Below are 43,910 nucleotides of genomic sequence, written 5' to 3' on the forward strand. Positions count from 1 at the left end.
GCTTCTTCGCCCAGCAGGCGCGGCAGCCAGCTTTGCAACTGCGCGGCACCCTGGCGATTGCCACGGGTGTTGCGGTCGGCAGCCCAGGTGCGGGCCAGCAACCAGCGCGAGGTGTTCAGCGAGAACAGGCCCCAGCGCGGGTCTTCCAGTTCTTCGAGGAACTGCTCCGGCGCGGCTTTGCGCACGTCTTCGTCTTCAAGGCCGACCTGTACCAGCGGGCGCCAGTCTTCCAGCAAGGCATCCAGTGCCACACGCAGGTCGTGGGTCGACTGACGCGGCGCGGCCTGGCCGAGGCTGCTGAGCAGGGCGCGCATTTCCGCAAGGTTCTCGACCCAGTCCTGCAGCAAGCGCCAGTGGCCGTTGAAGCGATACTGTTCGGCCAGACGCTGACTGCTGCCGAGCAGGTGCCAGCTCAGGGCGGCGAAGGCGTCGTCCAGCGGGGTTTCTGCGGTGATGGCCGGCGCCGGCAGGCTCAGCGAGTAGCTGTTGGCGTCGTACAGGCGATAGCCGCGTTCGGCCTTGCTGATGTCGCAAGGCATCAGGGCCAGGGTTTCGGCCAGTTCGGCTGCCAGTTCCAGCAGCGCGGCAGGCTCGCCTTCGCGCAGTTCCAGTTCCAGCTCGCAGATTTCTTCTTTCTGCTTGCCGACCACTACGTGGCCCAGGTCCAGCGCGGCTTCGATGACCACTTTGGTCTTGCCACGGCCCCAGGCGATTTCGGCGCGCTCGCGGACGAAATCGGTGGTGAAGATCGGTTTCAGGGTTTTCTTGTCCAGCTCGGCGAGGGACTCGGGCCAGCATTCGCCGTCGAGTTTCTTCACGTCGAGCTTGGCTTTGGGCAGGTGCCAGTCGTATTCGTTACGCTCGGACAGACCGGCGACGCTCTGGCCACGGGTCTTGAGGGTCTGAATCACTTCTTCGCCGTCCTTGCGCAGGCGCAGGGCAACCTTGGCCCGGGCCAGATCACGCTCGGGTGTGTCGAAATACTGATTCATCAACTCACGGCGTTCCCAGCCACTTTTGTTGCGTTTTTTCAGGAGAGGGTGCTCGCGCAGGGCGGCGAGGGTTTCGCGGCTGACGCGGAGTTTGATTTCGGTTTCTTTCTGCATGGCCGGAAAATCCAGGATCGGGAGCGCAGCCGGGGGAATGTGTGGCTGCCAAGGTCGTGCAGTGTACAGGACTGAACCTTCCTACGCTTTGCGGCGGTTTATTCTCGGCGCCGGATGGTTCTATGATGGACTTCAATCCGGGAGTTGGAGTCAGCGATGCCTTTGCCATCCATGCAAGACCAGTTCGCTGCACTGATCGCCGTGCCGTCGGTCAGTTGCACCCAGCCGAACCTGGATCAATCCAACCGGGCGGTGATCGACCTGCTCGCCGGATGGCTGGGTGATCTGGGCTTCAGTTGCGACATCCAGCAGGTCAGCCCCGGCAAGTTCAACCTGCTCGCCAGTTTCGGCAGCGGCCCCGGCGGGCTGGTGCTGGCCGGGCACAGCGACACGGTGCCCTACGATGATGCGTTGTGGAAAACCGACCCGCTGAAACTCACCGAAGTCGACGGCCGCTGGGTCGGCCTCGGCAGTTGCGACATGAAGGGCTTTTTCGCCCTGATCATCGAAGCCGTGAAACCGCTGCTCGAACAGCCGTTCAGGCAGCCATTGTTGATCCTCGCCACCTGTGATGAAGAAAGCTCGATGTCCGGTGCCCGGGCGCTGGCCGAAGCGGGGAAGCCGCTGGGCCGGGCGGCAGTGATCGGCGAGCCGACCGGGCTCAAGCCGATCCGCATGCACAAGGGCATCATGATGGAGCGCATCGATATCCTCGGGCAGAGCGGCCATTCGTCGGATCCGCGTCTGGGGCATAGCGCCCTCGAAGCGATGCACGACGCCATCGGTGAGCTGCGTGGCCTGCGCCTGCTGTGGCAGCGCGAATTCAACAACCCGCAGTTCAGCGTGCCGCAGCCGACCATGAACTTCGGCTGCATCCATGGTGGCGACAACCCCAACCGTATCTGTGGTCAGTGTTCGCTGGAGTTCGATCTGCGGCCGTTGCCGGGGATGGACCCCAAAGTCTTGCGCACCGAAATCCTGCGCAAGCTCAACCCGGTCGCCGAGCGGCATCAGGTGAAGATCGATTACGCGCCGCTGTTCCCCGAAGTGCCGCCGTTCGAGCAGGCCGAGGACGCCGAGCTGGTGCGAATCGCCGAAAAACTCACCGGCCATACGGCCGAAGCGGTAGCGTTCGGCACCGAAGCGCCTTATCTTCAGCGCCTTGGCTGCGAAACCATCGTGCTCGGTCCCGGCGACATCGCCTGCGCCCACCAGCCGGACGAGTACCTTGAAATGTCACGTTTGCAGCCTACCGTGCATCTATTGCGGCAGTTGATCGAACATTACTGTCTCAAAGCTGTATAAATTGCCGTCCTGCCAACCCGTATTCATGAGGAGAGCGCGCGTGTCGCCAAGCCTGTTCCGACGATAACCATCAGCCCGCTGTGCGTTTTCCGTTTCGCCCTTTTTCCGGCTGCTATTTATTACAGGCCCAGGTTCATGCCCGAATACGTCAATTGGCTTCGTCACGCGTCTCCTTATATCAATGCCCACCGCGACTGCACCTTCGTCGTCATGCTGCCCGGCGACGGCGTGGAGCATCCGAATTTCGGCAACATCGTCCATGACATCGTGCTGCTGCACAGTCTTGGCGTGCGACTGGTGCTGGTGCACGGTTCCCGTCCACAGATTGAAACCCGCCTTGCCGCTCGCGGCCTGACCCCGCATTACCACCACGGCATGCGCATCACCGATGCCGCAACCCTTGAGTGCGTGATCGACGCAGTCGGCCAGCTGCGCATCGCTATCGAAGCGAGGCTGTCGATGGACATGGCCTCGTCGCCGATGCAGGGCTCGCGCCTGCGAGTAGCCAGCGGCAACCTGGTGACCGCGCGGCCGATCGGCGTGCTGGAAGGTGTCGACTATCACCACACCGGTGAAGTGCGCCGGGTCGACCGCAAAGGTATCAACCGTCTGCTCGACGAGCGCTCCATCGTATTGCTGTCGCCGCTGGGTTATTCGCCGACCGGTGAGATTTTCAACCTGGCCTGCGAAGACGTCGCCACCCGCGCCGCCATCGACCTGGGTGCCGACAAACTGCTGCTGTTCGGTGCCGACCTCGGTCTGATCGACGAAAACGGCAAACTGGTGCGTGAGCTACGCCCGCAACAGGTGCCGGCGCATTTGCAGCGTCTGGGCAGCAACTATCAGGCGGAACTGCTGGATGCCGCCGCCGAAGCCTGCCGTGGCGGCGTGGCGCGCAGCCATATCGTCAGTTATGCCGAGGACGGCGCGCTGCTGACCGAACTGTTCACCCGTGACGGTGGCGGTACGCTGGTGGCCCAGGAGCAATTCGAGCTGGTGCGCGAGGCGGCGATTGAAGACGTCGGCGGTCTGCTCGACCTGATCAGTCCGCTGGAGGAGCAGGGGATTCTGGTGCGTCGTTCCCGTGAAGTGCTGGAGCGCGAGATCGAGCAGTTCAGCGTGGTCGAGCGCGAAGGGATGATCATCGCCTGTGCGGCGCTGTATCAGATTGCCGATTCGGATGCCGGTGAACTGGCGTGCCTGGCGGTGAATCCTGAATACCGTCATGGCGGTCGTGGCGACGAGTTACTGGAACGCATCGAGACCCGTGCCCGGGCGCAGGGCCTGAAGACGCTGTTCGTCCTCACCACCCGCACCGCCCACTGGTTCCGCGAGCGTGGGTTCGAACCGAGCAGCGTCGAGCGTCTGCCGGCGGCCCGGGCTTCTCTCTATAACTATCAGCGCAATTCGAAAATCTTCGAAAAGTCTCTGTAACGTGGTGCCCTCATCGCGAGCAGGCTCGCTCCCACAGGTTCACTGAGCCTGTGTGGGAGCGAGCCTGCTCGCGATAGCGTTTATTCGGTTACAAACTTCGCACTGACATAAGGCGAGTAGTCGGGCAGTACGCTTTCGACCTTGCCTTGTTCCTTCAAAAATTTCGCCGTCTCGCCAATCGCCTTCGCCGTGCCGCCGTCCAGCAGCGCCGTGGTCTGTTGCGCCTTGGCATCGGGGAACGCTGAACCTGCGAGCAATTCCGGGACGTCGGCGGCGTTGGCACCGGTCAGTTTGGCGATTTTCTGCACCGGCACCGAGTCGGCGGTCCAGCTATCCTTATGGGCGGCATAGTCGGCGAACGAGTCCAGCGTCACCTTGGCGAATTTGGCCACGACTTCGGGATGCTTCTCGGCAAAGTCCTTGCGTGCTACCCAGACTTCGAAGGTTGGCGCGCCCCACTGGCCGACCTGTGCGGCGTCGGTCAGGGTCTTGCCGGTCTTGCGGATTTCACCCAGCGCCGGCGACCAGACAAAGGCGCCGTCAATGTCGCCGCGTTTCCAGGCGGCCGCGATTTCTGCGGGTTGCAGGTTCACCACTTTGACTTTCGAGGTGTCCAGGCCCCAGTGCTTGAGTGCACCGAGCAGGCTGTAGTGGGAGGTGGAGACGAACGGTGTGGCGATGGTCTTGCCCACCAGATCCTCGGGTTTGTCGATACCACTGCCGTTGCGCACCACCAGCGCTTCGGCGGCATTGATCTGTGCCGAAACGATAAAGGCAACAATCGGCAGATTACGTGAAGCGGCGGCCGCCAGCGGGCTGGAGCCGAGGTTGCCGATCTGTACGTCACCGGAGGCGATGGCTGTCACTACTTCCGGGCCGCTGTTGAAACGGCGCCAGTCGATTTTCTCGCCTATGGCCTTCTCGTAAACGCCGTCGGCCTGGGGGACTTTGCTGGGATCGATGCCGGTCTGGAAGCCGACAGTGAGGCTGGAAGCATGGACAGAAAAAGAAATCAGCGCTGACACACAAACTGTAACAAATTGACTAGATAGTGCACGTTTGGCCATGATGGCGTCGCCTTTTCGATAGGGTTTGACGAATCGGGGTTTCGCCAAAGCTAAACGATCTAAAAAAAGGCTAATAAATACCATTTAGGAATGAGCTTAGGCGCCGATACGCTGTATCCCGGTACAGATGGCCACTATCCGGCCATATTCCTGAATGGTATGAAAAAGAATGAATAAATTCTTTTTGGGTTTATCTGGAAGTCTTTACCCTGCAAGGACCAAATAACTGCGATTAGACCTTGGTCGTAGACGCACAAGGTTACGATTGACTTGTCAGTCACGGTCTGGCGCTAATCGCGCATCTTAGGATCCAGGGGCATCAGACTCCGGACCAGGAACACAAGAATTAGAAACGAGAGGAGCGATACATGAACAAGTCCACCCTGGCTCTGGCCGTGGCGGTAGGGGTTATTGCGCAGCAGGCAGGCGCAGCCGGTTTCATCGAAGACAGCAAGGCCACACTGGGGCTGCGTAACTTCTACATCAACACCGACAACCGTGATGGCACTGGCCCGAACAAGAACGAAGAGTGGGGCCAAGGCTTCGATCTGCGTTTCATCTCGGGTTACACCCAGGGCACCGTCCAGTTCGGCGTTGACGCCATCGGCCTGTACGGCCTGCGTCTGGATTCCAGCCCGGACAAGAGCGGCAACTCGTCGGGTACCGCTTCCGGCGGCACCATTTTCCCGAGCGATGGCAACCGTGCCGTGCATGACTTCGCCAGCCTGGGCCTGACCGGTAAGGTCAAGATCTCCCAGACCGAGCTGAAGGTCGGTACCCTGATGCCGAACAACCCGGTCATCAAGTACAACGACGGTCGTCTGCTGCCACAAACCTTCACCGGTGGCGAGCTGAAGTCCAACGAGATCAAGGATCTGACCCTGACTGCCGGTCAGATCGAATCCGCCAAGGGCCGTAACTCCAGCAACGACGAAAACCTGTCGATCGCTGGTGCGAACGCCGGTTCGAACTACGACAAGGGCGTGTTCAGCAACAAGTTCTACTACGCCGGTGCTGACTACAAGATCACCAAAGACCTGACTGCCTCGTACTACTACGGCGAGCTGAAAGAGTTCTACTCGCAGAACTTCCTGGGTCTGGTACACAACTGGGCCATCGGTCCGGGCGTACTGAAAAGCGACCTGCGCTACTACCGCAGCCGTGACAACGGCAACAACGGTGACACGCCTGCGTACTTCACCAGCGGCTACTACGGCGGCAAGACCGTCAAGGGCAAGGTCGACAACGATCTGTACAGCTACCTGGCACTGTACTCGGTTGAAGGTCACACCTTCGGCGCCGGCTACCAGTACACCAAGGGCGACAGCGACTTCCCTTGGCTGAACCAGGGTGACGGTTCGTCCAACAGCACCATCACCGACATGCAGATCCAGAAGTTTGCCCGTGCCGGCGAACGTACCTGGCAGGCTCGCTACGCCTATGACTTCGCCAAGGTCGGCGTACCTGGCCTGACCGCCGGTGTGATCTACCTGCGTGGCGATAACATCGACACTCCGCTGGGCGAAAAAACCGAGTGGGAACGTGACCTGACCGTTGGCTACGTGATTCCGGAAGGCCCGCTGAAGAACCTCGGCGTTGCCTGGAAGAACGCCATGTGGCGCACCGACCTGGCGAACACCCGTTCCCAGGACGAAAACCGCCTGATCGTCAGCTACTCGATCCCGCTGCTGTAATAGCGCTCGAGCAACCGACGTAAAAAAGCCCCGTCCGGCATCGCGCCGGACGGGGCTTTTGCGTTTTCGGGTCAGGCCCACCCCCGTAGACCTTTCCCGACATTTCCCTCTTTACAGCAACTCAAGGCCTTCTCGAACCTTGGGGCCGATGTTCGGCGCGTTGCCGGCGAGCGTCCAGTGAACAGAAGTTTAATATTCATAAATGATCTAGATATCTAGTTATTTATTCTTTTTATGAATGGCAAATCCCGAGCTACAGTTGAGGTCTCCAACAACTCATCAGGAGCAGCACCATGAGCCTCAGACTCGGCGATATCGCCCCCGATTTCGAACAGGATTCCAGCGCCGGCAAGATTCGTTTCCACGAATGGCTGGGCAATAGCTGGGGCGTGCTGTTTTCCCATCCGGCGGACTTCACTCCGGTGTGCACCACCGAGCTGGGCTTCACCGCCAAGCTCAAGGATGAGTTCACCAAGCGCGGCGTGAAAGCCATCGCGCTGTCGGTCGACCCGGTGGACTCGCACCACAAGTGGATCGAAGACATCAACGAAACCCAGAACACCATCGTCAACTTCCCGATCCTGGCCGATGCCGATCGCAAGGTGTCCGATCTTTATGACCTGATCCACCCGAATGCCAGCGACACCCTGACCGTGCGCTCGCTGTTCGTGATCGATCCGAACAAGAAGATCCGCCTGACCATCACTTACCCGGCGAGCACCGGGCGCAACTTCCACGAAATCCTGCGGGTGATCGACTCGCTGCAGCTCACCGACAACTACAAGGTGGCCACCCCGGCCAACTGGCAGGACGGTGAAGAAGTGGTGATCGTGCCGTCGCTCAAGGACGAAGACGAAATCAAGCAACGCTTTCCGAAAGGCTATCGCGCGGTGAAGCCGTACCTGCGCCTCACCCCGCAGCCGAACAAATAAAGTCCAATTGCCAGCAGGCTGGCTCCCACAAGGGCGTGGGAGCCAGCCTGCTGGCGATGGCGGCGGTGAATGCTTCGCGCGCCTCCAATTTGTAACCACGATGCAGGGTTTCAGGCCGTTTTGACGGCCTGTTTTTTTGCCCGGAAGAAAGTGAAACGAATATCTCCATAAGGAATAACCAAATGAATAAATATGATTTATGGATATATGAATCAGCTGGTAAGGTCACTGACATCGAAGCGAGATCGCAACCCGCGAATCGCGCTGTAACGCGCAAGGAATCGTCTGAATGCTGGTCGTCTCACTTGGTGGCAGTCCCAGCCAACGTTCCCGTTCCGGGGTGTTGCTGGAGCGCTCGCAACGCTGGTTGCAGCAGCAAGGGGTGGAAGTGGTGAGTTATCAGGTACGGGACTTTCCGGCCGAAGACCTGCTCCACGCCCGCTTCGACAGCCCGAAGGTGCTCGACCTGCTGCAACAGATTGAAAATGCTGATGGCCTGCTGATCGCGACGCCGGTCTACAAGGCGTCGTTCTCCGGCGCGCTGAAGACCGTGCTGGATCTGCTGCCGGAACGCGCCCTGAACCACAAGATTGTCTTGCCGATGGCAACCGGCGGCAGCATCGCCCACATGCTGGTGGTCGATTACGCCCTCAAGCCCGTGCTGTCGGCGTTGAAGGCCCAGGAAATGCTGCAAGGGATATTTGCCGAGGACAGCCAGATCGCTTACGGCGAAGGCAGTGCCGCGGCGCAGCTGGCGCCGGCCCTGGAGCAGCGGTTGCATGAAGCGCTGGACCAGTTTGTCAGCGCCATGGCCCGCCGGCCGAAGCCGCTGGAGCCGGGGCTGTTGAACGAACGTTTGTTGAGTGCTCGCTGGAGCATTTGAGCCGCATCGAAACTTGAAGTACTGGCCTTACTCGCCCGCCAACGGGCAAGCAGGTGCAGCCAAAACCCAACAGCAAAAAGGAGAGCGCTATGCGCACTGTATTTTTGCGTCGTGGTCTGGTCGCTCTGTTTGCTGCGGCTGTCACCTTCGGCGCCATCACTCAAGCTCAAGCCGAGACCTTGCGGATCGGTTATCAAAAATACGGCACGCTGGTGCTGCTCAAGGCCAAGGGCACCCTGGAAAAACGCCTCGCCGCCCAAGGCGTCGACGTGCAATGGACTGAATTCCCCGGCGGCCCGCAACTGCTGGAAGGCCTGAACGTCGGCTCGATCGACTTCGGCGTCACCGGCGAAACCCCGCCGGTCTTCGCCCAGGCGGCCGGTGCCGATCTGCTTTACGTGGCCTACGAGCCGCCGGCGCCGAACAGCGAAGCGATCCTTGTGCCGAAAGACTCGGCGATCAAGTCGGTGGCGGATCTCAAGGGCAAGAAAGTCGCCCTGAACAAAGGCTCCAACGTCCACTACCTGCTGGTGCGTGCGCTGGAAGACGCCGGCCTCAAGTACACCGACATTCAAACCGTATTCCTGCCACCGGCCGATGCCCGCGCCGCGTTCGAGCGTGGAAGCGTCGACGCCTGGGTCATCTGGGACCCGTACCAGGCCGCCGCCGAGCAACAACTGCAAGCGCACACCCTGCGTGACGGTAAAGGCATCGTCGACAATCACCAGTTCTACCTGGCAACCAAACCCTACGCACAGAAAAATCCGGAGGTGATCAAGACCCTCGTGGAAGAAGTGCGCGCCGTCGGCGAGTGGTCCAAAGCCAATCCGCAAGACGTGACCCAGCAGGTCGCGCCGCTGCTCGGCCTGCCGGCAGACATCACCCTGACCTCGGTGAAACGCCAGGGCTACGGCGCGCTGTTCCTGACCCCGGAAGTGGTCGCCGCGCAACAGAAAATCGCCGACACCTTCTACCAGCTCAAGCTGATTCCCAAGCCGTTGAGCATCAAGGACGTGATCTGGACCCCACCGGCCGCTGTGGCCCAAAGCTCGGTTACCCAAGCCCAGTAAATCGAATCCCCAAGGAGACCACTCCATGAGCCTCAACATCTTCTGGTTCCTGCCTACCCACGGCGACGGCCATTACCTTGGCACCGCCGAAGGCGCCCGCGCCGTCGACCACGGCTATCTGCAACAGGTCGCGCAAGCGGCGGATCGCCTGGGCTTCGGCGGTGTGCTGATTCCCACCGGCCGCTCTTGCGAGGATTCGTGGCTGGTGGCGGCATCGCTGATACCGGTGACCCAGCGCCTGAAGTTTCTGGTCGCCCTGCGCCCCGGGATCATTTCCCCGACGGTGGCAGCGCGTCAGGCCGCGACCCTGGATCGTCTGTCCGGCGGTCGTGCGCTGTTCAACCTGGTGACCGGTGGCGATCCGGAAGAGTTGGCCGGCGATGGTCTGTTCCTTGATCACGAAGCGCGCTATCAGGCCTCGGTGGAATTCACCCGGATCTGGCGCCGTGTGCTGGAAGGCGAAACCGTGGATTACGACGGCGAGCACATCAGCGTGAAGGGCGCCAAATTGCTCTATCCGCCGATCCAGCAGCCGCGTCCGCCGCTGTATTTCGGTGGTTCGTCGGAAGCGGCGCAGGATCTGGCTGCCGAACAAGTGGAAATGGTCCTGACCTGGGGCGAGCCGCCAGCAGCGGTGGCCGAGAAGATCGAACAGGTTCGCGCCAAGGCCGCCAAGCTCGGTCGCACGGTACGCTTCGGCATCCGCCTGCATGTGATCGTGCGGGAAACCAACGCTGAAGCCTGGCAGGCGGCGGATCGCCTGATCTCGCATCTGGATGACGACACCATCAAGCGTGCCCAGGCTTCGCTGGCGCGGTTCGATTCGGTCGGCCAGCAACGCATGGCCGCCCTGCACGGGGGCAGCCGCGACAACCTCGAAGTCAGCCCGAACCTGTGGGCCGGCGTCGGTCTGGTGCGCGGCGGTGCCGGGACGGCGCTGGTGGGCGATGGTCCGACCGTGGCGGCACGGGTGAAGGAATACGCGGCGCTGGGCATCGATACCTTCATCTTCTCCGGTTATCCACACCTCGAAGAGTCGTATCGTGTCGCTGAACTGCTGTTCCCGCACCTCGACGTCGAGCGTCCGGAACTGCCGAAAAGCGCCGGTTATGTCAGCCCGTTCGGCGAGATGGTGGCCAACGACATTCTTCCCAAAGCCGCGTCCCAGAGCTGAGGCGCCGCCATGAAGAAATTTATCCACAGCCTCGCGCCCTGGGCGTTGCCGGTGTTGCTGCTGGCGGTGTGGCAGTTGTCGGTGTCGGCGGGCTGGTTGTCGACGCGGATTCTACCGGCGCCGGTGGCGGTGATCGAAGCCGGCGTGAGTCTGGTGCGCAGCGGTGAAATCTGGACGCACCTGGCAATCAGCGGCTGGCGCGCCGCAATGGGCTTCACCATCGGTGGCAGCATCGGCCTGGTTCTGGGCTTCATCACCGGCCTGTCGAAGTGGGGCGAGCGCCTGCTCGACAGTTCGGTGCAGATGATCCGCAACGTGCCGCACCTGGCGCTGATTCCGCTGGTGATCCTGTGGTTCGGCATCGACGAGTCGGCGAAGATTTTTCTGGTGGCACTGGGGACGCTGTTCCCGATCTACCTCAACACCTATCACGGCATCCGCAACGTCGACCCGGCTCTGGTGGAGATGGCGCGCAGTTATGGCCTGTCCGGTTTCAGCCTGTTCTGGCAGGTGATTCTGCCAGGTGCGCTGCCTTCGATTCTGGTCGGCGTGCGCTTCGCCCTCGGCTTCATGTGGCTGACGCTGATCGTGGCGGAAACCATCTCCGCCAGCTCCGGCATCGGTTATCTGGCGATGAATGCCCGGGAGTTCCTGCAGACCGACGTGGTGGTGCTGGCGATTCTGCTCTACGCGGTGCTCGGCAAACTGGCCGACCTCGCGGCCCGTGGACTTGAACGTGTGTGGCTGCGTTGGCATCCGGCCTATCAAGTGGCGAAAGGAGGTGCGGCATGACGGCTCAACAACCTCCACGTCTGCTGCGCGGGATTCCGCTGGTAGTACGCAACCTGCAGAAGACCTTCGGCGCGCGGCAGGTATTGCGTGGCATCGATCTGCACATTCCGGCGGGGCAATTTGTCGCCGTGGTCGGGCGCAGTGGCTGTGGCAAGAGCACATTGCTGCGCTTGCTCGCCGGCCTCGATCAACCCACCGGCGGCGACCTGCTCGCGGGTGCTGCACCGCTCAGCGATGCCCGGGAAGACACCCGGCTGATGTTCCAGGAAGCACGGCTGCTGCCGTGGAAAAAGATCATCGACAACGTCGGTCTGGGCCTCAAGGGCAACTGGCGTCCGCAAGCTCTGGAAGCGCTGGATGCGGTCGGTCTGGCGGATCGCGCCAATGAATGGCCGGCGGCATTGTCCGGCGGGCAGAAGCAGCGTGTGGCGCTGGCCCGGGCGCTGATCCATCAACCGCGCCTGCTGTTGCTCGACGAGCCGCTGGGCGCACTGGACGCGCTGACCCGGATCGAGATGCAGCAACTGATCGAACGTCTCTGGCAGCAGCATGGTTTCACCGTGTTGCTGGTGACCCACGATGTCAGCGAAGCGGTGGCGATTGCCGACCGGGTGATTCTGATCGAGGACGGCGAAGTCGGTCTCGACCTGCAAGTGGAGCTGCCGCGCCCTCGGGTCCGTGGCTCCCATCGGCTGGCCGCGCTGGAAACCGAAGTGCTCAACCGTGTGTTGTCCCTGCCCGGCGAGCCGCCGGCGCCGGAACCTGTTTCACCCTTGCCTACGCAATTGCGTTGGGCTCAATAACTCAAGCAAACGACAGGAATCAATGCCATGACTATCAAAGCCATCAACGTACGCAACCAGTTCAAAGGCGCGATCAAGGAGATCGTTCTCGGCGACGTGCTGTCGGAAATCGACGTGCAGACCGCTTCCGGCATCGTCACTTCGGTGATCACCACCCGTTCGGTCAAGGAGCTGGAGCTGGAGGTTGGCAGCGAGGTGATCGCCTTCGTGAAGTCCACCGAGGTGTCCATCGCCAAGTTGTAAGTCTGTGAGTAAAAACAACCCCGGAGGGTGTGAGCCCTTCGGGGTTTTTTGTTGATCGCTTGATCGTTCCCACGCTCCGCGTGGGAACGATCAAAGAGCCCGCTTGGGCAGATACGGCGGGAGATACAAGCCGATGTAGGCATCGAACACGCGCATCCCTTCCTCGGCCATACGCGGGGTGATCTGCCCGTGCTGCTGCACCGAGCGGGCGTAGACGCGGTCGCCCAGTTCCATGGCCAGCGCGAACACGTCCACGTCATCCGGCAGCTTCGGCAGTTCGAAGTGATGATCGAACAGCTTGTGCATCAGGTCGCCGAGTTCGAGGTCATGCTGACGGTCGGCCTGGGTGACTTCGGTAAGGCCGTGCTGCGCGAGGATGAGTTGGCGGGCGGCGGCGTCTTCGTCGTAGATCTCCAGCATCCGTTGCTCGACCAGCCGGGACAGGTCGCGCCAGTCGCGCAGGGCGTCGTGATCGATCGGTGCTTGCAGGCAGGCGCGGAAGGCGGCGTGGACATCTGCCGTCAGACCTTCGAGCAACGCCGGGACACTGGCGAAGAAATGATAGACCGAGGAGGGCGGGATCTGCGCCCGTTCGGCCACGCTGTAGACCGACAGGCTCGCCACGCCCTCGGCGGCCAGCAGCGTGCGCGCGGCGTCGAGTATCGAATCGATTCGTGCCTGACTGCGGGCACGGGGTTTGCGGACGGGGGCGGGACGCGTCATGAAAGTCTCCTGCGGGGCAGCGGGCATTGTACGCAGAGCTTGAATCTCTGCCACAGAGGCCAATAAAAAAACGCCGCGGGCTGTGAAGCCAACGGCGTTTTCATGTGCTGCAGTCCGCTTAAACGGTGTGCAGGTACCAATTGTACTCAAGGTCGGAGATGGAGTGTTCGAACTCCTCCAGCTCGCTTTCCTTGCAGGCGACGAAGATATCGATGTATTTCGGATCGATGTACTTGGCCATCACCTCGCTGTCGTCCAGCTCGCGCAGGGCATCGCGCAAGTTGTTCGGCAGGCTCTGTTCGTTCTGCTCGTAGCTGTTGCCTTCGGTCGGGGCCGGTGGCTCGATCTTGTTGGTCAGGCCGTGATGCACGCCCGCCAGTACCGAAGCCATCAGCAGGTACGGGTTGGCGTCGGCGCCGGCAACGCGATGTTCCAGGCGGACCGCGTCGGCGGAACCGGTCGGTACGCGCAGGGCCACGGTGCGGTTGTCCAGGCCCCAGCTCGGCGAGTTCGGCACATAGAACTGTGCGCCGAAACGACGGTAGGAGTTGACGTTGGGGCAGAGGAAAGCCATCTGCGCGGGCAGGGTCTCGAGCACACCGCCGATCGCGTGACGCAGCGCGGCGTTCTGCTCGGGATCCTCGCTGGCAAAAATGTTTTTGCCATCTTTGTCGAGAACCGAAATGTGCACATGCAGACCGTTGCCTGCCTGGCCAGGGTACGGCTTGGCCATGAAGGTGGTGTCCATTTCATGGTCGTAGGCGATGTTCTTGATCAGACGCTTGAGCAGCACCGCGTAGTCGCAGGCCTTGATCGGGTCGGCGACGTGGTGCAGGTTCACTTCGAACTGCGCCGGGGCACTTTCCTTGACGATGGCGTCAGCCGGGATGCCTTGCTCTTTCGCACCTTCCAGAATGTCCTGGAGGCAGTCGACGTATTCGTCGAGGTCGTCGATCAGGTAGACCTGGGTCGAATGCGGGCGTTTGCCGGAGATCGGCGAGCGTGGCGGCTGAGGGCGGCCGTTCACGTTTTCCTGGTCGATCAGGTAGAACTCGAGTTCGAATGCGGCGCAGATGGTCAAGCCCAGCTCGTCAAACTTTGCAACAACTTGACGGAGCACTTCGCGCGGGTCGGCGAAGAAAGGGTCACCTTCGAGTTCGTGCATGGTCATCAGCAGTTGCGCGGTCGGGCGCTTTTGCCATGGCTCGTTGCACAGGGTATCGGGGATTGGATAGCAGATACGGTCGGCGTCGCCGATGTCCAGGCCCAGGCCGGTGCTTTCCACCGTCGAACCATTGATATCCAGAGCAAATAGAGAGGCCGGCAGGTTGATGCCTTTCTCGTAAACCTTGTGGAGGCTGGTGCGTTCGATGCGCTTGCCGCGCACCACACCATTCATATCCGCAATCAGAAGGTCAACGTACAGAACCTCAGGATGTTCCTTAAGGAACGCGTTCGCTTCGTTAAGCTGAACGGCACGCGGGGGTACCGACATGATGCAACACCTTTGTTGTTAAAAATATCAATCATTGATCTTTTCTGGTTTCAGTCAACCCGAACGGCATGCCGAAGTCAAGCGAGGCCTTTTTTGCCCCGAAAAAGCGCCACGAGGGCATTTATGGGGCACTTTGGGGCATTTTTTTATCCGCGAAAGATGCGCCACCCGCAGGCTTGAGCAGGCCGTGTTGTATTTTTTACGGGGGTGTTGTGTAAAAAAATGAACAAGGCTAAGCTCGGGTCAAACCCATAACAGCAATAATACCGGGGTGCTTCATGTCTCGCCTGCCGTTAATCGGCGTCACCGACTGCTCCGTGCAGTACGGTCTGCATGCTTATCACATCAGTGGCGACACGTCCGTCCGCAGCGCAGCCGACAGCCAGGCTCGCATTCTGCCAGCGATCTCTTTGTCCATGGCGGATCAGGCGCCGGCGTCCGATATTCTGGACGCGGGGAAGGGCATCCTCTTCAGCGGTTCTCCTTTCAATATAGATCTCTTTCCTGCTCCCGGCCTGCACCGCGCCCGTCGCCGTGCCCGGGATTCTGCACACCCCGGATGTGCACAGGAAATGCAACGCCAGCGTAAAGGGCAGGTAAGCTCCTCCTTCATTGTCGATGCGCGGTGCCAGGCGTAAGCCGGTACTGCGCGCAAACAGGCCCCCTTTAACGCGACGCCCCGTGCGTCAAACCTGCCTGACATGTGTCAGGAGACTCAGCCCAGAGGCATTTATGAGCAACAACCTCGACCAGCTCACCGATTGGTTGAAAGACCACAAGATCACAGAAGTCGAATGCATGATCGGCGACTTGACCGGCATCACCCGGGGCAAGATCTCGCCGACCAACAAGTTCATCGCCGAAAAAGGCATGCGCCTGCCAGAGAGCGTTCTGTTGCAGACCGTGACCGGCGACTACGTCGAAGACGACATCTATTACGAACTGCTCGACCCGGCCGACATCGACATGATCTGCCGCCCCGACCAGAACGCCGTGTACCTGGTGCCATGGGCCATCGAGCCGACCGCCCAGGTGATCCACGACACCTACGACAAGCAAGGCAACCCGATCGAGCTGTCGCCGCGCAACGTCCTCAAGAAAGTCCTGAAACTCTATGCCGACAAGGGCTGGCAGCCGATCGTGGCGCCGGAAATGGAGTTCTACCTGACCAAACGCAGCGACGACCCTGACTATCCGTTGCAGCCGCCGGTCGGCCGTTCCGGGCGTCCGGAAATCGGTCGTCAGTCGTTCTCCATCGAAGCGGCGAACGAGTTCGACCCGCTGTTCGAAGACGTCTACGACTGGTGCGAATTGCAAGAGCTGGACCTCGACACGTTGATCCACGAGGACGGCACCGCGCAGATGGAAATCAACTTCCGTCACGGCGACGCCCTGTCCCTGGCCGACCAGATTCTGGTGTTCAAGCGCACCATGCGGGAGGCCGCCCTCAAGCACAACGTGGCCGCGACCTTCATGGCCAAGCCGATGACCGGCGAGCCGGGCAGTGCCATGCACCTGCACCAGAGCATCATCGACATCGAGACCGGCAAGAACGTGTTCTCCAATGACGACGGGACCATGAGCCAGCTGTTCCTGCACCACATCGGTGGCCTGCAGAAACTGATCCCGGAGCTGCTGCCGCTGTTCGCACCGAACGTCAACTCGTTCCGCCGCTTCCTTCCGGACACCTCGGCGCCGGTGAACGTGGAGTGGGGCGAAGAAAACCGCACCGTGGGCCTGCGCGTCCCGGATGCCGGCCCGCAGAACCGCCGGGTGGAAAACCGCCTGCCGGGCGCCGACGCCAACCCTTATCTGGCGATTGCCGCGAGCCTGCTCTGCGGCTACATCGGCATGGTCGAAGGCATCAACCCGAGCGCGCCAGTGGTGGGCCGTGGTTACGAGCGCCGCAACCTGCGCCTGCCGCTGACCATCGAAGATGCGCTGGAGCGTATGGAAAACAGCGCAACCATCGAGAAATACCTGGGCAAGACCTTCATCACCGGCTACGTCGCGGTCAAGCGGGCCGAGCATGAAAACTTCAAGCGCGTGATCAGTTCCTGGGAGCGTGAGTACCTGCTCTTCGCCGTCTGATACGCCGGGCGCGGTGGCCAGCCGCCGCGCCTTCACCGATAACAAGGAGAATTGGCATGACCAGCAACAACCCGCAAACCCGTGAGTGGCAAGCCCTCAGCAGCGAGCACCACCTGGCCCCGTTCAGCGACTTCAAGCAGCTGAAAGAAAAGGGTCCACGGATCATCACCAACGCCAAGGGCGTGTACCTGTGGGACAGCGAGGGCAACAAGATCCTCGATGGCATGGCGGGTCTGTGGTGCGTGGCGATCGGTTATGGCCGCGATGAACTGGCGGATGCTGCCGCGAAGCAGATGCGCGAACTGCCTTACTACAACCTGTTCTTCCAGACCGCTCACCCGCCGGCACTGGAACTGGCCAAGGCCATTGCCGACGTGGCGCCGCAAGGCATGAACCACGTGTTCTTCACCGGTTCCGGCTCCGAAGGCAACGACACCATGCTGCGCATGGTTCGCCACTACTGGGCGATCAAGGGCCAGCCGAACAAGAAAGTCATCATCAGCCGCAAGAACGGTTACCACGGCTCCACCGTGGCCGGCGCCAGCCTGGGCGGCATGACCTACATGCACGAGCAGGGCGACCTGCCGATTCCGGGCATCGTCCACATCGCTCAGCCGTACTGGTTCGCCGAAGGCGGCGACATGACCCCGGAAGAGTTCGGGATCTGGTCGGCCAATCAGCTGGAAGAGAAGATTCTGGAAGTCGGCGTCGACAACGTCGGTGCCTTCATTGCCGAGCCGATCCAGGGCGCCGGCGGCGTGATCATTCCGCCAGACAGCTACTGGCCGCGCATCAAGGAAATCCTCGCCAAGTACGACATCCTGTTCGTGGCGGACGAAGTGATCTGTGGTTTCGGCCGTACCGGCGAATGGTTCGGCAGCGATTTCTACGACCTCAAGCCGCACATGATGACCATCGCCAAAGGCCTGACGTCCGGCTACATCCCGATGGGTGGCCTGATCGTGCGCGACGAAGTGGTGGCGGTGCTCAACGAGGGCGGCGATTTCAACCACGGCTTCACCTACTCCGGGCACCCGGTGGCGGCGGCGGTGGGTCTGGAAAACATCCGGATCCTGCGCGAAGAGAAAATTATCGAGAACGCACATAACGAAACGGCACCGTATTTGCAGAAACGTCTGCGCGAACTGAACGATCACCCGCTGGTGGGGGAAGTGCGCGGAGTCGGTCTGCTGGGGGCCATCGAGCTGGTGCAGGACAAGGCCACTCGCAAGCGTTACGAAGGCAAGGGTGTGGGCATGATCTGCCGCCAGTTCTGCTTCGACAACGGCCTGATCATGCGCGCCGTGGGCGACACCATGATCATTGCGCCGCCGCTGGTGATCAGCAAGGCGGAGATCGATGAGCTGGTGACCAAGGCACGCAAGTGCCTGGACCTGACCCTCAGTGCATTGCAGGGCTAAGTGCTAGGCTTCGAGCGATGGAGCTGTTGCGCTGTCGCTCGGAGCAGTTGGAAAGGCTGGTCTTTTCTTGAAAGACCGCCTCGTATCTTGCCAGACTAGCCGCGGTTCCAGTTGTCCGGGTTCGGCCGCTGAACAAAGTGGTTCAAAAAAGAAAAATTTGGAGCATGACGCATGAAGGCATTAGGTAAAAAGCTTGCTGGCAAGACACTTCTGGCCCTGTCCGTCGCGGGCATGATGGCGGGCGCGGTTCACGCGGACGACAAAGTGCTGCACGTCTACAACTGGTCCGACTACATCGCTCCGGACACCATCGCGAACTTCGAGAAAGAGTCGGGGATCAAGGTGGTCTACGACGTATTCGATTCCAACGAAACCCTGGAAGCCAAGCTGCTGGCGGGCAAGTCCGGCTACGACGTGGTCGTGCCGTCCAACAATTTCCTGGCCAAGCAGATCAAGGCCGGCGTGTACCAGGAACTGGATCGCTCCAAGCTGCCTAACTGGAAGAACCTGAACCAGGACCTGCTCAAGGCCGTGTCCGTCAGCGACCCGGACAACAAGCATGCCTTCCCGTACATGTGGGGTTCGATCGGCATCGGCTACAACCCGGAGAAGGTCAAGGCTGCGCTGGGCGTCGACAAGATCGATTCCTGGGACGTACTGCTGAAGCCGGAAAACATCGCCAAGCTCAAGGGCTGCGGCGTGAGCTTCCTCGATTCGCCGACCGAAATGCTGCCGGTCGCGCTGCACTACCTGGGCCTGCCAACCGACTCCCAGAAGAAAGAAGACATCAAGAAAGCCGAGGACCTGTTCCTCAAGATTCGTCCTTCGATCACCTACTTCCACTCCTCCAAGTACATCTCGGACCTGGCCAACGGCAACATCTGCGTAGCGGTCGGCTACTCGGGTGACGTGCAGCAGGCCAAGTCCCGTGCCGCCGAGGCCGGTGACAAGGTGAAAGTCAGCTACGCCATTCCGAAGGAAGGCGCTGGCAGCTTCTTCGACATGGTCGCCATTCCGAAGGATGCCGAAAACGTTGAAGGCGCCTACAAGTTCATGACCTTCCTGCAGAAGCCTGAAGTCATGGCCGGCATCACCAACGCCGTACGTTTCCCGAACGGTAACGCTGCTGCAACACCACTGGTAGAGAAAGACATCACCAGCGATCCAGGCATCTACCCGCCAGCCGATGTGCAGGCCAAGCTGTATGCCATCGCCGATCTGCCGGCGGCAACCCAGCGTGAAATGACGCGCAGCTGGACCAAGATCAAATCCGGCAAATAAGCCGGTTTGAAGCCGCCACCGCTGGCCGTCGCCTTCACCCGGGCGGCCAGCGGTGCAATTAAATGACAGAAAGTTTTGCTGGAACGGTTTTTCGAAGGTAAGTTGCGCGCCGGTTTTGTTGCCGGGCAACCGTGACTGTCATGCAGCGCGGGGCAACTTGGGCCCAACTAAATCAGAGGACCTCCACTTGCCTATTTTTTCTTCTTTGCGCAATGCCCTGCTGGCCGCTGCCGGCCTGACGTTCGCTGTCGGTGCCCAAGCCGCCGGTACTGTGCATATTTATAACTGGTCGGATTACATCGGCGAGACCACCCTGGCCGATTTCCAGAAAGAAACCGGGATCAAGCCGGTCTACGACGTGTTCGATTCCAACGAAACCCTGGAAGGCAAACTGCTCGCCGGGCGTACCGGTTACGACGTGGTCGTGCCGTCGAACCACTTCCTCGGCAAGCAGATCAAGGCGGGCGCGTTCCAGAAGCTCGACAAGGCGCAACTGACGAACTACGCCAATCTCGACCCGGTGCTGCTCAAGCGCCTGGAACAGAACGACCCGGGCAACCAGTACGCCGTGCCGTACCTGTGGGGCACCAACGGCATCGGCTACAACGTCGACAAAGTGAAAGCCGTGCTCGGCGTCGACAAGATCGACTCCTGGAGCGTGCTGTTCGAACCCGAGAACATCAAGAAGCTGCACAGCTGCGGCGTGGCGTTCCTCGATTCGGCCGATGAAATGATGCCGACCGTGCTCAACTACATGGGCCTGAATGCCAACAGCACCGATCCCAAGGATTACGAGAAAGCCACGGCCAAATTGCTGGCGGTGCGCCCTTACGTGACCTACTTCCACTCCTCGAAATACATCGGCGACCTGGCCAACGGCGACATCTGCGTGGCCATCGGTTTCTCCGGCGACATCTTCCAGGCCAAGCACCGTGCCGAAGAAGCCAAGAAGGGCGTCAACATCGCCTACGCCATCCCGAAAGAGGGCGGCGCGCTCTGGTTCGACATGTTGGCGATTCCGAAGGATTCGGCCAACGTCAAAGAGGCCCACGCCTTCATCAACTATTTGTTGAAACCTGAGGTGATTGCCCAGGTCAGTGATTACGTCGGTTACGCCAACCCCAACCCGGGTTCGGACAAGCTGATGGAGCAGTCCATTCGCACCGACGAAGCGGTTTATCCACCGCAGGCCGTCCTCGACAAGACCTATGTGTCGATCGAGTTGCCACCGAATATTCAGCGTTTGATGACCCGCAGCTGGACCAAGGTCAAGTCGGGTAAATAACGCGCAAACCATCCTGGGTTCGTCTTGCGTGGGCGAACTGCACTCTTTTTTTTCTGGGAGTTTCGTAAATGGCAGTTGCCTCCGGCGCCTATAAGAAAGCCCTCGAGGGCGACCAGACACCGAAACAGGTGCTGGTTAAAATCGACCGGGTCACGAAGAAGTTCGACGAGACGGTTGCCGTGGACGATGTGTCCCTGGAAATCAAGAAGGGCGAGATCTTCGCCCTGCTCGGCGGTTCGGGATCGGGCAAATCCACTCTGCTGCGGATGCTGGCAGGGTTCGAACGGCCCACGGAGGGGCGCATTTTCCTCGACGGCGTCGACATCACCGACATGCCGCCGTACGAGCGACCGATCAACATGATGTTCCAGTCCTACGCCCTGTTCCCGCACATGACGGTGGCGCAGAACATCGCGTTCGGACTCAAGCAGGACAAGATCCCGGCAGCCGAGATCGACGCCCGCGTGGCCGAGATGCTCAAGCTGGTGCAGATGAGCCAGTACGCCAAGCGCAAGCCGCACCAGTTGTCCGGCGGTCAGCGTCAGCGTGTGGCGCTGGCGCGCTCCCTGGCCAAGCGGCCGAAGCTGTTGCTGCTCGACGAGCCGATGGGTGCGCTGGACAAGAAACTGCGTTCGCAGATGCAGCTGGAACTGGTTGAGATCATCGAGCGCGTCGGCGTGACCTGCGTGATGGTGACCCACGACCAGGAAGAGGCCATGACCATGGCCGAGCGCATCGCGATCATGCACCTGGGCTGGATCGCCCAGATCGGCAGCCCGATCGACATCTACGAGACCCCGACCAGCCGTCTGGTCTGCGAATTCATCGGTAACGTGAACATCTTCGAAGGCGAAGTGATCGACGACGCCGAAGGCCACGCGACCATCACCTGCAAGGACCTCGACCGGCAGATTTACGTCGGCCACGGCATCAGCACCTCGGTGCAGGACAAGTCCGTGACCTACGCGATCCGTCCGGAGAAGCTGCTGGTCACCGCCGAAATGCCGACCTGCGAGTACAACTGGTCCAGCGGCAAGGTGCACGACATCGCCTACCTCGGCGGGCACTCGGTGTTCTACGTGGAATTGCCGAGCGGCAAGCTGGTGCAATCGTTCGTGGCCAACGCCGAACGCCGTGGCGCACGTCCGACCTGGGGCGATCAGGTGTACGTGTACTGGGAAGATGACAGCGGCGTGGTACTTCGCTCATGAACATGCGCAAATTCAAACGCCGGCTCAATCGAATAATTCCCGGTGGCCGCCAGCTGGTCATCGGGGTGCCGTTCATCTGGCTGTTCCTGTTCTTCATGCTGCCGTTCTTCATCGTTCTGAAGATCAGCTTCGCCGAAGCGGACGTGGCCATCCCGCCGTACACCGAGATCTACACCTACGCCGAGCAGAAGCTGCAGTTGCTGCTGAACCTGGGCAACTACGCGATGCTCGGCGACGACGAACTGTACATCTCGGCGTACCTCGGTTCGCTGAAGATGGCGTTCTTCAGCACGCTGCTGTGCCTGCTGATCGGCTACCCGATGGCCTACGCCATCGCCAGTGCCCGCAAGGAAGTGCAGACGGTGCTGGTACTGCTGATCATGATGCCGACCTGGACCGCGATCCTGATCCGCGTCTATGCGTGGATGGGCATTCTCAGCAACAACGGCCTGCTCAACGGTTTCCTGATGAGCATGGGTTTCATCGACGAACCGCTGCAGATCCTCAACACCAACCTGGCGGTGTACATCGGCGTCGTCTATTCGTACCTGCCGTTCATGATCCTGCCGCTGTACGCCAACCTGGTGAAACACGACACCAGCCTGCTGGAGGCCGCGTCCGACCTGGGTTCGAGCACCTTCAACAGCTTCTGGAAAATCACGGTTCCGCTGTCCAAGAACGGCATCATCGCCGGCTGCATGCTGGTGTTCATCCCGGTGGTGGGCGAGTTCGTGATCCCGGAGCTGCTCGGCGGTCCGGAAACCCTGATGATCGGTAAAGTGCTCTGGCAAGAGTTCTTCAACAACCGTGACTGGCCGGTGGCGTCCGCCCTGGCGGTGGTGATGCTGGCGATCCTGATCGTGCCGATCATCCTGTTCAACCGCAGTCAGGCCAAGGAAATGGAGGGTAAAGAATGAAGCGCTTCCGTTTCTCCAGCCTGATGCTGGTGCTCGGCCTGTTGTTCATCTATCTGCCGATGCTGATCCTGGTGATCTACTCGTTCAACGCCTCGAAACTGGTGACGGTATGGGGCGGCTGGTCGATCAAGTGGTACGTCGGCCTGCTCGACAACACCCAGTTGATGGGCTCGGTGGTGCGTTCGCTGGAAATCGCCTGCTACACCGCCGTTGCGGCCGTGGCGCTGGGTACGCTGGCGGCATTCGTGCTGACCCGCATCACCCGCTTCAAGGGCCGCACGCTGTTCGGTGGCCTCGTCACTGCGCCGCTGGTAATGCCCGAGGTGATTACCGGTCTGTCGCTGTTGCTGCTCTTCGTGGCCATGGCACAGATGATCGGCTGGCCCCAGGAGCGTGGCATCGTCACCATCTGGATCGCCCACACGACGTTCTGTGCGGCGTATGTGGCGGTGGTGGTGTCGGCGCGTCTGCGTGAGCTGGACCTGTCGATCGAAGAAGCGGCGATGGATCTGGGTGCGCGGCCGTGGAAGGTGTTCTTCCTGATCACCATCCCGATGATCGCGCCGTCGCTGGCGGCGGGCGGCATGATGTCGTTCGCCCTGTCGCTGGACGACCTGGTGCTGGCGAGCTTCGTCTCCGGCCCGGGCTCGACGACCCTGCCGATGGAAGTGTTCTCGGCGGTGCGTCTGGGCGTGAAGCCCGAGATCAACGCCGTGGCCAGCCTGATTCTGCTGGCGGTGTCGCTGGTGACCTTCATGGTCTGGTTCTTCAGCCGTCGTGCCGAAGAATCGCGCCGCAAGGCGATCCAGCAAGCCATCGAAGAAGGCGCTGCCGATTCGTGGAAGCAACCGGACGTGCGCCGGGCGCAGACGCCGGAAGCGGCTTAAGTCTGCAAACACAAAAAACCTCGCGACCGGTAACGGCCGCGAGGTTTTTTATGCCCGTCAGGAAACCCAGGGCGACTGGCGAATGACCTCGACGAAATTCATCGGCTTGAACCCCGGCGCCTGATCCTTCAGCACATCGGTCTTCACATTGCCGAACGTCGTCTGCGGACGATGACGCAAGCCGTCGGCAAACGCGCAGATGATGCACTCCTTGAAACCCTCGCCCCGTGGATGTGCATGCACCACCGCCTCGCGCTGTACCGTGGTGAACGCCGCGTAGTCCATGCCCAGCACATCCATCTCGACACCCGCCGTCACCAACGCCACGGTCGGACGCAGATGCTTCGGTACGCCCGGCGTGGTGTGCAGGGCGATCGACAGCCAGACCTGCTCGATGTTGTCGTCGCTCAACCCGTAAGGCTTGAGAAACGCGGCCGCGGCGTTGGCACCATCGACTTCGAAACGTTCGTCATTGCTGCGGTGACCTTCGACCAGGCCCAGATCGTGAAACATCGCGCCGACGTACAGCAACTCCGGATCGTAGGCCAGTTGCCGGCGTTCGCCACTCAAGGCACCGAACAGAAACACCCGGCGCGAATGGTGGTAAAGCAGGTCGGATTCGATGTCGCGGATGTACTCGGTGGTGGCCCGGGCCAGGGTACTGTCGGGGATCTTGATACCGGCGATGGTTGTGGTCATGTTGAGCTTCCTCGTCGAAAACGCCGTCGTGGCGTTGATGGGGAAAGTCTGTTCCCGGGGGTAAAACCGGACAATCGATCCATGGCTGCGATCCTTGCCATTCCACCTGCAAATCGTGCCAGCTCGCTTCTGCGGCGCGGATTGGCTAGGGTTGGCGCTGATCCGCCATTCCCAGGGAGCCGACATCGCCATGAACAAAACCGTCGCCATCGTGGTGTTCCCCAGCGTGCAGGCACTGGACGTCAGCGGGCCCATGGATGTGTTCGCCGAGGCCAATCGCTTTCTGGCGGCGGAGGATCATTACCGGCTTGAAGTGATCGGCGTCGAACGCGGGCCGATGGCGTGTTCCAACGGGCTGACCCTGAGTGCGCATCGGCATTTCAGTGAGGTGCGGGAAGTTTATGACTTGCTGCTGGTGGCTGGTGGGCCGCAGTTGCCGTTCCTGGATTTCGGTGAGGCGTTCGATGCATGGTTGCGCGAGGCTTGTGGGCGGGCACGGCGGTTCGGCTCGATCTGCAACGGTGCATTCATGCTCGCGCGTGCGGGATTGCTGGACGGGCGCACGGTCACCACCCACTGGAATGACGCCGAGACGCTGGCGCAGTTATGCCCGTCGAGCCGGGTCGAGGCTGATCGGTTGTACGTCGAGGACGGTCAGCTCTACACCTCGGCGGGGGTGACGGCGGGGATCGATCTGTCGTTGTACCTGCTGGCGCGTGACTACGGTGCCGAGGTCGCATTGAGCGTGGCCAAGCGGCTGGTGGTGTTTACCCAGCGCTCGGGCGGGCAGTCGCAGTTCAGCCCGTTCCTCACGCCCCACGCCGAACCGACGTCGGCGGTGGCGATGGTGCAGCTATACGTGTTGGCCAACCTCACCGGCGACCTGACCATTGCCGACCTGGCGAATGCCGCGAACATGAGTGCGAGGAATTTCTCCCGTGTGTTTGCTCGCGAAGCGAAAGTCACCCCGGCGGAGTTCGTCGAGCGGGCGCGGGTGGATGCGGCGCGGGTGATGCTCGAAAGCACCACGGCGCCGCTGAAGACCGTGGCGTATCAATGCGGGTTTCGCGATGCGCAACACATGCGCAGCGTGTTCAACCGCCGGTTGGGGGTGACGCCGCAGCAGTTTCGGTTGAATTTTGCGGCGATGGTTTGAGCGGCGCTTATTGCGCCGCTCGCGCCGGCAACAGCTTCAAGGTACTCCGCGTATTCGCCGTAACCTCTTCCTCACTGAAATGCGCCTGCACATACAACCCGTCCACATACGCCTCCGCCTGATCGTCATAGTGGCTGTCAAACGGCACGCCGCTCTGGCCGACCGGGTTGATGGTCAGGCTGTGAGCCGGATCCGCGAAGTCCACCAGCCGCCGCGTCGACGGCCCATAGGTCACCGGCCACGGCGCCGGGCCGATCTTCGCCGAGAGGTTGTTCGGTACTTCGTGGGAGCCGGGTGCGGCGAACGGGCCGACATTGAAAATCCGGTCCAGCGGCTTCTGCTGCCCCAGCGGATGACCATGGGTCAGCGTGTGCGCCTTGCCCCATTGCCAGCCGGAGGCATCGTCGCCGAGGGTCTGTTCAAGGTGCGTCATGCTCGCCTGCCACGCGGTGCGCACGGTGTCGGCGCGGTTCTCTTTGCCCGGGGTGTTGCGGTTGTCCCACCACGGTGAATCGGCGTTCGCCGCCAGGCGTGGCAGCGCTGCATCGAGCACTCGGGTCGACAGCAAGGTCTCGAACATGTCGTTGCCCAGCTCATCGCGCATCGCCGCGTCGGCCAGGTCGTAGAGGAACTGGTTGAACACCGTGGCGCTCACCGAATCCAGCGGGTAGTCGCCTTGCCACTGCGCCAGTTGCTCGACCAGTTTCAACTGCGCCGGGTCGTTCACCACTTCACGCAATACCGGCAACAACGGCGCCAGCACGCGCGGGCCATAACCGGTGGTGGTGCCCAGTTGCAGCTTCTGGTTGGCTTCGTTATCCCACTTCACGTTCTTGTCGGCGAGCTGGCGGTTGAGTTGCTGGCCACGGTCGGCGAGGTTGTAGTAACCGGGAATCTCCATGCCGGTCGGCGATACGGGCTGGAAGTTGGCCGAGACGATATAGCCCCGCGCCGGGTTCTCTTCCTGCGGGTTGGCACTGAACGGGAAGTAGCCGTCCTTGTCCGCCTGATTGCTGCTGCCATCGAGGATGAACTCGGGTTTGACCCCGGCCGGCCGCTTGGGCAGCAGCGCCGAAGCCCACCACGCGATATCGCCCTTGGCGTTGGCGTAGACGATGTTCAGTCCCGGTGCCTGCACCTTGGCAGCTGCGGCGCGGGCCTTGGCCAGGGTGTCGGCGCGGTTGAGCTGGTAGAAACCTTCGAGGATCGGGTTCGGTGTTTCGAGGAACGCCCACCACATCGCAATCGGGGTTTTTCCGGCGGCGCTGCCGAGGGCGTCGTTGACGATCGGCCCGTGGGGCGACTGGCGCAGAGTAATGGTCACCGGCGCCTGGCCTTTCACGGCGATCTGCTGCTCGGTGCTGACCATGTCGGTCCACTGGCCGTGGTACCAGACCTGATTCGGGTTGTCCGGATTGACCTTCTCGGCGATCAGGTCCAGGTCATCGTTCTGGAACATGGTCAGGCTCCAGCCGAAATCCAGGTTGTGGCCGAGAAACGCAAACGGCACCAGCGCCTGATGATGACCGTAGAGTTCAAAACCCGGCGCCGACAGCTGCGCCTCGTACCACACCGACGGCACCGAGAAACGAATGTGCGGGTCGCCGGCCAGTAATGCCTTGCCGCTCTTGCTGCGGCTGCCGGCGATCACCCAGGCGTTGCTGCCTTCGAATTGCGGCAGGCCGTTGTCGATCAGTGCCTGCTCGCTGAGGCGGGCGAGGGTGTTCAGGTCTTTCCAGTCATCGGCAGCAAGGGCCGGTGCGGTGCCGGCGCGGCCCTTGGCGAGCACGCCCTTGGGCTGCCAGTCGAGGTCGAAGACGTTGAGGTAATCGGCGCCGAGCTGATCGCGCACGTAGGTCAGCAACGGTTCGGTGCGAAACGCAGCGGCGAAGCTGTAAGCCATGTAACCGGCGACGCTGATGGTGTCTTCGGCGGTGAACGGCCGCTTGGGGATGCCCAGCACGTCGAACTCGACAGGGGCGGCGTGCGAGTCCTGATACTGGTTGATGCCGTCCAGATAGGCTTGCAGGGCCTTCCACGCCGGTGACTGCTTGTCGAGGCCGGCCACGTAACTGGCGGCGCGTTCACGAATGCGCAGGCTGCGGAACAACTTGTCGGTGTCGAGCAGTTTCGGTCCGAGCACTTCGGCCAGTTCGCCACGGGCGAGGCGGCGCATGGCTTCCATCTGGAACAACCGGTCCTGGGCGTGCACATAACCGAGGGCACGATAGAGGTCGGTCTCGTTTTCGGCACGGATGTGCGGCACGCCGCGCTCGTCGTAACGCACGGTCACCGAGCCTTGCAGGTTGCGCAATTCCACCTGGCCCTGACGCGTCGGTTGCTTGCTGTAGAGGTAGCCGCCAACCCCGAAGGCGGGAATGACGATCAGCAACGCAAGTACGGTCAGGCCTCGTTTCATGAAAATTCTGCTCCCTGTCGTTCTATTTATATGAAGGCATTGATGGTGCGGATCTAGTTGAAGCTCGCAACCGGGATTTCATAACACAGTATTTCTCGAATAGGAAGTTTCCTTCAGGTTTTCGGGAAGTGCACTACAGGTTTGTTATTGCGGCGTTTAACGGGGCAGGCCTATAAAAGACCTCGAGAAAAAAACCGAGGACCAAAACAAAGTTTGCGAATTCGATACATGGAATAACTGACATGGAGAAGTCGTATGAGTGATGTTGGAAATTATCTTGGGCCGCACAAGCAAATCGCACCGGGGAAATATGAACTGGCACCGATACCCGTTCGGACATTTGCGCCGGTTCGATTGGGACAGGGTGGTTATTTTTCGGGAAGTTGGGGGTTGAGTGAAGGGCCGCACAGAGGCACCGGGCAAGGCTCCGGAAAACTTGATCCGTTAACCCCGTTCATTTGGGATGACTTGATGCATGAGCAGCAGAATGCTCAGGCTCATATTGATCTTGAGTACGCTGGAATTTTCAGCAATATCCTGATGACCTCTAACAATGAAGTAGAACACGCCAGGCAAGTTGCCGGTGTCGGCTTGTCTCCGGTTCAGAAAGTAAAGGCCGATCAGGAAATAACCCTTCAGGTTATTCACGCAAAGCTATTGGAATATCGCGCGCATTCCGAGACTGCTTACTCATTGTATGGCCATAATCCATTCTTTCTGATGAAGGATCTGTCCTTCAGGAAAATCCGGGAAAGTCTGGCGTCGCCCGTTCCGGATGTCTCCGTTGCGTATGCCGCCATCGACAGGGCCTACCGCGCGGCAATGGAGCTGCGGCGTCTTTCCTGGGTGATGGCGATTATCGCCAATCAGCTTCCGGCGTTGGCGGCAAGAAGAATCCAGGTCGAAACGGCGACTCAAACCACTCGGGACGCCCAGCAAATTCTTTCTGCTGAAAGGCTCTCCGTGGTCAATCTGGAAACGAATATCCGCTTCCAGTTTCTGCCGGGTTTTCTCGTTGAAAGAATGGCCGCCATTGCGGGCACAACAGGCGGCAGTCTCTCTCAAACGCTCACGAACTATAAATTCGCAGCGGACAGCATCAGCGCCGCCGAGCAGGCCGCAGTCCGGCCCTATGCAGTCGCCAACCCGGCCATCAACGCACCGTTGAGCAAGCCTGAGCTCGAAGCACTGAAGAACCTGGTGGACTTGCAGGCCTCTACGGATCTGGGCAAGCGCTGGCAGGACTATCACGCGTCACTTCTGCACTCGGAAAGTGCCCGGCACATGGCTGCGGCTGCGGATGTTTTTGCCGGTCTGATCGCCCGGGCTCAGGAGGCGGAGCGGTTACAGGAACAGATACGTCTTGCCCGGGAACAGGAAGCCCGGCAGTTGCAGGAGCAGGCGCGATTAGCTGCGGAGGCTGAAGCCCGGCGTGTTGCCGAGGAGCAGGCGCGTATACGGTAAGAAGCGCGAATTGCCGCCGAGGCAGAAGCAAGGCGAATAGCGGATGAGCAAGCGCGGGTAGCGGCGGAGGCTCTTCGTTCCGCCCATACCTTCCGCGCCCCGGGTGCCACTTCTGCGGCAGGACCGCTGTTCATGACTTCGGCGGGAGTACTGGCAGTTGCCGAGGCCGCTTCGGCCAGCCTGCAAGCGGCGGTTCGCAGCGCCATCGCGGCTTTGGGCAGTCTGGCCGCCAGCGTCGGGGCGGGCGCTGTCGTCGGTGTTTCAGCGTTGGTCTACTCGTCGAAGCTGGGCAACGGGGAGTTGCCGGACCGTTACGCGTTCAGTACGCCACTGTCGGACCTCGCGCCAGAATTTGCGCCAGATCTGTACGCCATCGCGGCGGCTGGCGGGACGGTTGATCTGCCTTACCGTGTCAGTTCAAAGGCCGACGCGAATGGGCAGTCAGAGGTTTTTGTCGTCAAGACTGATGGGCGGAGTATTCCGTCGGCCACCAGGGTGGTGGCGGCTGCTTACGACGCCGAACGCAACGTCTACACCGCAACCACCGCCGACGTTCCGCCACGCACCCTGACGTGGACCCCGATCGTCAATCCGGGCAACAGCTCGACGACCTCACCGGCCGAACCGACGGATTCACCTGCTTACACCGGAGCGACTGTAATCCCGGTGGAGGGCCGCCTCGATTCGTTCCCGGCGGTTTCCGAAGCCGGATTCGATGACTATGTCCTGGTGTTCCCGCTGGAGTCCGGGCTGCCGCCGAACTACATCATGTTTCGGGACCGGCGGGAGGATCCGGGCGTCGTGACAGGGGTGGGTCAGGTGGTGTCGGGGAACTGGCTTGCCAGCGCATCGCAAGGCGAAGGCGCGCCGGTGCCAGTGCAGATTGCCGATCAGTTGCGAGGGCGGGAGTTCAGGAATTTTCGGGCGTTTCGGGAGGCGTTCTGGAAGGCGGTGGCTGGGGATCCGGAGTTGGGAATTCAGTTTGATCCCAGCGCCCTGGCTAGTATGAAAGATGGCCAATCCCCTTTTGTTAGAGAGAGTCAGCAAGTTGGGAGACGTGTAAAGGTTGAACTGCACCACAGGAAATATATTTCTGAAGGTGGCGGAGTTTATGAGATTGATAACATAGTCGCAATGACTCCTAAGAGACATATTGATACGCATAGAGGGGCGGGTAATGATTAAGCTGATTAGTGAAATGTCAGAGTCGGATTTTCTGAAGTTTGTTACGGGGATATACGAAAATGACTATGACACTGAAGAGGAACACATCGATGCTGTTCTCGAGTTCAAGGCTTTGAGTGAGCATCCATCTGGATCGGATCTTATTTTTTATCCAGAACCAGGAAAAAGTGGGCCGGAAGTCGTGGTCGCGGAAGTAAAAGCGTGGCGAGTTGCTAACGGAAAACCTGGTTTCAAGGTGGATTGAGTATTTAAATTGAAAATGCTCCTGGTAAATATTTTTTGTCAGGAGCATTTTTGATAGGAGGGTAGTGACTTGCCAAGTATTTCGGACTATACGGAAAAAGAGTTTTTGAATTTTGTAATTTCAATTTGTGATGCTGGGGCTCGAACGGAAGAGGAAGATATAAAAATGGTGTTGGAGTTTGAAGCACTAACAGAGCATCCGGAAGGCTCGGATCTGATCTACTACCCAAGAGATGATAGGGATGACAGTCCTGAAGGGATTGTAAAAGAGGTTAAAGAATGGCGCGCTGCTAATAACAAGCCTGGATTCAAGTCGGTTTAGTTTTCGGTTATCAGTATGTTTCTGGCGTCTTTTGGGTTGATGTAATTTCTATCGTGGACCGAGACTGTTCACTCCCCACTCACCCACGGACAATAACACCCCACCGCCAACGTATGAGTCGCATTCACCGGACGATCATCACTCAACGCTTGCAAAATCGGTTCGATAAAACTGTTGCTGGAATTACAGGTCAGCCCTTCGCTGTAGGGGCCGAAGTACGCCAGTTTGCCGCTTCGGTCCCAGATCGCCACAGCGGGGCTGGCGGGGATCTGTTCGGAGCCGGGCAGCACCGCGATGGTTTTCAGGTTGCTGAGGGTGGCGGGCAACTGGCCGTGGCTGCCGGCCTTCTGCACGGCGAAGAACTCCACGCCCTTGGGGCCGAACTGTTCGACCATCTCGGTCAGGTGCTGTTGATTGCCGACGTTGCACGGGCAGGCCGGGTCCCAGAAGTGCACCAGGCGGATACTGCCGGGGCCGGCGAGGTCGTCGGGCAGGCGCAACGGGTCGCCGGAAAACACCGCGGTGTGTTCGCTGAACGCCCGCAGATAACGGCCCTGAAACCAGTCGTACGCCACCCACAGCACGCCGGCACACACGATGGCGAGCAGGCTGGCAAACAGTGCGGTGCGGTAGGGCGGGCGCATGGAATTGGTTCCTCGAGAGCGCGCTAGCTTGCCATGCTTGCCGCGACAGATGAATATCGCAGGCCGATAAAGTCTGTTTACCGTTCTGGAATTGCCCATGTCTGTTGCTTTCGATCCCGATCATCTGCGCGCGAGCCTCAAGCCGTTGGCCGAGTGGCAGCCGTTGTCCGAGGAGGCGAAGGCGTATCAACGGTTCTACAAGACCGACTTCCCGGAGCGCGATGTCTGGCGCGGCATGGGCCGCTTCGATGTCGATGGCTATGAACTCGTCAGCCATTGCTGGTGGCCGGCGGAAACGGCCAAGGCCACGCTGTTTCTGGTGCACGGTTTTTATGACCACACCGGCCTCTACCGGCATGTGATCGAGTGGGCGCTGGATCTGGGGTTCGCAGTGATTGCCTGTGACTTGCCCGGGCATGGTCTGTCGAGCGGGCCACGGGCGAGCATCCGCGATTTCTCCGAATATCAGGATGCGCTGCAGGGGCTGTTCGCCGAGGCGCGCTCGATTGCGTTGCCGCAACCGTGGCATCTGTGCGGGCAAAGCACCGGCGGGGCGATCATTGTCGATCACGTGCTCAACCACGGTGAGAACAGCCCGGCCCAGGGCCAGTTGATTTTGCTGGCGCCGCTGGTGCGCCCACGGGCCTGGGGTTGGTCGCAATTCAGTTATTACCTGTTGCGTCCCTTCGTCCGGGGCATTGCCCGGCGTTTCAGCGAGAACTCCAACGACCCGGATTTCCTGCCGTTCCTGCAGGCCGATCCGTTGCAGCCAAAACGCCTGCCGACCGCGTGGGTCGGGGCGTTGTCACGCTGGATCAAACGGGTGGAATACGCGAAGAAAAGTCCGCGCCGGCCCCTGATCGTCCAGGGGCAGGCGGACATGACCGTGGACTGGCAGCACAACTTGCAAGTGATGAAATGGAAGTTCGACCGGCCGCAGATTCTGCTGCTGGCCGAGGCGCGGCATCACCTGGCCAATGAAACGGCAGAGATGCGCGATGAGTATTTCGAGTTCTTGAACAAGCGGATCAAGGGCCGCAACCCCTAGCTCACTGGCTGAGGTTCGAGGTGCTTTGCCCCACGGCCAGCCCGGCGCGAATCGCCGCCAGCGCGGCCTGATAGTAGGCCTTGCCTTCGGTGGACTCGGCAAAGGTCGCGAACTCTTCCAGTTCTTCATCCGACAGATCGCGATAGACGTACAGCAGCGTGTTGTTCAGGTCGGCGCCGATCTGATCCATCAGGCGCTGGCGTTGCCCGTTCAACATGCCTTGGGCCTGACCGCCGCCGAGCAGGCCGGGAATCATCGAACTCAAACTGTCCGCCGCCACGCCGGCAATCGCCAGACTGACTTCGGCACCGGCTTCGCGGGCAGGCAGGGCCTGGGCGAGGTGGCCGATGATCAGCAGGCGGCTGTCGCTGGCCGGCATCTTCGGCAGGCCCTTGGCGTTTTTCGCCAATTGATCGCGACGGGTCGCCAGCAGTTCGGCGGCGACGATCTTCTTGCCCAGCGGTGACTGAAAGAACGACAGGGCCGGTTTCGGATCGGCGAGGTTCTTGCGCAGTTGCGCTTCGGCGCGTTGATCCACGGCCTGTGGAGCAAAGCGCTGATTGCTGTTGTTCACCAGCGCCTGAAACACCGCCGGCGGCAGGCTGCTCTGGTAACGCTGTTGCGCGGCGCTCAGGGCGTCATTGAAATGCGCACGTTGGTCCGGCCAGCCGGCGACCTTGTACAACTGGTCGTGGCCGTCTGCCCAGGCGGGCAAAACGCAGAACATCAACAGTGAAAAAAGCAAACGGCGCATAGGGACTCCTGTCGGCAGCGGACTATTCTCCGTGCGGTGCCATTACTTGTCGAGAATTCGTATCAAGCCGCCGCGTGGCTCTGTCGGAATTCTTGCCGCAGGCATACTATGCGCGCCATGCAAATATCCTCTGAACACCCGCTGCTGTTACGTATCGTCGACGACCTGGCCGAGCGTGGCTGGTCGCAGCAGAACATATTCCTGCCTGCGGATCTGACCCGCGCGCTGGCCGCCGAGTGCCGTAAACGTGAGGCCGAAGGTGAACTGGCACCGGCGGGCGTCGGACGCGGGCCGTTTTCGGAGGTCCGCGAGGGCATTCGCGGCGACCATATCCAATGGATCGATCCCGGCCAGGCCGAGGCCAGCGACCGTTATCTGAACCTGATGGACAGCCTGCGCGAGGCGCTCAATCGTGGGCTGTTCCTCGGTCTGGAAGACTTCGAATGCCATTTCGCCCTGTACCCGCCGGGCGCGTTCTACCGCAAGCATGTCGACCGTTTTCGCGACGATGACCGGCGCATGGTCTCGGCAGTGATCTACCTCAACGACGGCTGGCTGCCGGAGGATGGGGGGCAGTTGCGCATGTATCTGGAAGGTGATCGGGTCCATGACGTGCAACCCACCGGCGGTTGCCTGGTGGTGTTCCTCTCCGGCGAAGTACCTCACGAAGTGTTGCCGGCGCAGCGCGAGCGCTTGTCGTTGACTGGCTGGTTTCGTCGTCGCGGCAACGAGCCGTTCTGAGATGCAGCAAATCCTCGTCAGTCGCTGCCTGCTCGGCCATCGCGTGCGTTACGACGGTGGGGCCAGCGGGCCGTTCGATCTGCTGGAACAGTGGATTGCCGAGGGACGCGTCGTACCGTTGTGCCCGGAAGTGGCCGGCGGCTTGCCGACGCCCCGGGCGGCGGCGGAGATTCCGGGCGGGCAGGGCGGTGAAGTGCTGGAAGGCCTTGCGGCGGTGATCACCACTGAAGGCGAGGACGTCAGTGCGCAGTTTCTCGATGGCGCCCGCCAGGCGCTGGAACTGGTGCAACAGCACGGGATTCGGGTGGCGGTGCTCAAGGCCAACAGCCCTTCGTGCGGGAATCTGCTGACCTATGACGGGACGTTCAGTGGGGTGAAGGTGAGTGGCGAGGGTGTCACGGCAGCCTTGCTCAAGCGCCATGGCGTGCAGGTCTTCAGCGAGCTTGAACTGCCGCAGGCTGCACAAGCGCTCAAGGCGCTCGACTAGACACCGTCACTTCAGGTCTTCAGAGGCCTGCACGCTCAACCACTTCTGCGACAACGCCTCCAGCCGTCCATCCGCCCTGATCCGCTGCAACGCATTCTCAAGACTCGCGTGAAACGCCGGGTTGCCCTTCTGAAACGGAATCGCCAGATCCACCGGCGGGCCGACCTTCGGTTTCTCTTCCGTCAGCGCCTGGACCAGCACCAGCGGGCGGGGCTGTTCATCCTTTTTCGCTAACAGCTGCGCATTGACCTGACTGTAAGGTGCGCTGAAATCGAAACGATCCTTGAGTTCCGGGGTCAGTGCTATGTGGTTGAGCGCGACGTCGTACTTGCCGCTTTCGACGCCCTGGAGCAGATCGGCTTCGTCGGTGACGATGAAGTCGGCGCGTACATCCAGCTCGTTGGCCAGCTGTTGCCCAAGCTCGACCTCGAACCCCGTGAGTGTGTCGCCGTCCTTGAAATTGAAGGGCGGTGTATTAGCCTCTAGGGCTATGCGCAACTCGCCACGGTCGTTGACGTCATCAATCAGTTCGGCGTGAGCCAGAGGGCTCAGAAGGGGTAGCAGGCAGATCAGGCCAGGCAGAAAACGCATGGTCACTCCTTTGAAATCATTGTCGCGGCCTGTTGGTCAGGCTCGCTTTGCTATGGTTGTCGAGTGCCTTCGACAACGAATGGTCATGAAGTTGTCATGACCGCGCGGATTTTACGGAAAAACTGGAGAAGAGAATGAAAACATTCATGTCACGTGCTGCTTTGGCTGGTTTGCTGATGGGCGTTTCGGTGCTGGCCAGTGCGGCCACACCGGCGCCGAAGGGGGCCGAAGTGTTCATCGTTTCTCCCGAAGACGGAGCAAAGGTTTCGCAGACCTTCACCGTCAAGTTCGGCACCAAGGATGTCGCGCTGGCACCGGCCGGTGATGCCACGCCGAATACCGGTCACCACCATCTGCTGATCGACGCCAAGGAAATCGTTCCGGCCGGCGCAGTGGTGCCGACCGACGCCAACCACATGCATTTCGGCAAGGCCCAGACGTTCGCCGAGATCAAACTGGCGCCAGGCAAGCACACCTTGCAGCTGGAGCTGGGCGACAAGAACCACATGGCTTTCGATCCGCCCGTGGTCTCGAAGAAAATCACCATCACAGTGGAGTGATTTTTCCACCGGCATGAAAAGGGAGCCCCGAGGGGCTCCCTTTTTTGTGGCTCAGCGCCGGATCAGAACAACACGCGGCTACGGATGGTGCCGTTGACGTGTTGCAGCTTCTCTTGCGCCAGCTCCGAGTACTCGGCGTCGACGTCGATCACCACGTAGCCGACCTTCTCGTTGGTCTGCAGGAACTGACCGGAGATGTTGATGCCGTTTTCGGCGAAGACCTTGTTGATCTCGCTCATCACACCCGGGATGTTCTCGTGGATGTGCAGCAGGCGGTGCTTGCCAGGGTGAGCCGGCAGGGCCACTTCCGGGAAGTTCACGGACGATACCGAGGTACCGTTGTCGCTGTACTTGACCAGCTTCTCTGCCACTTCCAGACCGATGTTGGCCTGCGCTTCAGCGGTGGAGCCGCCGATGTGCGGGGTCAGGATCACGTTGTCCAGGCCGCGCAGCGGGCTTTCGAACTCTTCGTCGTTGGAGCGCGGCTCGACCGGGAACACGTCGATGGCGGCGCCGATCAGGTGTTTGTCCTTGATCGCAGCGGCCAGGTGATCCAGCTCGACCACGGTGCCGCGTGCCGCGTTGATCAGGATGCCGCCCTTCTTGATGGCGCGGATTTCCTTCTCGCCGATCATCCACTGGGTCGCAGCGGTTTCCGGAACGTGCAGGGTGACGATGTCGGACATGCCCAGCAGCTCGTGCAGGTTGCCGACCTGGGTCGCATTGCCCAGTGGCAGCTTGGTCACGGTGTCGTAGAAGAACACCTGCATGCCCAGACCTTCAGCCAGGACCGACAGCTGAGTACCGATCGAGCCGTAGCCGACGATGCCCAGTTTCTTGCCACGGATCTCGAAGGAGTTGGCTGCGGACTTGATCCAGCCACCACGGTGGCAGGAAGCGTTTTTCTCAGGGATGCCGCGCAGCAGCAGGATCGCTTCGGCCAGCACCAGCTCGGCCACGGAGCGGGTGTTGGAGTACGGTGCGTTGAACACGGCGATGCCGCGCTCGCGGGCCGCTTCCAGGTCGACCTGGTTGGTGCCGATGCAGAAACAGCCGACTGCCACCAGCTTCTTCGCGTGATCGAAGATCTCTTCGGTCAGTTGGGTGCGCGAACGAATGCCGATGAAGTGAGCGTCAGCGATCTTTTCCTTGAGCTGGTCTTCCGGCAGGGAGCCAGTCAGGTATTCGATGCTGGTGTAGCCCGCCGCCTTGAGGACGTCGACAGCCGATTGGTGGACGCCTTCGAGAAGAAGGAACTTGATCTTGCTCTTATCGAGAGAAGTCTTGCTCATCTGCGTAAACCTGTATCCCGGAGAAAAATGGCAGGAAATGGTCAACAGACATTGACCTTGACGACAAGAAAGCCGTCACCGCAGAACCGCCGTTGGGCACTGGCCTGCGGGGTCGGTATGCTAGCATAGCCGCCCCGCTAATCACTCATTCCTGCGACGTGAAGCGTTCTCAGGATGACCATGAATTGTTCGAGAGTTCTGTCGATGACCAATCCTGCCCTGATTGATGAACTGAAGACCCTGGTCGAGCCTGGCAAGGTCCTGACCGATGCCGACTCCCTGAACGCGTACGGCAAGGATTGGACCAAGCACTTCGCCCCGGCGCCGAGCGCCATCGTGTTCCCCAAGACCATCGAGCAAGTGCAGGCCATCGTCCGCTGGGCCAACGAACATAAAGTGGCGCTGGTGCCATCGGGCGGCCGCACCGGCCTTTCCGCCGCTGCCGTCGCCGCCAATGGTGAAGTGGTTGTCTCGTTCGACTACATGAACCAGATTCTCGACATCAACCTCACCGACCGCACCGCCGTGTGCCAGCCGGGCGTGGTCACCGAGCAATTGCAGAACGCGGCCGAAGAACATCACCTGTACTACCCGGTGGACTTCGCTTCCGCCGGTTCCAGCCAGATTGGCGGCAATATCGGCACCAATGCCGGCGGGATCAAGGTCATTCGCTACGGCATGACCCGCAACTGGGTGGCGGGCATGAAAGTGGTCACCGGCAAGGGCGACGTGCTGGAACTGAACAAGGACCTCATCAAGAACGCCACCGGTTATGACCTGCGCCAGCTGTTCATCGGCGCCGAAGGCACCCTCGGGTTTGTGGTCGAAGCCACCATGCGCCTGGATCGTGCACCGAAAAACCTCACCGCGATGGTCCTCGGCACCGTCGATTTCGACTCGATCATGCCGGTGCTCCACGCCTTCCAGGGCAAGCTCGACCTGACCGCATTCGAATTCTTCTCCGACAAGGCATTGGCCAAGGTCATGGGCCGTGGTGATGTCCCGGCACCGTTCGAAACCGATTGCCCGTTCTATGCCCTGCTGGAATTCGAGGCGACCACTGAAGAAGTGGCCAACAGCGCCCTGGAAACCTTCGAGCATTGCGTGGAGCAGGGCTGGGTGCTGGACGGCGTGATGAGCCAGAGCGAAACCCAGTTGCAGAACCTGTGGAAGTTACGCGAGTACATCTCCGAAACCATCTCCCACTGGACGCCGTACAAGAACGACATTTCTGTCACCGTGTCGAAAGTCCCGGCGTTCCTGCGGGAAATCGACGCGATCGTCGGCAAACATTATCCGGATTTCGAAATCGTCTGGTTCGGCCACATCGGCGACGGCAACCTGCACCTGAACATCCTCAAGCCGGACAACCTGAGCAAGGACGAGTTTTTCGCCAAGTGCGCCACCGTCAACAAGTGGGTGTTCGAAACCGTCGAGAAGTACAACGGTTCGATCTCCGCCGAACACGGTGTGGGCATGACCAAGCGCGATTACTTGACCTACAGCCGCTCGCCGGTGGAAATCGAATACATGAAAGCGGTCAAGGCGGTGTTCGACCCGAACGGCATCATGAACCCGGGCAAGATCTTCGCGGTTTGATTGGCAATCCCTGATGAATCAATGAAGGCAGGAGTCGGTAATGAGCTATCAGCACCAGTATGTCGACGGTACGCGGATTCATTTTCCGCTGGGGAAAGTGGTGTGCATCGGCCGCAACTACGCCGAACACGCCAAGGAACTGGACAACCCGGTCCCTACCGAGCCGCTGCTGTTCATCAAGCCGGGCAGTTGCGTGGTGCCGCTGGAAGGCGGTTTCAGCATTCCGACCGAGCGCGGCTCCGTGCATTACGAAGCGGAAATCGCCGTGTTGATCGGCAAACCGCTGTCGACCAAACCGAGTCGTGAAGAAGTGCTGGACGCGATCTCCGGTTTCGCCCCGGCACTGGACCTGACCCTGCGCGACAAGCAGGCCGAACTCAAATCCAAGGGCCTGCCGTGGGAAATCGCCAAGTCGTTCGACGGCGCGGCGGTGATCGCACCGTTCGTGGCCGGCAGCACCTTTGCCGACCTGACCGACATCGGCATCCGCCTGACCATCAATGGCGAAGTGCGCCAGGACGGCAACAGCAGCGCGATGCTCAACCCGATCGTGCCGATGATCCAGCACATGGCCGGCTGCTTCTCGCTGCAGGCCGGTGACGTGATCCTCACCGGCACGCCGGTGGGCGTGGGGCCGCTGAACGTCGGCGATGACATCGTGCTGGAACTGCCGGGCGCCAGTCGCTTCACCAGCAGCGTGCGCTGACAGCAACACTGAAATACCTTTGTGGGAGCCAGCCTGCTGGCGATGACGGACTGTCAGTTGATGTTTCATTCGACTGATACACCGCCATCGCCAGCAGGCTGGCTCCCACATTTGTTTTTGTGGTGCCGCCCGCAAAGGCATAAGGCAATCCGGCCATTTGCCGTTTTTTTCACATCTTGTCCGGATAATTCCGGTCATCCTGGCGTCTGAGCCGGCCTCTTTGTGCTATTACCCATAGCCTGAATTTTCGGAACGCGTCCTCTGATGTCATCTCAAACTCAGCTCAACCCTGCCCGTCGCTCACGTTTCGCCCTGCGCTGGTATTACTGGCTGTTGCTGGTGGTCGCTGCCGCCTACGGTCTGGCGCATGCCATGCATTGGGATGACCGCGGCCTGCTTTGGGTGCGCGAGCGCTTTGAAAGCCCGACCGAGCGCAAGGAAAGTATCTGGCTGCCGGACTATCGGGTGGTGATCGACGCCAAGCTGCTGCCGGGCATGGAAAAAGACGAGGCCTCGGACCTGTCCTACGACGCGCAGACCAAGACTCTGTTTTCGGTGATGGGCAAGAACCCGTTCCTGGTCGAGCTGACCTTGCAGGGCGACGTGCTGCGCAAGATGCCGCTGGTGGGCTGGAGCAATCCGGAAGGCGTGACCGTGCTGGGCAATGGTCTGGTGGCGATTGTCGATGAGCGCGAGCACATGCTGTCCATTGTCAAGGTCGATGCCGCGACCCGCGAACTGAAACGTGACGATTTCCCGAAATACGATCTCGGCCCGTCGAAGGACCAGAACAAGGCCTTTGAAGCGATTGCCTGGGACCCGCGCAATCAACAGTTGTTGCTGGGCGAAGAGCGTCCACCGGCGCTGTTCACCTGGAAAAGCGACGGCAGTCAGTCCCTCACCGGCAACAAGCAGAAGCTGCCGAACGATGATCTGGATATCCGCAACCTCTCGGCGCTGGCAGTCGATCCGCGTACCGGGCATACCCTGGTGCTGTCCGCCGACTCGCACCTGCTGCTGGAACTGGACGAGAAGGGCGAGCAAGTCAGCTTCATGACCCTGCTCGGCGGTTTCAACGGCCTGAAGAAAACCATCCCCCGCGCCGAAGGCGTGACCATGGACGAGCAGGGCACGCTGTACATGGTCAGCGAGCCGAACCTGTTCTACCGCTTCGAAAAGCAGAAATAACCAACCCGCCGCCGCAAGGTTGTCGTTCGGGGCAAGTGGCCTTTAAGCTTCGATTCAGACAGGCGTGATATTTCATCCGCCTGTTTTGATCCCGAGCCCGGCCCGCATGCGTCGATTTGCCCGTCCCAAGCCACTTCTGATCATCCTTTCGGTGATTGCCCTGATCGCATTGATTGCGATCGGCCAATACCTGCGTCTGTTCGAGCGCGCCTGGTTCAACCTGCAAAGCCACTGGCAGCCCCACAGCATTGAAGCGATCAATCTGGATCAGTACCGCGTGGACATCGAGGCCCGGACTATTGAGGGGTTGAACGACGATGTCTCCGCGCTGACCTACGATCCGGTGCGCAAGAGCCTGTTCACCGTCACCAACAAGAATGCCGAGCTGATCGAGCTGTCGCTGGAGGGGCAGATCCTGCGCCGGGTCGCGCTGATCGGCTTCGGCGATGCAGAGGCGGTGGAATTCATCAGCGCCGATACCTACGTCATCAGCGATGAGCGTCAGCAGCGTCTGATCAAGATCCATCTGGAGCAGGGCACGACGTTCCTCGATGCGGCGGACGCCGAGCAGATGACGCTCGGCGTGCACATGAGCGGCAACAAGGGATTCGAAGGCCTGGCCTACGACTCGGTGGGCAAGCGTCTGTTCGTGGCCAAGGAGCGCGACCCGATGCTGATCTACGAAGTGCACGGCTTTCCGCACTTCAACCCGGAAAAGTCTTACGCAGTGCATGTGATCAACAACCCCAAGCGCGATGCCGGGATGTTCGTGCGTGACCTGTCGAGCCTGCAATACGACGAGCGCAGCGGCCATTTACTGGCGCTGTCGGACGAGTCGCGTCTGATTCTCGAGCTGGATGTGGACGGGCGCCCGTTGAGTACGATGTCGTTGAGCGGTGGCCGGCAAGGGCTGAAGAAAACCGTGCCGCAGGCGGAAGGCATCGCGATGGATGATGACGGGACGTTGTATCTGGTGAGCGAGCCGAATCTGTTTTATGTCTTCAGAAAGCCAGAGCAGAACTGACCAACACTCCAAAACCACTGTGGGAGCCAGCCTGCTGGCGATGAGGGAATGTCAGACGACGGCTACGCAGACTGATACACCGCTATCGCCAGCAGGCTGGCTCCCACAGTTCTAACTTCTACCCGCGAATTGCGGGCAGCCTGAGATTATTCGGCCTTCAGGGTCTTCACACCTTCGCTGGTACCCAGCAACAGCAGATCCGCCGGACGCGCCGCGAACAGGCCGTTGGTGACCACGCCGACGATCGCATTGATCTGCGCTTCCAGCTCCACCGGGTTGGTGATCTGCAGGTTGTGCACGTCGAGGATGATGTTGCCGTTGTCGGTCAGCACGCCTTCACGGTAGACCGGGTCGCCGCCCAGCTTCACCAGTTGGCGGGCGACGTGGCTGCGAGCCATCGGAATCACTTCCACCGGCAGCGGGAATGCGCCGAGCACCGGCACCAGTTTGCTGCCGTCGGCGATGCAGATGAAGGTCTTGGCCACGGCCGCGACGATCTTCTCGCGGGTCAGGGCTGCGCCGCCGCCCTTGATCAGGTTCAGGTGCGCGTCGCTTTCGTCGGCGCCGTCGATGTAGAACTCCAGGTCGCTGACGGTGTTCAGCTCGTACACCGGAATCCCGTGGCCCTTGAGGCGCGCGGCGGTGGCTTCGGAGCTGGCGACCGCGCCGTCGAACGCACCCTTGTGCCGGGCCAGGGCATCGATGAAGCAGTTGGCAGTGGAGCCGGTGCCGACGCCGATGATGCTCTTGTCGTCGAGTGTCGGAAGGATGAAGTCGACGGCGGCCTGGGCCACGGCCTGTTTGAGTTGATCCTGGGTCATGCGGGCTCCGGAAGCGGGCAAGGTAAGAACGGAAAGGCCGGCATTATAGCCGCAAGCCGGGGTAAAACCTCTGCAATCGTGTGGTCGTCCGGCCGAAAGCCGGGTTAGACTCGTTGGTCCCGCTCAACCGCCAGTGATGCTTTCCGATGCTCGAACAGTACGTCAAGAAGATCCTCACCTCGCGCGTTTATGACGTTGCCGTAGAAACCCCGCTGCAGAACGCTCGCCAGCTCTCCGAGCGGCTGGGCAACGACATCTGGCTCAAGCGCGAAGACTTGCAGCCGGTGTTCTCGTTCAAGATTCGCGGCGCCTACAACAAGCTGACCCAGTTGAGCGACGAAGAACGCGCCCGTGGCGTGGTCACCGCGTCGGCCGGCAACCATGCGCAGGGCCTGGCCCTGGCGGCGAAAGTACTGGGCGTGAAGGCGACCATCGTGATGCCCAAGACCACCCCGGAGATCAAGGTCGAAGGTGTGCGTTCCCGTGGCGGCAAAGTGGTGCTGCACGGGGATTCGTTCCCGGAAGCCCTGGCCTACTCGCTGAAACTGGTCGATGAAAAAGGCTACGTCTACATCCACCCGTACGACGATCCGCACACCATTGCCGGGCAGGGCACCGTGGCGATGGAGATTCTGCGCCAGCACCCGCAGCCACTGGACGCGATCTTCGTTCCTGTGGGCGGCGGCGGTCTGATCGCCGGCATCGCGGCGTACGTGAAGTACCTGCGCCCGGACATCAAGGTCATCGGCGTCGAACCCGACGACTCCAACTGCCTGCAAGCGGCGATGGCCGCGGGCGAGCGCGTGGTGCTGCCGGCCGTGGGCATCTTCGCTGACGGCGTGGCGGTGGCGCAGATCGGTCAGCACACCTTCGAAATCTGCAAGGATTACGTCGACGAAGTGATCACCGTCAGCACCGATGAAATCTGTGCGGCGATCAAGGACATCTACGACGACACCCGTTCGATCACCGAGCCGGCCGGCGCCCTGGGTGTGGCGGGGATCAAGAAGTACGTCGAACAGCGCGGCGTCAGCGGCAAGACCTTCGTCGCCATCGATTCCGGGGCCAACGTCAATTTCGACCGCCTGCGCCACGTCGCCGAACGCGCCGAGCTGGGCGAGGGCCGCGAAGCGATAATCGCCGTGACCATCCC

At 60.7% G+C, this 43,910-nt stretch carries 43 protein-coding genes (1 of these 43 only partly in view); 32 read left to right on the forward strand and 11 right to left on the reverse strand.

Translation table 11 applies throughout. From position 1 onward, the window contains the following. Nucleotides 1–1,106 carry the 5' portion of an inorganic triphosphatase gene (locus DXT77_RS22795; protein ID WP_119429281.1) on the reverse strand. 265 nt of this gene lie to the left of the window's left edge, so 1,106 of the gene's 1,371 nt are visible here — the first part of the coding sequence; the start codon lies at nt 1,104–1,106; its stop codon lies off the left edge, out of view. A gap of 156 nt (nt 1,107–1,262) precedes the next feature. Here DXT77_RS22795 and argE point away from each other — a divergent pair, with 156 nt between their 5' ends. Both argE and argA read left to right on the forward strand, forming a co-directional pair. Continuing rightward, entirely contained in the window at nt 1,263–2,411 is a 1,149-nt protein-coding gene (gene argE / locus DXT77_RS22800) for an acetylornithine deacetylase (RefSeq protein ID WP_119429282.1), read from the forward strand. Between the two features lie 135 nt (nt 2,412–2,546). Beyond that, complete coding sequence (argA, locus tag DXT77_RS22805) at nt 2,547–3,845, forward strand: amino-acid N-acetyltransferase (protein ID WP_007951778.1); 1,299 nt, start codon at nt 2,547–2,549, stop codon at nt 3,843–3,845. Nucleotides 3,846–3,925: 80 nt separating this feature from the next. Here the strand turns inward: argA and tauA are convergent, their stop codons facing one another. After that, nucleotides 3,926–4,915, reverse strand: coding sequence for a taurine ABC transporter substrate-binding protein (gene tauA, locus DXT77_RS22810; protein ID WP_119429305.1), 990 nt, complete (start codon nt 4,913–4,915; stop codon nt 3,926–3,928). Between the two features lie 365 nt (nt 4,916–5,280). Between tauA and DXT77_RS22815 the strand changes: the two genes are divergently transcribed. From DXT77_RS22815 to DXT77_RS22850, 8 genes are all read left to right on the forward strand, one after another. Continuing rightward, nucleotides 5,281–6,606 carry an OprD family porin gene (locus DXT77_RS22815; RefSeq protein WP_119429283.1) on the forward strand — a complete coding sequence of 442 codons (1,326 nt, stop codon included), beginning with the start codon at nt 5,281–5,283 and terminating at the stop codon, nt 6,604–6,606. Nucleotides 6,607–6,899: 293 nt separating this feature from the next. Next, nucleotides 6,900–7,538, forward strand: a complete 639-nt coding sequence (locus DXT77_RS22820) for a peroxiredoxin (RefSeq protein ID WP_085708987.1) — start codon at nt 6,900–6,902, stop codon at nt 7,536–7,538. 289 nt (nt 7,539–7,827) lie between these two features. Further along, nucleotides 7,828–8,421, forward strand: coding sequence for an NADPH-dependent FMN reductase (gene ssuE, locus DXT77_RS22825; RefSeq protein ID WP_085731495.1), 594 nt, complete (start codon nt 7,828–7,830; stop codon nt 8,419–8,421). Between the two features lie 89 nt (nt 8,422–8,510). Next, nucleotides 8,511–9,491, forward strand: a complete 981-nt coding sequence (locus DXT77_RS22830; protein WP_119429284.1) for a sulfonate ABC transporter substrate-binding protein — start codon at nt 8,511–8,513, stop codon at nt 9,489–9,491. A 25-nt stretch (nt 9,492–9,516) separates the two neighbouring features. Continuing rightward, entirely contained in the window at nt 9,517–10,665 is a 1,149-nt protein-coding gene (ssuD, locus tag DXT77_RS22835) for an FMNH2-dependent alkanesulfonate monooxygenase (RefSeq protein ID WP_102619651.1), read from the forward strand. 9 nt (nt 10,666–10,674) lie between these two features. Beyond that, the gene (gene ssuC / locus DXT77_RS22840) at nt 10,675–11,457 is read left to right on the forward strand and encodes an aliphatic sulfonate ABC transporter permease SsuC (protein ID WP_119429285.1); all 783 of its coding nucleotides are present in this window, start codon (nt 10,675–10,677) and stop codon (nt 11,455–11,457) included. Next, nucleotides 11,454–12,260 (forward strand): aliphatic sulfonates ABC transporter ATP-binding protein, encoded by an 807-nt coding sequence (gene ssuB, locus DXT77_RS22845; protein ID WP_119429286.1) that lies wholly within the window; start codon nt 11,454–11,456, stop codon nt 12,258–12,260. The genes ssuC and ssuB overlap by 4 nt, the downstream gene beginning before the upstream one ends. 27 nt (nt 12,261–12,287) lie before the next feature. Next, complete coding sequence (locus tag DXT77_RS22850) at nt 12,288–12,503, forward strand: molybdopterin-binding protein (RefSeq protein WP_007953520.1); 216 nt, start codon at nt 12,288–12,290, stop codon at nt 12,501–12,503. A 90-nt stretch (nt 12,504–12,593) separates the two neighbouring features. On the opposite strand, the gene DXT77_RS22855 is transcribed toward DXT77_RS22850, so the two are convergent. Both DXT77_RS22855 and DXT77_RS22860 read right to left on the reverse strand, forming a co-directional pair. Further along, nucleotides 12,594–13,226: a TetR/AcrR family transcriptional regulator gene (locus DXT77_RS22855; RefSeq protein ID WP_119429287.1), complete on the reverse strand. Its 633-nt coding sequence runs from the start codon at nt 13,224–13,226 to the stop codon at nt 12,594–12,596. Between the two features lie 118 nt (nt 13,227–13,344). After that, the gene (locus DXT77_RS22860; protein WP_085581012.1) at nt 13,345–14,721 is read right to left on the reverse strand and encodes a glutamine synthetase family protein; all 1,377 of its coding nucleotides are present in this window, start codon (nt 14,719–14,721) and stop codon (nt 13,345–13,347) included. A 278-nt stretch (nt 14,722–14,999) separates the two neighbouring features. Between DXT77_RS22860 and DXT77_RS30440 the strand changes: the two genes are divergently transcribed. The 8 genes from DXT77_RS30440 to DXT77_RS22900 all read left to right on the forward strand — a co-directional run bounded on the left by DXT77_RS30440 (nt 15,000) and on the right by DXT77_RS22900 (nt 23,814). Then, nucleotides 15,000–15,359 carry a glutamine amidotransferase gene (locus tag DXT77_RS30440; RefSeq protein ID WP_134828443.1) on the forward strand — a complete coding sequence of 120 codons (360 nt, stop codon included), beginning with the start codon at nt 15,000–15,002 and terminating at the stop codon, nt 15,357–15,359. Between the two features lie 94 nt (nt 15,360–15,453). Next, nucleotides 15,454–16,812, forward strand: coding sequence for a glutamine synthetase family protein (locus DXT77_RS22870; protein ID WP_011336448.1), 1,359 nt, complete (start codon nt 15,454–15,456; stop codon nt 16,810–16,812). 56 nt (nt 16,813–16,868) lie between these two features. Next, nucleotides 16,869–18,233 (forward strand): aspartate aminotransferase family protein, encoded by a 1,365-nt coding sequence (locus DXT77_RS22875; protein WP_119429289.1) that lies wholly within the window; start codon nt 16,869–16,871, stop codon nt 18,231–18,233. Nucleotides 18,234–18,404: 171 nt separating this feature from the next. Beyond that, the gene (locus DXT77_RS22880; RefSeq protein WP_085708996.1) at nt 18,405–19,514 is read left to right on the forward strand and encodes a polyamine ABC transporter substrate-binding protein; all 1,110 of its coding nucleotides are present in this window, start codon (nt 18,405–18,407) and stop codon (nt 19,512–19,514) included. 187 nt (nt 19,515–19,701) lie between these two features. Next, entirely contained in the window at nt 19,702–20,799 is a 1,098-nt protein-coding gene (locus tag DXT77_RS22885) for a polyamine ABC transporter substrate-binding protein (protein WP_085708997.1), read from the forward strand. Between the two features lie 68 nt (nt 20,800–20,867). Next, nucleotides 20,868–22,010 carry an ABC transporter ATP-binding protein gene (locus DXT77_RS22890; protein ID WP_085708998.1) on the forward strand — a complete coding sequence of 381 codons (1,143 nt, stop codon included), beginning with the start codon at nt 20,868–20,870 and terminating at the stop codon, nt 22,008–22,010. A gap of 35 nt (nt 22,011–22,045) precedes the next feature. Beyond that, on the forward strand, nt 22,046–22,927 hold the full coding sequence (locus DXT77_RS22895) for an ABC transporter permease subunit (protein WP_349016884.1): 882 nt from the start codon (nt 22,046–22,048) through the stop codon (nt 22,925–22,927). Next, nucleotides 22,924–23,814, forward strand: coding sequence for an ABC transporter permease subunit (locus tag DXT77_RS22900; protein ID WP_085709000.1), 891 nt, complete (start codon nt 22,924–22,926; stop codon nt 23,812–23,814). The genes DXT77_RS22895 and DXT77_RS22900 overlap by 4 nt, the downstream gene beginning before the upstream one ends. Nucleotides 23,815–23,871: 57 nt before the next feature. Here DXT77_RS22900 and DXT77_RS22905 read toward each other — a convergent pair whose 3' ends face one another. Next, nucleotides 23,872–24,513 carry an HD domain-containing protein gene (locus DXT77_RS22905; RefSeq protein ID WP_119429290.1) on the reverse strand — a complete coding sequence of 214 codons (642 nt, stop codon included), beginning with the start codon at nt 24,511–24,513 and terminating at the stop codon, nt 23,872–23,874. A gap of 190 nt (nt 24,514–24,703) precedes the next feature. On the opposite strand from DXT77_RS22905, the gene DXT77_RS22910 reads away from it, so the two are divergent. Next, nucleotides 24,704–25,669 carry a GlxA family transcriptional regulator gene (locus DXT77_RS22910; RefSeq protein ID WP_119429291.1) on the forward strand — a complete coding sequence of 322 codons (966 nt, stop codon included), beginning with the start codon at nt 24,704–24,706 and terminating at the stop codon, nt 25,667–25,669. Between the two features lie 7 nt (nt 25,670–25,676). Here DXT77_RS22910 and DXT77_RS22915 read toward each other — a convergent pair whose 3' ends face one another. Further along, the gene (locus DXT77_RS22915; protein ID WP_119429292.1) at nt 25,677–28,088 is read right to left on the reverse strand and encodes a penicillin acylase family protein; all 2,412 of its coding nucleotides are present in this window, start codon (nt 28,086–28,088) and stop codon (nt 25,677–25,679) included. A gap of 255 nt (nt 28,089–28,343) precedes the next feature. On the opposite strand from DXT77_RS22915, the gene DXT77_RS30275 reads away from it, so the two are divergent. The 4 genes from DXT77_RS30275 (at nt 28,344) to DXT77_RS22930 (ending at nt 31,302) form a co-directional block, all read left to right on the forward strand. Beyond that, on the forward strand, nt 28,344–29,552 hold the full coding sequence (locus DXT77_RS30275) for a hypothetical protein (RefSeq protein ID WP_305955973.1): 1,209 nt from the start codon (nt 28,344–28,346) through the stop codon (nt 29,550–29,552). A 132-nt stretch (nt 29,553–29,684) separates the two neighbouring features. Beyond that, complete coding sequence (locus tag DXT77_RS30280; RefSeq protein ID WP_305955974.1) at nt 29,685–30,737, forward strand: S-type pyocin domain-containing protein; 1,053 nt, start codon at nt 29,685–29,687, stop codon at nt 30,735–30,737. Continuing rightward, nucleotides 30,730–30,981: a bacteriocin immunity protein gene (locus DXT77_RS22925; RefSeq protein WP_119429293.1), complete on the forward strand. Its 252-nt coding sequence runs from the start codon at nt 30,730–30,732 to the stop codon at nt 30,979–30,981. The genes DXT77_RS30280 and DXT77_RS22925 overlap by 8 nt, the downstream gene beginning before the upstream one ends. A 69-nt stretch (nt 30,982–31,050) precedes the next feature. Then, nucleotides 31,051–31,302, forward strand: a complete 252-nt coding sequence (locus tag DXT77_RS22930) for a bacteriocin immunity protein (RefSeq protein ID WP_119429294.1) — start codon at nt 31,051–31,053, stop codon at nt 31,300–31,302. 68 nt (nt 31,303–31,370) lie between these two features. Here the strand turns inward: DXT77_RS22930 and DXT77_RS22935 are convergent, their stop codons facing one another. After that, complete coding sequence (locus DXT77_RS22935; protein ID WP_119429295.1) at nt 31,371–31,946, reverse strand: DUF6436 domain-containing protein; 576 nt, start codon at nt 31,944–31,946, stop codon at nt 31,371–31,373. 97 nt (nt 31,947–32,043) lie between these two features. Between DXT77_RS22935 and DXT77_RS22940 the strand changes: the two genes are divergently transcribed. After that, complete coding sequence (locus DXT77_RS22940) at nt 32,044–32,994, forward strand: alpha/beta hydrolase (RefSeq protein ID WP_119429296.1); 951 nt, start codon at nt 32,044–32,046, stop codon at nt 32,992–32,994. A gap of 1 nt (nt 32,995) precedes the next feature. Here DXT77_RS22940 and DXT77_RS22945 read toward each other — a convergent pair whose 3' ends face one another. Then, complete coding sequence (locus tag DXT77_RS22945) at nt 32,996–33,748, reverse strand: DUF2059 domain-containing protein (RefSeq protein ID WP_085731514.1); 753 nt, start codon at nt 33,746–33,748, stop codon at nt 32,996–32,998. Between the two features lie 108 nt (nt 33,749–33,856). Between DXT77_RS22945 and DXT77_RS22950 the strand changes: the two genes are divergently transcribed. Both DXT77_RS22950 and DXT77_RS22955 read left to right on the forward strand, forming a co-directional pair. Next, on the forward strand, nt 33,857–34,489 hold the full coding sequence (locus DXT77_RS22950) for a 2OG-Fe(II) oxygenase (RefSeq protein WP_085709011.1): 633 nt from the start codon (nt 33,857–33,859) through the stop codon (nt 34,487–34,489). A 1-nt stretch (nt 34,490) separates the two neighbouring features. Continuing rightward, entirely contained in the window at nt 34,491–34,976 is a 486-nt protein-coding gene (locus DXT77_RS22955) for a DUF523 domain-containing protein (RefSeq protein WP_119429297.1), read from the forward strand. A gap of 6 nt (nt 34,977–34,982) precedes the next feature. Here the strand turns inward: DXT77_RS22955 and DXT77_RS22960 are convergent, their stop codons facing one another. Next, complete coding sequence (locus DXT77_RS22960) at nt 34,983–35,567, reverse strand: transporter substrate-binding domain-containing protein (RefSeq protein WP_119429298.1); 585 nt, start codon at nt 35,565–35,567, stop codon at nt 34,983–34,985. A gap of 134 nt (nt 35,568–35,701) precedes the next feature. Between DXT77_RS22960 and DXT77_RS22965 the strand changes: the two genes are divergently transcribed. Then, nucleotides 35,702–36,127, forward strand: a complete 426-nt coding sequence (locus DXT77_RS22965; protein WP_085709014.1) for a DUF4399 domain-containing protein — start codon at nt 35,702–35,704, stop codon at nt 36,125–36,127. Between the two features lie 62 nt (nt 36,128–36,189). Here DXT77_RS22965 and serA read toward each other — a convergent pair whose 3' ends face one another. Continuing rightward, a complete protein-coding gene (gene serA, locus DXT77_RS22970) occupies nt 36,190–37,419 on the reverse strand; it encodes a phosphoglycerate dehydrogenase (protein ID WP_085709015.1) in 1,230 nt (409 codons plus the stop codon). A gap of 204 nt (nt 37,420–37,623) precedes the next feature. Between serA and DXT77_RS22975 the strand changes: the two genes are divergently transcribed. The 4 genes from DXT77_RS22975 to DXT77_RS22990 all read left to right on the forward strand — a co-directional run bounded on the left by DXT77_RS22975 (nt 37,624) and on the right by DXT77_RS22990 (nt 41,936). After that, entirely contained in the window at nt 37,624–39,018 is a 1,395-nt protein-coding gene (locus tag DXT77_RS22975; protein WP_119429299.1) for an FAD-binding oxidoreductase, read from the forward strand. A 40-nt stretch (nt 39,019–39,058) separates the two neighbouring features. After that, nucleotides 39,059–39,724 carry a fumarylacetoacetate hydrolase family protein gene (locus DXT77_RS22980; RefSeq protein ID WP_085709017.1) on the forward strand — a complete coding sequence of 222 codons (666 nt, stop codon included), beginning with the start codon at nt 39,059–39,061 and terminating at the stop codon, nt 39,722–39,724. A 264-nt stretch (nt 39,725–39,988) separates the two neighbouring features. After that, nucleotides 39,989–40,912, forward strand: coding sequence for an SdiA-regulated domain-containing protein (locus DXT77_RS22985; RefSeq protein ID WP_119429300.1), 924 nt, complete (start codon nt 39,989–39,991; stop codon nt 40,910–40,912). Nucleotides 40,913–41,018: 106 nt separating this feature from the next. Next, nucleotides 41,019–41,936 carry an SdiA-regulated domain-containing protein gene (locus DXT77_RS22990; protein ID WP_119429301.1) on the forward strand — a complete coding sequence of 306 codons (918 nt, stop codon included), beginning with the start codon at nt 41,019–41,021 and terminating at the stop codon, nt 41,934–41,936. A 146-nt stretch (nt 41,937–42,082) separates the two neighbouring features. Here DXT77_RS22990 and rpiA read toward each other — a convergent pair whose 3' ends face one another. Then, nucleotides 42,083–42,757 carry a ribose-5-phosphate isomerase RpiA gene (gene rpiA / locus DXT77_RS22995; RefSeq protein WP_119429302.1) on the reverse strand — a complete coding sequence of 225 codons (675 nt, stop codon included), beginning with the start codon at nt 42,755–42,757 and terminating at the stop codon, nt 42,083–42,085. A 146-nt stretch (nt 42,758–42,903) separates the two neighbouring features. Between rpiA and ilvA the strand changes: the two genes are divergently transcribed. Beyond that, on the forward strand, nt 42,904–43,910 hold a 1,007-nt coding region (gene ilvA, locus DXT77_RS23000; protein ID WP_119429303.1), incomplete at its 3' end, for a threonine ammonia-lyase, biosynthetic.

This window comes from Pseudomonas sp. 91RF (genome assembly GCF_003576265.1).
Classification (GTDB): Bacteria; Pseudomonadota; Gammaproteobacteria; order Pseudomonadales; family Pseudomonadaceae; genus Aquipseudomonas; species Aquipseudomonas kribbensis.

Coding starts and splice junctions, on each gene's coding strand:
- argE (WP_119429282.1), top strand. CDS start 1,263: ATGCCTTTGCCATCCATGCAAGACCAGTTCGCTGCACTGATCGCCGTG.
- argA (WP_007951778.1), top strand. CDS start 2,547: ATGCCCGAATACGTCAATTGGCTTCGTCACGCGTCTCCTTATATCAAT.
- DXT77_RS22815 (WP_119429283.1), top strand. CDS start 5,281: ATGAACAAGTCCACCCTGGCTCTGGCCGTGGCGGTAGGGGTTATTGCG.
- DXT77_RS22820 (WP_085708987.1), top strand. CDS start 6,900: ATGAGCCTCAGACTCGGCGATATCGCCCCCGATTTCGAACAGGATTCC.
- ssuE (WP_085731495.1), top strand. CDS start 7,828: ATGCTGGTCGTCTCACTTGGTGGCAGTCCCAGCCAACGTTCCCGTTCC.
- DXT77_RS22830 (WP_119429284.1), top strand. CDS start 8,511: ATGCGCACTGTATTTTTGCGTCGTGGTCTGGTCGCTCTGTTTGCTGCG.
- ssuD (WP_102619651.1), top strand. CDS start 9,517: ATGAGCCTCAACATCTTCTGGTTCCTGCCTACCCACGGCGACGGCCAT.
- ssuC (WP_119429285.1), top strand. CDS start 10,675: ATGAAGAAATTTATCCACAGCCTCGCGCCCTGGGCGTTGCCGGTGTTG.
- ssuB (WP_119429286.1), top strand. CDS start 11,454: ATGACGGCTCAACAACCTCCACGTCTGCTGCGCGGGATTCCGCTGGTA.
- DXT77_RS22850 (WP_007953520.1), top strand. CDS start 12,288: ATGACTATCAAAGCCATCAACGTACGCAACCAGTTCAAAGGCGCGATC.
- DXT77_RS22855 (WP_119429287.1), bottom strand. CDS start 13,226: ATGACGCGTCCCGCCCCCGTCCGCAAACCCCGTGCCCGCAGTCAGGCA.
- DXT77_RS22860 (WP_085581012.1), bottom strand. CDS start 14,721: ATGTCGGTACCCCCGCGTGCCGTTCAGCTTAACGAAGCGAACGCGTTC.
- DXT77_RS30440 (WP_134828443.1), top strand. CDS start 15,000: ATGTCTCGCCTGCCGTTAATCGGCGTCACCGACTGCTCCGTGCAGTAC.
- DXT77_RS22870 (WP_011336448.1), top strand. CDS start 15,454: ATGAGCAACAACCTCGACCAGCTCACCGATTGGTTGAAAGACCACAAG.
- DXT77_RS22875 (WP_119429289.1), top strand. CDS start 16,869: ATGACCAGCAACAACCCGCAAACCCGTGAGTGGCAAGCCCTCAGCAGC.
- DXT77_RS22880 (WP_085708996.1), top strand. CDS start 18,405: ATGAAGGCATTAGGTAAAAAGCTTGCTGGCAAGACACTTCTGGCCCTG.
- DXT77_RS22890 (WP_085708998.1), top strand. CDS start 20,868: ATGGCAGTTGCCTCCGGCGCCTATAAGAAAGCCCTCGAGGGCGACCAG.
- DXT77_RS22900 (WP_085709000.1), top strand. CDS start 22,924: ATGAAGCGCTTCCGTTTCTCCAGCCTGATGCTGGTGCTCGGCCTGTTG.
- DXT77_RS22905 (WP_119429290.1), bottom strand. CDS start 24,513: ATGACCACAACCATCGCCGGTATCAAGATCCCCGACAGTACCCTGGCC.
- DXT77_RS22910 (WP_119429291.1), top strand. CDS start 24,704: ATGAACAAAACCGTCGCCATCGTGGTGTTCCCCAGCGTGCAGGCACTG.
- DXT77_RS22915 (WP_119429292.1), bottom strand. CDS start 28,088: ATGAAACGAGGCCTGACCGTACTTGCGTTGCTGATCGTCATTCCCGCC.
- DXT77_RS30275 (WP_305955973.1), top strand. CDS start 28,344: ATGAGTGATGTTGGAAATTATCTTGGGCCGCACAAGCAAATCGCACCG.
- DXT77_RS30280 (WP_305955974.1), top strand. CDS start 29,685: ATGACTTCGGCGGGAGTACTGGCAGTTGCCGAGGCCGCTTCGGCCAGC.
- DXT77_RS22925 (WP_119429293.1), top strand. CDS start 30,730: ATGATTAAGCTGATTAGTGAAATGTCAGAGTCGGATTTTCTGAAGTTT.
- DXT77_RS22935 (WP_119429295.1), bottom strand. CDS start 31,946: ATGCGCCCGCCCTACCGCACCGCACTGTTTGCCAGCCTGCTCGCCATC.
- DXT77_RS22940 (WP_119429296.1), top strand. CDS start 32,044: ATGTCTGTTGCTTTCGATCCCGATCATCTGCGCGCGAGCCTCAAGCCG.
- DXT77_RS22945 (WP_085731514.1), bottom strand. CDS start 33,748: ATGCGCCGTTTGCTTTTTTCACTGTTGATGTTCTGCGTTTTGCCCGCC.
- DXT77_RS22950 (WP_085709011.1), top strand. CDS start 33,857: ATGCGCGCCATGCAAATATCCTCTGAACACCCGCTGCTGTTACGTATC.
- DXT77_RS22955 (WP_119429297.1), top strand. CDS start 34,491: ATGCAGCAAATCCTCGTCAGTCGCTGCCTGCTCGGCCATCGCGTGCGT.
- DXT77_RS22960 (WP_119429298.1), bottom strand. CDS start 35,567: ATGCGTTTTCTGCCTGGCCTGATCTGCCTGCTACCCCTTCTGAGCCCT.
- DXT77_RS22965 (WP_085709014.1), top strand. CDS start 35,702: ATGAAAACATTCATGTCACGTGCTGCTTTGGCTGGTTTGCTGATGGGC.
- serA (WP_085709015.1), bottom strand. CDS start 37,419: ATGAGCAAGACTTCTCTCGATAAGAGCAAGATCAAGTTCCTTCTTCTC.
- DXT77_RS22975 (WP_119429299.1), top strand. CDS start 37,624: ATGACCAATCCTGCCCTGATTGATGAACTGAAGACCCTGGTCGAGCCT.
- DXT77_RS22980 (WP_085709017.1), top strand. CDS start 39,059: ATGAGCTATCAGCACCAGTATGTCGACGGTACGCGGATTCATTTTCCG.
- DXT77_RS22985 (WP_119429300.1), top strand. CDS start 39,989: ATGTCATCTCAAACTCAGCTCAACCCTGCCCGTCGCTCACGTTTCGCC.
- DXT77_RS22990 (WP_119429301.1), top strand. CDS start 41,019: ATGCGTCGATTTGCCCGTCCCAAGCCACTTCTGATCATCCTTTCGGTG.
- rpiA (WP_119429302.1), bottom strand. CDS start 42,757: ATGACCCAGGATCAACTCAAACAGGCCGTGGCCCAGGCCGCCGTCGAC.